Here is a 41,233-nt window from a genome sequence, read left to right on the forward strand (position 1 = left end):
TCCTGCATCACATATTACACAGACTTAAAACCGGCGGCCTCCTGACAAAAACGATCTCTGTTTTTTGTTTGTTAAGTGGTGCATATAGCGTCGCCAACAACAACAGACATGACATCCGTGTAGCAGGCCTCATTGTACTTACAGCTGTCGCTGCACACCTGTATCTGATCTATCAGAACATCGGTTCGAACTGAGACATTATCTTTCACCAGAAACTTTCCTTATAGCCGCAACAAACGCTTTATCTATATGCTCATGCAATATCTGTTATTGCTGGCACCAGAGATCATTCTCCTGTTTGTGATGGAAACACCACTGCTGGCTACACTATTGGGTTTTATGCTATATCCGCACTGGTGTGCTTCCGGGGTCTCCTCTATCAGATCGGCCTGCACATGAATATTATTTACCGGTCGTTTTCGTCGTGTATATTCTCCTCTTCTGGATGATCATGTATGACTGTTTATGGCAATCAGCCTGCGTCAATCTCCTGCTGGGATATATATTATTCTGTAACAGATATTATAAATTACCGCCGCTTGTCTGAAAGCAATAAAACAACACCTTAAAACTACCCATGTATTTAATTGTCATTTTAACACTTTTATCATTATCTTGGGATTAGCTTTATAATTCCACTATAATGAAACACTGGTTATATCTCGCCGTCCTTACGTGCCTTACGCAGACTGTCTTCGCCAAATATGACCCTGACTCCGTCTATCTTTTCTCTTATACCACGGAGAAAAATAATCATCACAACGGACTACATTTTGCATGGAGCCGGGATCAGCAGCAATGGCATCCTATCGGCAATGAATGGGGATATCTGAAAAGCGATTATGGTCGTTGGGGTTCGGAGAAAAAGATGTTCGCGCCTTACCTGATCAGCGGACCAGATGGTAACTGGCATTGCGTCTGGGGCTTAAATGATAAGGAACATGCCTTTGCACATGCCGCCTCCCCTGATCTCATTCACTGGAAACGTCAGAGCTATCCTGTTATGCAGGCCGGCAGCAATGTTTTACAGCCTGTCAGCTGGTATGATGCCACTCAGCAACAATATAACATCATTTACACCACCTCAGCAGGTAAATACTATCAGACTACTACGAAAGATTTTACCGCCTATTCTCCGGCAACGGAAGTACCCGCTACAGCCTATCGCCATCAGACCATCTCCGTAGAACTGCCAACAGGCAAAACAAGCGGACAACTGCACCGTGTACCATGGAAAGTGGCGGATCAGCTGATCAAAACATATGAGGGGAAACTATATAAGATGGAGCAGTACAGTGAATCGACTGCCGGGGATAGTGCCCGCTTCGCGGGTATCAGTCATGTAAGCGCTACCATCTCTGTACAGCCAGCATTGGCGAAACCCATCAGCGATCTGCTTTTTGGTGTTTTCTTTGAAGATATTAACTACGCTGCCGACGGCGGATTATACGCAGAGCTGATCCAGAACCGGGACTTTGAATATGCCCTCTCCGATAAAGAAGGCCGTGATAAACAATGGAACAGTACCCATTCCTGGCAGCTGCAAGGCACACAAAGTACCTTCACAATTGATACCAGCTCACCATTACACCGCAATAACCCACATTACGGGGTGCTCAATACAAAGGAACCGGGCGCTGTATTGTCAAATACCGGTTTTGACGGTATCGCTCTCAATAAAGGAGAGAAATACCAGTTCTCCCTGTTCTGCAGGGGAAAAGGTACGCTGCTGGTCAGACTGGTCAGTAAAGAGGGCACTACACTGGCCCAGACCACATTGTCACTCAATGCCCCGGAATGGAAACAAAGCAGCGCCACATTGACGGCTGCTGGTACCGTTTCGGACGCTCATCTGGAGCTATTGCCCCGTACAAAAGGTGGACTTGATGTGGACATGATATCCTTATTTCCCGCTAAAACATTCAAAACCAGACGAAACGGATTACGGCCTGACCTGGCACAAACTATTGCCGATATCCACCCCCGTTCATCCGTTTTCCCGGTGGATGTGTAGCCCACGGTGATGGCCTTGGTAATATGTATCGTTGGAAAAATACCATTGGTCCTCTGGAAACGCGTATCCCCCAGCGTAATCTGTGGGGGTATCATCAATCCGCCGGACTGGGTTACTTCGAATACTTCCAATACTGCGAAGATATCGGCGCTGAACCATTGCCCGTCGTTCCCGCAGGTGTACCCTGTCAGAATTCAGGTGTAGGTGGGGGCGGACAACAAGGCGGTATCCCCATGACTGAAATGGACAACTATGTACAGGAAGTACTGGATCTCATAGAATACGCCAACGGCGACGTCAATACCACCTGGGGAAAGAAACGGGCAGCCGCCGGTCATCCGGCCCCTTTTCATCTGAAATACATCGGTATAGGCAATGAAGACCTGATCACAGATGTATTCGAAGAAAGATTCACCATGATTTACAAAGTTATGCAGGCAAAACATCCGGAAATCACAGTCATCGGCACCGTAGGTCCTTTTTATGAAGGTACCGACTATGAAGAAGGATGGGCGCTGGCCGGAAAACTGAAAGTACCTATGGTGGATGAACATTATTATGAGACATCCGGTTGGTTCATCAACAATCAGACTTCTATGATAAATACGACCGCTCGCGTTCAAAAGTTTATCTGGGCGAATATGCAGCCCATCTGCCCGGTGCAAAGGTCAATCTGGAAACAGCATTGGCCGAGGCTATTTATCTGACGGGTGTTGAAAGGAACGGTGATATCGTCAGTATGACTTCCTATGCCCCCTTACTCGCAAAAGAAGGGCATACACAATGGAATCCGGACATGATCTACTTTAACAATACAGCCGTTAAACTGACCACCGCTTATCAGGTTCAGAAGTTATTCGGGAATAATGCCGGGAATGAATACCTGCCTAATACCACCTCGCTTTCTACCAATCAGGAAATTCTGAATAAAAGGATCGCCGTATCTGTTGTGCGGGATAGCAAAAGTAAAGACGTCATCATCAAGCTGGTCAACATTTCACCGTTCAGTATCCCTTCGACGATAGATCTGGGTACACTGAACATTGACGGCACAGCAGGTACAATGACAATCTTACAGGGAGATCCGTCTTCCAAAGACGCGAAACCGGTCAGCACAGCTATCACTATAGCATCAAAATTCAATACCGGATTGCCGGCATATTCTTTCTCTATTATAAGGATCAAAACAAAGTAATCAGCATGAGATCAGTTCTTTTATGGGCCTTTGTCCTTTTAGGCTGCACAACATCCGCACAACAAAAGAAAGACTTCCATTCATGGGCGCCTACGCCCCCGATGGGATGGAACAGCTGGGATTGTTACGGACCGACAGTGACAGAAGCAGAAGTGAAAGCCAATACCGACTATATGGCCACTCACCTGAAAGCGTCCGGATGGCAATACATCATCGTAGATATCCGCTGGTACGTGGCCAATGATAAATCACATGGCTATAATGAAACCAATCCTGATTATAATATAGACGCATACGGACGTTTTCAGCCTGCTGTCAACCGGTTTCCTTCGGCAGCAAACGGACAGGGATTTAAGCCGCTGGCAGACTATATACACAGCAAAGGATTGAAATTCGGTATTCATATCATGCGGGGAGTACCGGTAGTTGCTGTGAATAAAAAACTGCCTGTTAAAGGGACGAACGTCACCGCTGCAGATATCTACAGCAAACAGGATCAGTGTAAATGGCTACATGATATGTATACGATTGTACCGGATAAAACAGGTGCACAGGAATATTATAATTCTCTGTTTGACATGTATGCTTCGTGGGGGGTGGACTTTGTAAAAGTAGATGATCTTTCCGCACCTGTTTATTTTGCAGAAGAGATTGAAATGATCAGAAAAGCAATCGCACGGACCGACCGTAAAATTCTGCTCAGTACCTCACCGGGAGAAACGCCCATCGCACAGGGAGCACATGTACAGCAGCATGCCAATATGTGGCGTACGGTTGACGATTTCTGGGATAACTGGCCGCACCTGAAAGACCACTTCGAAGTATTTGACCGCTGGAACAAGTGGCGTACCACGGGCGCATGGCCTGACGGAGACATGCTGCCACTGGGACATATCGGGATCCGTGCAGAAAGAGGACAGCCACGTATGACTTCCTTTACAAAAGACGAGCAGTATACCCTGATGACACTCTGGACCATTTTCAGATCGCCGTTGATGTTTGGTGGTAATCTGCCTGACAATGATCCTTTCACACTGTCACTGCTGACCAACAAACAGGTATTACAGGTATTGAATAACAGCAGTAACAACCGCCCGCTTTTCAATGAAAAAGATAAAGCGGCATGGACGGCTGATGTACCGGGTAAACCGGCTAAATATCTCGCTGTCTTTAATAAAGCTGATAAAGATAGCGCCGCCGTTACTGTTGATCTTTCTACAATAGGCATCAAAGGTGCATGTACCATTACGGACCTCTGGTCAGGAAAAGTACTGGGGAAATTCAATGGTAGTTTTGCTCCGCAGATTAATCCGCATGGCGCAGGACTTTATAAAGTCACGCCATAATAAATGGCCTGTATCAGGCCATTTTCTTGTATTGATTAGGGCTTACCCCTACTTCCTTCTTAAACAGACGGGAGAAATAAGGAGGGTTTTCAAAACCCAGCAGATAGGCAATTTCTGCAACGCTCTGATCAGCTGTTTTAAGCAGGTTTTTAGCCTCTGAGATAAGATAGATATGAATAAGTTCTATGGCAGTCTTGCCGGTCTCCTGCTTCAGCAGATCACTCAGATAACGCGGAGACAGATGCAGTTGCTCTGCCATATAATTCACGGTGGGTAATCCTTTATCTTCAATACTGCTATCCTTGAAATAATTGGCCAGTGTCTCGCTAAAGCGGGACACTGTTTTTCCTGATAATTCGGCTCTGTTGATGAACTGACGTTTGTAGAAACGCTGGCAGTATTGCAGCATAGAACCAATATGTCCGAGAATAATATTACGGCTGTATTCGTCCTGTGTACCGTTATATTCTGTTTCAATTTTTCTGTACAACTCCCACATGATCTGCTCTTCCCGTGGAGACAGATGTAATGCCTCATTCACTTCGTAGTCAAAGAAATTGTACTTTTTAATCTCCGTGTGCAGGACATGTCCGTTGAGATAGTCTTCATGAAAAAACAGGAGGAACCCATCTTCCTCAAATTGCAGATCTTTCATTTCGATGATCTGACGGGGCTTAGCGAAATACATGGAACCATTCTGGTTATCGTAGTTCGTCCGCCCATATTTTATCATCCCTGCCTTTAGCTTCTTGAACCCGATCATATAAAAATCACTGGTAAACTCCCTGTCCCCTATTGTACAGGTATTATCACAACGGGTAAGACTGAGCATAGGATTTTCCGGAGGAGGAAAATTATTTGCGCGGTGCAGATCTGCCAGATGTTTATAGTGTATCATATTATCAGATTAAATATCCTGATACAAAAGTATCAACTATATAGCAGCATAATTGATACAAAAGTCGGTAAAAATGGCACATATCACGGTTCGACCCTTAACAATATGATAAGAATGACTTAATATCTGATCTGTTTTTCACATCTCCGGAATTTCTACTTTGCGCGCCTCATATGAAGCAGGTTGACAACACCCGCTTCTGGTAAAAACCCATAATGTAACATTCTATGAAAAGACACGCGTATTTAATCGCACTTTCCACGTCGCTGGCTTTTGCTGCCTGTAGCAAACAATCCGGAGAACCCGCTCCCTCAGCCGACAAACTAGCTGCTGCCAATGAGATCTCTGCTGCTGCTGCCAGTACCATCACCTACACAGATGAAAGCGCTTTTGTCAACAGCCTTTCCTCTTATGGTTTTAAAACACCGGATCAACTGACGCTGAACCGTGATGGTTCCACCAGTGGCTATACTTCGGTATATGGATTCAATATTCCGGCGGCCAATCAGGTAACAGGTTTCAAATGGAACAGCGGAGACGAGCAGACCAATGAATGGCGTCCACAAGGTATCGGAGGCTTTACCTGGGGCACAAAGAAGTTCCTTGTAGTTTCATGGTATGGCGTTGATCCGGGTACGATTGCTGGTGTAGCCAATCAACACAAAGGCGTACGTATTTCATTGGTAGATATTACCAATATGAACAGCGTTACCTATCGCCATATTCTGCTGGTACAGAACAAAGCCAACATGACCAACTCCTCACTGTACAAGGCTTCCAATACCTATACACAGCTGGGATCTTTCTGTCCGGTAACGATTCACGCAGGTGGAGTAACCTGTCATGCAGGAAAATTATTCGTTGCAGATACCAAACTGGGGATGCGCGTATTTGATCTGACGAAATTCGTGTCTGCACAAAGCGATGACACAGAAACAAGTTGCGGACAAGCAACCAACGGTGACCTGAAAGCCTTTAACTATGGTTACATCTTACCACAGACCGGCTATTATAAGATCACTAATGCCAATCCTTTCTCCTGTATCGAACTGGGTGAAGGCGCTACAGCTGCCAGCAAATACCTCTGGACAGCACAGTATATAGAGCCCTCTGAAACAACTGTACCACAGGTGTTCGGATTCCTTGTTAATGATGCCGGACAGGTAAGTACCACCACACAGCCGACAATCATCACCCCTGTTGACAATGACACTACCCGTGTGCATGGCATACAGGGTGTATTCAGAATGGGTAATAAGACGTTCATGTCTACAACAGGAAATAGTTCTTACGAAGGATCTACAGGCAGGCTGACACGCTACAACGATGGTACTGTTGCCGGTACCCGTTACCGCTGGCCACATGGTGCAGAAGATCTGTACCGTGACGCTGCTACCGGTTATCTCTGGTGTCTGACAGAGTATGAAACAGAAAAGTATGGAAAGGACAACAGATGTGTATTTGCTGTCAGAGTTTCAGATTATGATTGATAGGAGCAAATAAAAGCTTTACACCTGAGGGGCTGATATGAAAGGGACTGCTTTCATACAGCCCCTTTCTTTATAGATTTTATGCGTAATGTAGTTTTTCTGCGAACTGATGCCAGCTCTCCAGCTTACGTTGCATGAGTTGTTCAATCAGTACAACTGCCTGCTCGAAACGTTCATCCCAATCTCCCCGGATCTCTTCACAGGTAACGCCATACTTATCCAGTACCCGGCGATGTGAAACATCAAGACGATTACGATCTTCTTCGCTCAGACGTGTGCCGTCCTGTACATAAGGCGCATCATTATTCAGATAGAGATAAAGATCTGCCCTGTTACTTTCAAAGATGCCACGGTCTACAGACAGCTCGGTATTAAAAGCAAACTCTCCGTAAGAAAGCGTGATATGAATGTTGGTATCGATGACCAGCAGCGGACTTGGTCCTTTTGCTGCCCTGTCGATACGGGCCGCATGTTCCCGCGCGATCAGATAAAGATCTTTAACGCCAAAGTCATTGGAATCTGTAATAATATCCCTTCCCGCTTCCAACACACCGGTACAATTGAAATGTTCCGATAACCTGCTGGTCAGGGTAGTCTTTCCTGTTGACTCCGTACCTAACAACACGACCTTCGTCACCAACGATGCTTTTACTGCATCCGGCAAATATTGCCATGTATCCGGAAGATTAGCCCTGATCTTTGAAGCAGATACAGGATAACGGGCTTTTTTCATATCAAAAGCCATGTGGGTAATACCCATATAATCAGCTACCAGCTCGCCGTAAGGTTCCGAAGTAACCACCAGTGAATGATCAGGAAATAAGAATTTAAACTGTGCCGCCCATAACTCAGACGCCAATGCCGACGTCTCGGAAGTATTTGGCAACAGACTTTCGTCATATTGAAATACCAGCACCTTTATACGCGGATCATGGCGGAAGGTGTCTTCCACCCAAACCTGACGCACAGGAGCCGGAAGGGTTTCCTTATTACTGCAGCAGATCAATACGGATAGCTCATCACAATACGAGAGGGCAAACCTGATCATCGCTTCATGCCCCTTATGGAAGGGCATAAATTTCCCAAAAACAAAACCTTTACGCATATTTCAGTTGTTTCCTCCATTGAAGCAGGCCGAACGTGGCCAGCCCCAAAAATACCACATACTCAAGTGATAAAAAATAAATTTCTTTAATAAGATATAAAATAACACTCACAATATCTACAACGATCCACAGTACCCACGTCTCGATGCGTTTCTTTGCCAGCAGAAACGTCGCCAGCACACTTGCCATCATGACGAAAGAGTCCGCAAACGGATAGGTGGCCGGCAAAGGAAAGTATTGCGGCATCCAGATATGGAAACGTTGAATCGTGTATCCCATCGCAATCGTCCCCAGCAATAATGCCACGCCGTATATGCCTGTCATCGGACGGGTCATCCGGGTAACCGGCAGCTCCTCCGTTTTATTTCTCCAGTTATACCAGCCGAACACTGTTACCACCAGAAAGAATACCTGCAATAACATATCCGCATACAGCTGCACCTGAAAAAACAGCACAAACAATGCGATCTCATTGACAATACCTGTTGGCCAGGTCAATACATTCGCTCTGGAAGCATAGTACACAGATATCAATCCGAAGAGGGTCCCGATCAGTTCAATATAACTCACAGGATATGACAGCACACTGAAAGCGATATCATTCACATCGAAAAACGTCATCAGAAACTGTATTTAAATGCAACATACATATTACGGGGCGCCTGTACAAAGTATTTACGGGTACCGTCCCCTTCTACATAACCGTCATTGTAATATTTAGCGCTGGTCAGATTGTTCACAAACAGCGACAGTGTACAATGTGCAATCGTATACTGCGCCCTTGCATTCAACAGCACATAATCATCCACCAGTGCATCATTAGCAAAATCAATATAAGCACGACGCTGATACCTGCCGGATACGGCTACTCCCAGCCGCTTATGCTCCCAGCCCACTTCCTGATTCACGATCAGTGCTGGTGTCAATATAGGTGTGAAAGACGTCTGCTGTTCTTTTACACGGCTATGGTTGAAAGAGGAGTTATTGGTAAAACTGAATGCATTCACCCGGTAGCCCGCATGTAATTCTATCCCTGCCCGGTAACTGCTTTTTACTTTATTGGTCAGCAACAGCCCATTCGGTCCCACCTGTCCGTTCAGCACAATCTCATTATCAAAGTTCATGTAGTACCCATTCAGTCCCAGCTCGAAATTGTTCTTATGAAAGCGGACACCCAGCTCATGATCTACGACGGACTCTGCATCCTGATTATAGATCATTGCCTTACCGGTACTGTCAGCGGTCAGATCATCATTCCCACCGAAAATATCATTACGCGTAGGTTCCCTGCCGGTACGACCAATGCTATAGTAGATGCTGGTTGCATCACTGGCGGCAAAGTTCAGACCTGCCTTCGGATTCAGGAAATGCCAGTCCATCTTTTCAAAAGGCACACTGCCTTTATAATCGAAAGTAGTATAACGGTATTGCAGATCACCATAGAGTGTGAACCTGTTAAGGGTATATTCTATTTTAGTAAATGCGCTGGCTTCATTTTTATGTCCTTTGTTCTGATACAGTTCACCCAGCCAGTTATCAGTACCTGTATGTCTGCGGGAATAAATATTACCGTGTACACCAGTCGTCCACTTAAAACGATCGTAGGTCAGTGCATAGTTGGTAAAGAATCCACCGAAGTGGGAAAGGAAACCATAGTTAAAGAGGTTGCCATCCGTCTCCATGCCGAGAAAGTTATTCAGATCGAAATCGTATCCACCTTTCAGATAAGTATAATAAATACTGGAGGTCAGTGTGCCATGCAATGTAGGCCGCCAGCTGTTCTGTAATTGTATAAGTCCCTGAAAGAAACGATCTTTTTCATCTTTGGTATTGGCATTACTACGTCTGTCTTTAGAGATGAGCGTATCTGCTACTGCCAGCCAGGCCATTCCATTCCGTTGATGACCTGCCATCACGTTCAGCTTCCAGGTGCTTTTATCGTAGTAAAGGCCGCCGCTGACAAACACAGACTGCGAATTATTAAAAGCATGATATTTATATCCATCCGTATACACCTGAGAAGCTCTTACGTATAGTGACTTCCTGTTTTTAATAGCGGTCTGGTGTTCTGCAAAAATCCTGAAACTGTTATAAGACCCATATCCTACACCGAGATTAGTGTTGGCGGTCTCTCCTGCTTCAGGCGCAAATAACTGTACACTACCGGCATAACTGGCAGCACCGTTTTTAGAAGTACTGACACCTCTCTGTATCTGCAGCCGGCTGATGGAATTGAGTATATCCGAATAGTTGGAAAAGTAAGCGCCCTGATCTTCTGGTTCATTGAGGGGCATCCCATCCAGCGTAGTATTGATTCTGGTCTGGTCCATCCCTCTCATACGGTAATAAGAATAACCCTGCATATTACCGGCGTCAGAATAGACGGTAACAGATGGTGTTTCCGACAATAGAAAAGAAGGCTCCTGTCCGGTATTCTTTTCATCAAGTACCTTCATATCAAGGTTCTGATATGTTACGGGTGTTTTACTACCAGCCTGATAGGAAACAATCACTTCCTTCAGTCGCAGGATACTATCCTGATCTTTGCTTTTGGGTAAAGTATCCTGTGCGCCGGCTAACAAAGGCAATAATAAAACTGATACAGTGGTGATGTTCACACGACTAAAAAAGCTCATAGGATAAAAAATGTAATTATTACACAAATATATTAAGCCGAGTCCGGAGATGGTTAACATGTTTGTGTTAGTGGGCTAAATTGTTGGTACACTGGTTTAAAATAATCATTACTTTTATTTTACCGAGACAAAAACGCCGTTGTCAATGCTACTATTAACCTGTAACCATGGCGTATTTATCCCAAACGACGCGATATGAAAAGTGATACACCAATCCTGCGCAAACTGGACCAACATCGTAAATTCCTATTAGGCCATCGTCTGGCTTTTGATACAAGTTCAAAGCGTACAAGCTGGCGACAGATTGTAATGCTTTGGTTTTCTGCGGCTTCGCAGGGTAACAAAAGAGCACAGTTTTATCTGGCTACTTGCTATGATAACGGAATGGGTGTACAACGGGACACCGCCATTGCCTTCAAATGGTATATGAAAGCTGCGTTACAGGGCCACATGGAATCGCAATCTAATATCGGGTTCTTTTATCGTGAAGGAGATGTTGTCCGAAAAAACGATAAAAAAGCCGTTTACTGGTTTAAATTGGCTTCTGCACAAGGAGACACAGAAGCACAACGCGATCTGGGTTACTGCTATTTCTATGGTCTGGGCACCGAAAAAGATGTCACGCAGGCCATCTACTGGTACAAGAAAGCTGCTGCCAAAGACGATCCGAAGGCGTTATATAATCTTGGCCTCTGCTACAAACACGGTGATGGCGTCAGCCAATCTCAACGTTGGGCGAAATATTATTTCGAAAGAGCTGCCAGATTAGGGAATAATGCCGCTTCTCTTCAGTTACGCGAAATCATGCGTACCACCAGCCAATATTCTTAATTGTTGTGTACTGTCTGCTCAGACGGCAATAGCATTGTAAATGCCGTTCCTATAACCGGTGTTGATGCAGCAGTAATAAATCCTTCGTGATTGCGGATAATCGTCCTGCAAAAGGCTGATCCTACGCCTGCACCCTCATTCGTCGATTCCAATGAATAGCAATATTCTTTACTCCGCTTGCTCAAAAAACCCCACATTCTACCGCTTCGATCGCTTATATTAGGGTAACGTTATTGAATCGTCTGCCGACATTGATTATCTGGCCCTCTAATTAGTTTAAAACCATGAGATTTTTTATTGCCCTTTTACTCTTCATTACACTATTATTGCCGGGCGTATCCAAAGCCCAGTCTACCAAAATCGTTACAAACCACATCGGTTATGAATTCAGTAAATCCAAACGCGCCATCCTTGTGGCAGAAAGTAAAGTCAGTGTAGGCAATGTCGAACTGATCGACGCTGCCAGCGGACGTAAAGTCTATACCGGAAAAGCTCTGTATAGTGGTCCGGTAGACCAGTGGAAACACTGGCAGTTCTGGACAATTGACTTCAGCAATTATACCACGGCCGGTACTTATTTCCTCAGTACCACCGTAGCTGGTCAATCTATCCGCTCCTACCCTTTCACCATCGGGAAAAACGTACTGGAACAGGCAACCATCTCCGATGTTGTTTATTATTTCAAAGGACAACGCTGCACAGGACTGATGGATCAGGCGGATCATCACCTGCATCTTGCAGGTATGCCTTCAGACACTATCGACGCACATGGCGGCTGGTATGATGCTACCGGCGATTATGGCAAACACCTGTCACACCTTTCCTTCTCTTCCTATTTCAACCCGCAACAGGTATCGCTCACCGTCTGGAGCTTGCTGAAAACATATGAGCAGCTGAAAAGCAAACCGGGCACAGACTATCGTCAGTATATCAGGCGTGTACTGGATGAAGCCATGTATGGAGCAGATTATCTCGTACGACTAAAAGCGCCTGATGGTTCTTTCTATCGTTCTGTTTCTGCACCCGGACCGGGTAAACTGGCCAAAGACCGCACCATCCGTGCGGAGGACAAAGGCTATCGTATCAAACAGTCTAAAGACCAGTCCTTCGGCAGTGGCAGCGGCACTTCCACTGAAATGAACAACTGGCGCAGCTATCAGTCCAGTTACCGCTCAGGCGCCGGATTATCTATCGCTGCACTGGCTATCGCTGCGACCTATGATACTTCCGGGGAATTCAGTAACAAAGATTACCCGAAAACAGCAGAAGATGCCTTTGCTTTTCTGGAAAAAGAAAATCCCTTGATGACCAACGACGGTAAAGAAAATATTGTAGACGACTATTGTGCGCTCAGCGCCGCGACGGAACTCTATAAAGCAACGCACAAAGACAGTTATCTGCAGGCAGCTGTCAAACGTGCCACGCAGTTAAAAGATCGCCTGATCAGCAGTGGTAAATACCAGCACTATCTCCGGGCAGATGATAAAGACAGACCTTTCTTTCACCCTTCTAATGCAGGATTACCGGTTGTCAGTCTGCTGAACTTTTATTCGCTGGCACCAGCGGAACTGCAGACAGCCATAAAGACGACCGTCAGACAATACATGCAATATGAACTGGCGATTACGGCGGAGGTGAATAATCCTTTTGGCTATAGCCGTCAATACACCGAAGACACCGCCGGTATAAGAAAGGCCACCTTCTTCTTCCCTCATGGCAGTGAAGCATCTCCGTGGTGGCAGGGAGAAAACGCCAGATTAGGTTCACAGGCAACAGCTGCACGGATGACCGCACAATTGTTTAAAGCCGATAAAGCATTTCATGATAGTCTGGAAAACTTTGCACTCAATCAGCTGAACTGGATACTGGGACTCAATCCTTTTGACGCCTGTATGTTACAGGGAGCGGGGCATAACAATCCTGCTTATGGTTTCTTCGGCACCTTCGAATACACTAACGCACCTGGCGGTATTGTCAATGGTATTACGTCCGGTCTGGAGAATGAAAATGATATTGATTTCAACCTCTCTTATGCTGTCACAAAGAAGGACTATGACTGGCGCTGGGCAGAACAATGGCTGCCACATGCCGCATGGTACCTGCTGGCTGTAGCTATCAATGAATAAAACTAAAATGGGCAATACAATAAATTGTACTGCCCATTTTCCTTTACAACGTATATGCTTATTTATTCAGCAATTCCGCCAGTTTCTTATTGAGTGATTCACCTCTCAGGTCGTTACCGATGATCTTGCCTTCAGGGCTGATCAGGAAACCCGCCGGTACACCAGTTACGCCATACAGGATACCTACTTCATTACCCCATCCTTTCAGATCAGATACGTGGATCCATGGAATACCATCTTTTGCAATCGCTTCTTCCCATTTCTTCTTATCGCTGTCCAGTGACACACCAAGGATCTCAAAGCCTTTATCCTTATACATTTTATATTGCTCTCTCAGATTGGGATTTTCAGCACGGCATGGGCTGCACCAGCTTGCCCAGAATTCCAGCAACACGGTCTTGCCTCTCAGATCTTTCAGAGAAACAGGTTTACCGTTAATATCTTTCATGGTGAAGTCAGGTGCTTCTGCGCCCGGTGTAGTCAGCTTCACCGCCTTAATACGCTTATCCAGTTCCTGTCCTTTTTTGGAAGTGCGCAGCTTAGCGCTCAGTCCATTATAAACAGGCGTTACAACCTCCATATTCTTAGACATATTCATGTACTCTGACAATGCGATCAGTCCGAATACAGAATTAGGATTATCCTTCGCATATTGCAGCTGTGCAGCATTCCTGTCACTTACACGTTTACGGAAACGCATGTCTATTTCTTTCAGGAAATTAGAATCAGCACGCTGCTCAGGCGTACCTGCATTGAAATCATAGTTGGCGTTTTTAGTGATCGCCATAATTTGCCCACCTATCTTTTTGTTATAAGCGTCCTCCTGATCATGGACTTTAGAACCTTTGAATACAGCATTTGCCAGAGAATCTTTAGACGTAATTGTAAAGTTTTCCGTTCCGAAGTTGAAATAAATAACATCTCCGGTATATACCGCCTTCATTTTTCCGTCACCATTGTGTGCGAGGGCCATACGACAGGTAGCGATACCGTTCATTTCGCCGGTGAATTTAAAGGTACCATTTACGACATCTGCAGAATCTTCCTTTCCGCCACTGCCATTCAATACATCAGTCCAGTCAAGATATACTCTGGCAGGAGCATTCAGGTTACCGATTTTACCGGTAATAGTAAATGTGTTTTTCGATTGAGACTTTGCGAGCATTGGTATCAGAGCTGCAAAGAGTAAAAAAGTTTTTTTCATGGTCGATTTTGGTAAGTGGTGGTTGAATCCCCCTGACTGTATATTATTATAGCCCACAATCAGCGATACTCATGATCGGCTTTACATAGATAAAGCAATGAACGCGAAAAATCTTAGCGTCTTTTTCGAGTTTTTTTAAAAAATCAGGGAAACTGTTAATAAATGTTAAATCGCATGCCCTTTTACAGCTATTACAGGCATGTTGCAGATACTATCATCGGGTATAAAGGGAGGTCAGGATTGCTCCGGATATTTGTTTTTGAGATAGTCTACTGATTGTTTGATCAATTGTGTCAATACCGACTGGTCTATATCAGCCAGCTTTTTAATATACAAACAGCCCTTGGCCGCTTTATGCTTTCCAAGCTTATCCAGTAGTGTCGTATTATCCGCAAATCCCGGCATGACATACAAACTGATATTCTGCTTACGGGGAGAAAAACCAGCCAGACAGGCATCACCTTCGTGTCCGCTGTCATATTTATAATGATACTGCCCAAAGCCTACGATAGCAGTCCCCCACATCTTAGCCGGATAACCGGTGGCCTTTTCCATAATACGCACCAGTTCAAAACAATCTGCCTTTACTTTTTCATCCTCAACATTTTCCAGAAAGGCCTTTACAGACTGTGTGGTTGGTTGTGTTTTCTGTTCTGCCATAAGAAGGGGTTTATGTACAGATATAAAGTTATGTCAAATCAGCGTCCGTTCTCCGCCCGATAAAAATATTGTGCGCTCCCGGGTCAATTGATTTCCCTGCAGCACTTTTTGCAATGCCGACGTCTGTTCCTTAAAATGTGTCCAGCCACTGTGATGCACCGGAATGATCTTATTAGGCTGTAATACCTGCGCTGATCGGATCAATCCGCTACTGTCCATCGTATATTTCCCAAAACCCGAGAGATACCTGAACTGCACAGCACCAAGGTTAAATATACCGGTATCCACTTTAAAACGCTTCCCGACTTCCGCGATACCATCGAAATAAACCGTATCGCCAGATAAATAGACGACTCCATTCTGCTGTCCGTCGTACTCAATGACAAAACCAGTCACCATACCAGATACAAATTCCGGTATCCATGCCGGACGATGCCGGGCGGGTGTGGCTGTAATACGCAAACCGGGCACCTTTGGAGTATCTATCAGGCATGTCTCCCATCTTTGCAGACCTGTCACGTTTTTCATCCTTCTGGCGGCAGCAGTTGTAGAGAGTACATGCGGAAAATTATCAATAAAAGCCCGGCCTTTATTATCCAGATTATCCTTATGCTGATCGTGGCTGAGCAATACAAGGTCAATGTCCTGCAAAGCGGATATTGGTAAAGCAGGATTTTCGGTTTTACGGGAGAATGCGCCGAAACCATGGTAATACAGCTGGCCGGCATTGTCGAGCGTCGGGTCGGTCAATATTTTGAAATCCCCTATTTCAAGCAGGATACAGGCGGTGTCAATATGGGTAATATACATAAGAGGCGATCAATACCATAAAGCTATGGCTTACGACTATCGCTTACAATGTAGATACAGGATATTTTGTTGTATATATAAAAAACAATTGCCCCTCTTCCGAGGGGCAATGCCAACTTACAACACAATATAGGGATATTTCACGGACAGTGCTTAGTGTTCCAGAACGGAGAATTCCGCTCTTCTGTTTGCCTTATGTTCTTCCTCCGTACAGTTCACGCCATTCGCACAACGGTTGATCAGTTTGGTCTCGCCATAACCTTTTGCAGTCAGGCGTTTTTTATCAATTCCTTTGGAAAGGAAATAATTCAATGTTGAATTCGCACGACGCTGAGAAAGCTTCATATTGTAGCTATCATCAGAACGGCTGTCAGTATGGAAGGACATATCCACTTTCCATGTCGGATTTTCCTTCATCAGCGCAATCAGCTTATCCAGCTCTTTTGCCACATCAGGACGGATATCCGCTTTACCCAGATCGAAATAGATATTCTGCGGATTGAACTTGTTACCCAGCTCAATCTTATGCGGAGCACCAACTCCTTTTGCAGGAACAGGATCCTTTGGCTTATTCACCACAGACTCCATTTCTATCTTTTCCAGATAAAGGTCACGGTGTAAAACTGCAGATTCTGTCAATCCGTTTGTAGTCACCGCAACCCCCAATTCTGGTCTAAACAGTGCCTTCTGGCCATCCAGCGCATAGGCTGTCAAACTATCCAATGCAAAATGAAAATTACCTTCGTTATCAGTCGAAGCTTTTAACACCGCTCCGGTGTTCTTACTAGCCAGAGTAATTGCTGCATCGCCCAGCGGCTGACCAGTCTTTTTATCGATGGCTTTACCTTCCAGCGAGAAGACGAGTATCTTCGCAGGCGTAAAACGGTAAAGGTCATCACTGCCCTTTCCGCCTTTCCTGTTGGAAGAAAAATACATGGTATTGGTGCCATTATAGGCAGGTGCGAAATCATCCTGTGCACTGTTCACCGGCAGACCCATATTACGGACTGCCCATGTACCTTTCTCTTTAACCGCACGGAAAATGTCTAATCCGCCAAGACCCGGACGTCCATCTGTAGAGAAATAGAACACTCCATTTCCATCAAACATCGGTGAACGTTCGTTACCAGTAGTATTGATCTCAGGTCCCATGTTCACCGGCGTCTGCCACTGACCATTTGCATCCAGCGTACTGTAATAAATATCAGTGCCCCCAATTCCTTTATCGCCGTAATCTGCAACAAAGTAGAGGGTCTTGCCATCGGGAGTAATAAAAGGATCGCCAATGGAGTGATTGAATATTTCGTTGAAAGGGAAAGCAGGTAATTCTTTCCAGCCACCGCTCGTATCACGTTGCTGAGCTCTGATTTCGATATTGAGGGTATAAGGATTCTCCTTACCTAACAGCGAACCTTTCTTTCTGGCCAGTTCGGTGACTGCATAATAGAAGGTTTGTCCATCCGCAGTATAACTGGCGTCAGCACTATGATAATCACCATTCACATCACGTACCAGCAGTTTGGTGGTGCCGCTGTCCAGACCATTACTTTCATAGAGGTGCAGGTAACTGTTGCCGGTATAACCGTAATATTTTCTTTTGATGTTGCTGGTATTAAACAACATATCACGGCGTAAGGAGTCGTAAGGACGATCTGAAGCGAAGACTACTTTTCCGTTATTGAAAGCAGTGCTCCAGTCAGACCATTCACTGTTCAGTCCTTTCAGATTTTCCAGATCACCTCTTATCGGCGCTGCCGTCCATGCAGCAGCACTGTCACAACCAGCCTGCATACTCTTTGCGAGCATATCGCCCGGAGTTTTGGCCAGATAACCGTTCAGCACATCTTTTGCAGCACTGTATTGTTCATTGTTCATGAGGATCGCTGCATAGTGCAGTTCATCCTCGGCAGTATGCTCCGGCATGGCTACCAGTTTTCCATACCAGGTAGCAGCTGCAGGATAATCTTTCAACAAACGGTAGCTGGTAGCCAGACCACGCGCTGCTGTGACTGTTTCTTTCTTTTTGTAAGCTTTCTGATATAATGGAATAGCTGCTGCGTAATTGTATAACGTAGCCTGACTATTAGCTTCTTTTATAACGTACTGTCCATTGGCGGTATTAAACAATCCCGTTACCAGCAAGGCACTTAACAATGCAGGAAGGGTATAATGTTTTCTATTCATAATGGTCTTATGATATCTGTTTTTGTAACGCAATGATGTTAGAAATATCTTGGTGACAACATCCTTGCTTTAGGATTGGCCCAGGTATAGTTGATCGATACCTCATGTGTAGAAAAGCTGTTAGCCCCTGTACCATTTGTCGTCTGATCGTATGCATACCCGATACGCAGTTTGCTGTTGATAAAGAAATCAACCATACCAGCTACAGCGCCTGACTTACTCAGGGAATTAGCGATCTTATCTTTGTTAAATACAGCAGTACGATAAGAAGCACCGATCCACAATTTCTCATGAAACAGTACGAAGGCGTTCAGGTCAGCACTGGTCGGACCTGCGAAGTCTTCTTTCACCAGAATAGATGGTTTCAGGGAAATGTTTTCTGACAATGGGAACAGCGCACCAACGGTATAAAACATGTTTGGTTTCAGCGGCAGATAAGTTCGCAGTTTATCAGACTTCTGAAAAGATCCGGAGATGATATTATCCGCAGATACACCGGCATAAAAACGCTCACTGTTATAGAAGATACCCACCCTTGCGTCAGGCATGATGGAAGTACCTTTTGCATTCATCAGCAGCGCATCATTCTGATTCGACGGATTAAGCGCCTTCAGATTCAGCTGTTGCTGGATGAATCCCACACTCAGGCCAATCGCCAGTCGTTTGTTACCATCTGCGTCCATAGGAATACGATACGCATAAGTACCGTAAAGGGCAGTGTTCTTCTCAGCGCCCAGCTGGTCATTAACTGCCTGCAGACCTAAACCCACACGACCATCGTTTACGACGCCGTCAACTGCAGCAGAGAATGTTTTGGGAGCACCGGGAAGACCTGCCCATTGCGTACGGTAGAACATATTGAGGTTCCACTGTTCTTTATAACCTGCATATGCCGGATTAATATAAATTCCGTTAAACATATACTGGCTGAATTGCGCGTCATGCTGCGCATGTGCCGACTGGAATGATAGGAAGAATATTATAGGTAGAATGATCTTGTAAAACTTGCTAGTCATAATCTCTTTTTTTACTGTTGGAAGGGAAATGGCCGTTTAAGTAAAGACTACCGGCTGGCGCCGGTAGCCTTTTTTTTGCTGATTCTTATCGCAGCAGCATGATATAACCGTTGTAGGTATGCCACTGTCCATTGGCGTCCAGCCCCTTCAAAGTATAGTAATATGTACCTGCGTTCAGACCTTGTCCATCCCAATCACTCTGGTAGTTCTGCTTTCTGTAAAGCACGTTGTTCCAGCGGTTGTAGATAATGATCTCGTTCTGCACGAATTTGTTCAAGCCTTTGATCTCAAGTTTATCGTTGGCGCCATCACCGTTTGGTGTGATCACGTTTGGTACTGTTACTTCATCAGGAACGATGTTCATATTAACAGTAGCCACGTTACTCCAGCTGCCATTCTGATCCTGTACTCTGTAAGTAAATGAATCCGGACCATTATAACCTTGTGCAGGTGTATAAACGATGGTGCCATCTTCATTGATAACAACAGTACCGTGAGCAGGTTGTGTTACTACCTCTACTGATTTCGGATCAAGCGGAGTGTTGTTATCTCCCGGTTTGTCGTTCTTCAGTACCGGAATAGTTACCGGATTATCTGCTCTTACATTACCATAGTCATCAGTGTCTGCTTCCGGTAATGGATCTGCTGCCACAGCTGGTGCTGTACAAGCGGCACATGTCGGAGCCGGATCACTGGTTTCACTGCTTACATCTACAGTGTTAACAAGCGCACCCTGATAAGTATCTGGTGTTTTCACCACTACCTCATAAGTCACTACTGACTGGTCAGGCATCATCGCGATCGTCTCATTCAGATCACCGGTACCACTTGCGTTTGGCAATGTTACAGTACCGTTGGTAACAGTGGCTGTCCATGAACCGATAGTAGTACCCGCAGGTGCCAGATCTTTGATGTTGACTTTAGTAGCCGGTGCAGGACCGTTATTCTTCACCGTAATGAGATAGACTACATCCTTACCTGCAACAAAGTTCTTCTGAGAAGGATCTTTCAGTTGTTTGGTAACTTCCAGATCTGCACTCTCTACCGGCTTCAGCACAGCAGTAGTGCTGCTGTTGTTTGTCTGGTCATTATCGGTTATTGTACCTGTTACAGTAGCTGTATTGCTGATATCGCCTCTGAAGTCAACCGGAACGGATACTACCACACTGTATCTCACAACAGCATTAGCAGCCATTACCGCAATTGTCTGATCCAGATCACCCACACCATTATTAGCTGGCAGTGTTACAGTACCATTGGCTACAGTAGCCGTCCATGTGTTGATGGTAGTACCTGCCGGAGCGATGTCTTTTACATTTACGCCCTTCGCAGTTGACGGACCAACGTTCGTCACATCGATCGTATATTCCAGCGTACGACCCGGTACATAATCCTGTGCAGCAGTGGTTTTGTTGATCTGAAGATCAGCAACTGCTACTACAGGCAGTGCAGGTGTAGTTGAGTTGTTGTTGGCAGTAACCGGATCAGCTGTCTGGCTACTTGCAGTAGCAGTATTGCTGATAGTTGCCGCGCTATAATTACCCGGAATCTGTACGGTCACGTTGTATGCTACAACCGCACCAGATGGCAGATTATTGATAACTGCATCGATATTACCTGTTCCGGATGTCTCAGTCAGATCAGGTGAACCACTAACAGCTGTTGCTGTCCATGTGCTGATCGTTGTACCGGCAGGAGCTGCATCTTTTACTTTAACCACAGCTGCCGCATCCGGACCGTTGTTGGTGACAGTGATTACATACTCCAGCGGAAGTCCTGCGATAGCACTAGTTTGTGCAGCATCTTTCAGCTTCTTGGCTACTACTACATCTGCTTTTGCAGCATCTGTCAGTGCAGGGCTGGTGCTGGTGTTATTACCCGGCACAGCGTCGGTAGTCGTGCTGCTGATGGTGGCAGTGTTGGTCAGGTTACCGGTATGGTCAGCGTGTACTTTCACACCTACTTCGTACCTGATCACTGCGCCGGCAGGCAGTAATGCTACGGTTTCATTGATATCAGTATTACCATTTCTGTCAGGCAATGTGACAGTACCGTTCAGTATGTTCACACCCCAATAGAAGATGTTGGTTCCCGCAGGGGCTACATCTTTTATGTTTACATTTTTGGCATCTGAAGGGCCGTTATTCTTAATCGTGATATAGTAGAATACATCTTCACCCGGTTTGAAGGTGGTCTGTGCTGTATTCTTCAGTGTTTTAACCACTTCTACATCAGCTTTCGCTGTTGGCGTCAGCCCGGTAGTAGTGCTGGTATTATTACCCGGTGTGTTATCTGTTGCATCACTGGTCGCTGAAGCGGTGTTGCTCAGGTTAGCAGTAAAGCTGGCAGGCGTAGACACTACCACGGTATAAGTTACCGCTGTGCCATTTGGCATTTTCGCGATGGTCTGGCTGATATTACCTGTACCGGAAGCAGCAGGTAAAGTCACCGTACCGGTCTTCACAGCAGCTGTCCATGATTTGATCGTCGTACCGGTTGGTGCGTTATCGATCACTTTCACGTTTGGCGCATCGCTCGGACCATTGTTAGTTACCGTGATAGTATAGATTACATCTTCACCCGGAGCGAACACAGTTGCGGTCGTTGTTTTTACCACAGCGATATCTGCTTTTGGTGATGGCGTAATACCTGTCGTTGTGCTGGTATTGTTAGCAGGGGTATTGTCAGTCGCATCGCTGGTAGCGGAAGCAGTGTTACTCAGATTAGCGGTAAAGCTGGCTGGTGTAGCTACTACTACTGTATAAGTTACCGCTGCGCCATTTGGCACTTTTGCGATGGTCTGACTGATATTACCAGTACCGGAAGTAGCTGGTAAGGTTACAGTACCTGTTTTCACAGCGGCAGTCCATGATTTGATAGTCGTACCGGTTGGTGCATTATCAATCACTTTTACATTGGCTGCATCACTAGGACCGTTATTCGTTACGGTGATGGTATACGTCACATCTTCACCCGGAGCGAATGTAGTCGCAGTAGTTGCTTTTACTACAGCGATATCTGCTTTTGGTGCTGGTACGATACCTGTCGTAGTGCTGGTATTGTTAGCTGGCAAATTATCAGTTACGTCACTGGTAGCGGAAGCAGTATTACTCAGATTAGCCGTGAAGCTGGCTGGTGTAGATACTACTACAGTGTAAGTTACCGCTGCACCATTTGGCATTTTCGCGATCGTCTGGCTGATATTGCCTGTACCGGAAGCAGCTGGTAAAGTCACCGTACCGGTTTTCACAGCAGCAGTCCATGATTTAATAGTCGTACCGGTTGGTGCGTTATCGATCACTTTTACATTTGCTGCGTCACTCGGACCGTTATTCGTTACAGTGATGGTATAGGTTACATCTTCACCCGGAGCGAATGTAGTTGCAGTAGTAGTTTTTACTACAGCGATATCTGCTTTTGGTGATGGTGTGATACCCGTGGTTGTGCTGGTATTGTTAGCAGGTGTATTGTCCGTCGCGTCGCTGGTAGCTGAAGCAGTGTTACTCAGATTAGCCGTGAAGCTGGCTGGTGTAGACACGACTACAGCGTAAGTCACCGCCGCGCCATTTGGCACTTTCGCGATCGTCTGACTGATATTACCTGTACCGGAAGCAGCAGGTAAAGTCACCGTACCGGTCTTCACAGCAGCTGTCCATGATTTGATCGTCGTACCGGTTGGTGCGTTATCGATCACTTTCACGTTTGGCGCATCGCTCGGACCATTGTTAGTTATCGTGATAGTATAGGTTACATCTTCACCCGGAGCGAATGTAGTGGCAGTCGTTGCTTTTACTACAGCGATATCTGCTTTTGGTGATGGTGTAATACCTGTGGTGGTGCTGCTGTTGTTAGCCGGAACCGGATCCGTTGCATCGCTGGAACCGGAAGCAGTGTTGCTCAGGTTAGCAGTGAAGCTGGCTGGTGTGGCTACTACTACAGTGTAAGTCACTACGGCGCCGTTTGGCACTTTCGCGATCGTCTGGCTGATATTACCAGTACCGGAAGCAGCTGGTAAGGTGACAGTACCGGTGGTTACAGCAGCCGTCCATGATTTGATCGTCGTACCGGTTGGCGCGTTATCAGTCACTACTACGTTGGCTGCATCACTCGGACCGTTATTCGTTACGGTGATAGTATAGGTTACATCTTCACCCGGAGCAAAGGTGGTCGCAGTAGTTGATTTAACAACAGCAATATCTGCTTTCGGAGATGGTGTAATACCAGTGGTCGTGCTGTTGTTATTGGCAGGTACCGGATCCGTTGCATCGCTGGAACCAGAGGCAGTGTTGCTCAGGTTTGCAGTGAAGGTCGCCGGAGTAGATACAACAACTGTATAAGTCACTACTGCACCATTTGGCACTTTGGTGATGCTTTCGTTGATATTACCTGTACCGGAGGCAGCTGGTAAAGTGACAGTACCGGTGGTTACAACAGCTGTCCATGACTTGATGGTTGTACCGGTTGGTGCGTTATCAGTCACTACCACGTTTGCTGCATCACTCGGACCGTTATTCGTTACTGTGATAGTATAAATCACATCTTCACCCGGAGCAAAGGAAGTCGAAGTAGTTGACTTTACTACTGCGATATCTGCTTTCGGTGCTGGTGTAATACCAGTAGTGGTGCTATTGTTGTTAGCAGGCACCAGATCAGTTGCATCGCTGGAACCGGATGCAGTGTTGCTCAGGTTTGCAGTGAAGCTGGCAGGAGTAGATACAACAACTGTGTAAGTTACTACTGCACCATCTGGCACTTTCGCGATCGTCTCATTGATATTACCAGTACCGGAAGCAGCTGGTAAGGTGACTGTACCGGTAGTTACTACAGCAGACCATGATTTGATAGTTGTACCTGCTGGTGCGTTATCAATCACTTTTACATTCGCGGCATCACTCGGACCGTTATTCGTTACAGTGATCGTATAAGTTACATCTTCACCCGGAGCGAATGTAGTGGCAGTCGTTGCTTTTACTACAGCGATATCTGCTTTTGGTGATGGTGTAATACCTGTGGTGGTGCTGCTGTTGTTAGCCGGAACCGGATCCGTTGCATCGCTGGAACCAGCAGCAGTGTTGCTCAGATTGGCAGTGAAGCTGGCTGGTGTAGCTACCACTACAGTGTAAGTCACTACAGCGCCGTTTGGCACTTTCGCGATCGTCTGGCTGATATTACCAGTACCGGAAACAGCTGGTAAGGTGACAGTACCGGTGGTTACAGCAGCCGTCCATGATTTGATCGTCGTACCAGTTGGTGCGTTATCAGTCACTACTACGTTGGCTGCATCACTCGGACCGTTATTCGTTACTGTGATAGTATAAGTTACATCTTCACCCGGAGCAAAGCTGGTCGCGGTTGTTGATTTCACAACAGCGATATCTGCTTTCGGCGCTGGTGCGATACCAGTGGTCGTGCTGTTGTTGTTAGCTGATACCGGGTCAGTTGCATCGCTGGAACCAGAGGCAGTGTTGCTCAGGTTGGCAGTGAAGCTGGCCGGAGTAGATACAACAACTGTATAAGTCACCACTGCACCATTTGGCACTTTGGTGATGCTTTCGTTGATATTACCTGTACCGGAGGCAGCTGGTAAAGTGACAGTACCGGTGGTTACAACAGCTGTCCATGACTTGATGGTTGTACCGGTTGGTGCGTTATCAGTCACTACTACGTTTGCTGCATCACTCGGACCGTTATTCGTTACTGTGATAGTATAAATCACATCTTCACCCGGAGCAAAGGAAGTCGAAGTAGTTGACTTTACTACTGCGATATCTGCTTTTGGTGTTGGTGTAAGTGTTGAAGTGCTGGTATTATTTGTTGTTACCGGATCAGCTACATCTGCGGAAGTAGCATTGGCGGTGTTAACCAGATTACCCGTGAATCTGGCTGGTGTCGATACAACGACAGTGTAAGTCGCTACCGCACCACTTGGCAGAACCGGAATACCTTCATTAATGTCACCGGAACCCGAAACATTTGGCAGGCTAACGGTACCCGTAGTAGCTACTGCTGTCCATGATGTGATTGTCGTACCGGTCGGTGCGTTATCAGTCAAGGTTACATTAGTGGCTTCACTCGGACCATTATTGGTTACGGTAATTGTATAAGTTACGTCTTCACCCGGAGCAAAGGTAGTCGCAGCAGTAGATTTCACTACTACGATATCCGCTTTAGGTGATGGCGTGATAGGTGTTGTCGTACTTGCGTCGTTAGTGCCTGTAGGGTCGGTTGCGTTGTTTGCTGTAGCAGTGTTGCTCAGGTTACCGCTAAAGTTTGGCGGAGTAGCAACAACAACTGTATACGTTACAACTGAACCATTTGGCAGTTCCGTGATAGTTTCATGAATGTCTCCTGTACCTGAAGTAACAGGAACTGTTGCAGTACCTGTTGTTATAGCGGCGGTCCATGATTTGATAGTTGTACCAGCTGGTGCAACATCTGTCACTGATACCGCGCTACCATCACTCGGACCATGGTTCGTAACGGTGAAAGTATAAGTTACATCTTCACCCGGCGCAAAAGTCGTTGATGTTGTTGATTTCACAACACCGATATTCGACTGTCGGTTCGGCGGAAGTGTTACCGTGCTGGTATTATCACTGGTTACAGGATCGAACAGATCACTGGTAGCAGAAGCATTGTTCACCAGTGGGGAGTTGTATGCTGCTGATGTCGTTACGGTAACAGTATAAGTTACAGTGCTTCCATTAGGAAGGCTGGCAATTATCTCATTGACACTACCCGTTCCGGATGTCGCCGGAAGCGTTACACCCGCTGTTGCAGTAGCTGTCCAGCTCATGCCGGCAGCACCTGTAGGCAGATTGTCGGTCACATTCACATTCACTGCGTCATCCGGACCATTATTCGTCACTGAAACAGTATATACAACCGCTGTTCCGCCCGGTATAAAATAGGATGCACCGGTAGATTTCGATACCACGAGATTGGCTCTTGGCACCACCTGAATTGGCGGTGTCGTGCTGGTATTATCACCGGTTACAGCGTCATCAGGTGAGGTTGCGCTGGCAGTATTCTGCAGACTACCAGTGAAACCGCCCGGTACATTCACCGTTACGGTATATGTCACAACAGCGCCGGCTGGCAATGTTGTAATTGTCTCGTTAATATTTCCCGTGCCACTGGCAGCAGGTAAAGTACCAGTACCTGTAGTGAAGGCGGCGGTCCAGTTGCCAATTGTGGTACTGCCCGGCGCATTGTCCGTCACATGTACGTTACTGGCAGCGTTGGTTGCAGAAGTATTTGTAACAGTGAAAGTGTATGTTACTGTTCCACCGGGTGTATAACTGGTAGCAGCAGTCGTCTTGTTCACCACAATATTTACATTGGGGATCGCTGATACGGTGTTGCTATATTTTATATTGTTACAATTCTCAGTAGCGGTACCGTTTTTACACTCCAGATGAGGATCTGTCGGAGGTACGGTTGCATCCGGGTTGGTAGCATCCGGATCGGTTACGTCTTTCGGACGCATGATGCTGGTCTCGATATTGATCGCACCAGTTGTAGAAGGAGTACCTTTAAAGGTAAAGGTGATGACACAGCCGTTAGGCAGGTCCAGCAAGGCGGAATAGTTACCACCAGTGAGTGCTGCACTGTTAACGGTACCGCAACTGGTAGTATATGTCACATCACTTACACTGGCAATAGTAAAGCCGGCAGGCACTTTTATTGCAAAAGGCGCACCGGTTACGTCGCTCGGACCATTATTTACAACTACCACCTGATAGTTGATAGGTTGTCCCTGATATACTTGTGTAGTACCACCAACACTCGGACCTACACTTTGAATCGCGAGGTCAGCACGTACTATATTAAGTGAAGTGTTCTTGCTGGCGACGTCACCGAGGATATAGGTCCAGGTGTCCATCGTTCTGTTGTTACCGAAGTCCAGTCCCCATTTATGACCATTACTATTACTGGAAATACCGCTGCCTTCGTTACCATTGATCAGTGGATTACTTGCAATACCTGCGCCACCACTGAAAGTAGAATCCGCCCAGTACACGATATCATTCTCCACTGTAACGTGGTCATCTTTGAGCTGCTCGATGATCAGACCATTTCTGTTAGTCTCCACATCTATAAAGGGAAAGTGGATCTCAGAACCCTGCAGCTGTACTTTGGCTACAACGTTTGCAACACCAAGTGCAGGAGCAACACCTGCTCCATCTTTACCATCCCAGAAAATACTGTTCGCTCCTTTTGCTGCCGTTCCGGTTATTTTCCTCGTTACAAATGAACCTGAACCCTCCAGTGTGATACGATAAGTTCCGATAGTGTTTGCATCAAACTTAATGTAAGCACCTTTTGAACTCACCTGTCCCGATGTTCCTTCTACCCCATCAACAGAGATATTAGAAATAGTCGGTATTACTTTTGGTACATTTAACCAGGTTATTTTTCCGCCAGGTTGAGGTGCTGAGGTAGGTAAAGTAGCATCAGGCACCTGATAAAACATCTTATGGGTAACGCTGTAAACACCATCATCTTTCCTTGGATCCCATGTATAGATCTCATTATTATAGGCGGTACCCGCTACACTTTTATAATAAGGTGGATCTGTATCTTTTCCTTTATCCGTAAGACCTTTGTTATTCACAAAAGCAACGAAACCAAGACCATCCAGTCCATTGTTATTTACTTTAAACAGATATCCATCGTTTGTCAGTACATACAGTTTCGCCTGATAATCGTTATGCTGTACATACATGTTCAGCACGTTGGTATATACCCTGCCGGACTGTATAACACTGGCTGCGCTTCTCACAGATACATCCCATGCACAAATAGCACTGCTACTTCCATTCTGCACCCAGTTTTCATCCGCGGTCCAGTTTGCACCCGCACCTTCATTGATCTGAGTCGGGGTTAAGGTGGCAATGAATTCCACTTTCCACAAACCTGTCTGTCCTGCGCCTGCGACCCTTGTAAACGGCGTATAGCCCGACCATGGTCCGGCTTTTTCCGCTGTTCTGTTGGCAATTTGTCCTACCGTAGTCGAACCTATCGTTGACGAGTACACGGTTCCGTCGGGAGCGGTTAAGATAAGCTGTCCTGTGCCGATACCCTGTGCGCTACTCGCAGCGCCAATCGTTTCTCCGGCTTTAACATACGCATAGTGCACCCCTGTATTGGTAAGTGACCATCCTGCTTTGGTAGCATTGGTGGAGACAAGGCATGCACGCCCTCCTCCTGCTCCATTGGGGTACAAATCCTTCGATCCTTCCGCACGGCTGTCCTGTGTGGCGAACAAACCGGCAAGAAGTAATAGAAGGGCAAATTTTGCTTTGTAAAATTTATCCATCTGTATTGAATAAGTGATAAAACCTCCAGCCGGCTGTCTCCGGCATGGAAATAGTATTCCCAGACAGAGACAGTATGTCTCTGCAATTATTTGCTGTAAGAATGCGTGTTGTGATGATGAACGGGCATGCACAGGCACATAGGATACAGGTGTCCTTTACATTATTTCCGTCTCAGGTTAATTTTACTCTTTTCTGCACAGGTTACACTTTCACAGGATCGGGTGTCTTTTGTGAGTTTTCTCCTATCAACAACATAGTATCTTATAGTATCTCGGTATAGTATCTCTTAGCAGCTGCACAAAACGCCTGTACGAAAACAGGTACAGCTTTGCCCGACAAAATTACTTCAGGCCTTTTCAAACATGTATAGTAAATATTTGACATGTTTGTAGTACAATTACTACAGCCTGTCATTAGTGTTCCTTCGCAAAATATTATAACTTTGTTCTATATGCCTGATGCAGCAGGCTCAGTAACCATAGACCTATTTATATCCTATTTATCCGCTAGTGAATGAACTATATCCTGATTGCCCATGAACCCTCCATCATGCGATGTGGCCTGTCTCAGATTATTTCGATGCTACCCGCACCTGTGACCGTCCTCATGGTGGAAACAACCGCTGAAATGGCTTCGGCTTTACAGCAACAATCATTCGACCTGCTCATATTAAGCAGACATTTGCCGGGAACTGATACCTTGTCGATGATGAAAATGGTAAAAGAAAAGCATCCTCCTACGAAGATATTGCTGTTCACTTCCCGTGAAGAAAAAACAAGAATAGTTGACGTACTGTTTGAAACAGCAGATGGGTATCTCAGTAACAAATCATCTGAAGAAGATATCAGTCTGACGATCTCTGTTCTCGTGCCCGGACATAAGCGTTTATCACCTTTACGTTCTGCATTCTCTAACCCGCTGGAACAACTTTCCAGCCGGGAAATAGAAGTCATGAACCTGCTGGCACAAGGCCTTCCGCTGCTGAAAATTGCCGCTCATATGGAGCTGCAGGTTACTACTGTGAGTACTTACAAAACCCGCATCTTCAAGAAGCTGGAAATCAACTCTATAGTAGAGCTGCTGGATAAGGTCAGAACCTACGGCATACGCAAACTCGCTTAACGATGAAAGCCCCTTCCACAGGGGCTTTCCGCTATAATAAATTAAATTTTCACCATTTGAATAATAGTCATAACTTCGTTATTCAGCTATAACCCCAGGCTGCATCATAACATTATTCATTGCCCCAAATCACCTTTCTAAATGGAAAAGCCACTACGAATTGTCATTTATCTTGTACTCGCATTAACCGTTATTAACGCACTCATTACTTTCTTTGAGAAAAGCCAGTTAAAACAAATTCAAAACAACATCGAAGCCTCCCAAAGAAATATTGACACAGCACTGAACTATATCAATGCCTCCCGCGCCAGACTGGATTCATTACAGGGAGACGTCGATAAGTTCAAATATTACATCAAAAACATACAGGCAAACGTCTCTATTTTGAACACCAAAAAAGAGATCGAGGAAGCAAAGTCTAATGCCAAACTGAAAGAGACCGTTGAAGAACTGAATGCAAAAGTCAAAACATTTAAAGAAGAACTGAAAGCTACAGACAGTCTTCCTCCCATTGATGTAAAACCCCTGTAAACTGATAACCGACATATGAAACCATTATCTATCCACCACAAGCTGCTGCTTGTGCTGTTCCTCTGCCTTGCCGTTCAACAGGGATACAGCCAGGACATGCTCAAAACGTTTAAAGACAGCTCCGGCACAAGTGTATACAGTGTCTATAGAGGCGATACCCTCCTGATACATTGTGATACCGCTTTTATCGTCAACAAGAATACCTTCAACATCTACAAAAAATACTACGATAAAACACGCCAGGGTAGTTCTTCCTTCAAAGGCATTATGGACAGCTACGAAAGCATGATCCGACAACAGGACACCATGTTGCGCACAAAAGAGTTCTATTACCAGCAGATGAAACACCAGATGGATTCACTGACTAACAACTCGCTCGCCTTTATGGATAAAACGAGTATTAGTCTGCAGGGCATCTCTTCCTCACTCGACAAAGCCACCTCCAGCCTCGTTGAAACACAAAAACTACTGGAAGAGTCCCGGAAGATGCTGGAAGAAGAACGCAAAAAGCGGAATGCAAGAGCTCTGAAATTTGGTATAGGCGGCGTCGCTATCGGAGCATTGATCACAGCACTGATCATGGCAAATTAGGCCTTTTATACCCTCTTATAAACACAATATAGCATCGGTATACTGTTCATACCCTGAACAGTATATTGATGCTATATACATTTCAGGGACATATTTCTTAATCAGGAACAAGTTTTTAACGTCTTATCAGATCGAACTTCATATAATCAAAACAATAAGACAATGAATTCCAGCTCAGTCAATTTCTCACAGATATTTCTACGGATCGCATTCGCTTTGTCACTTTTCTCCGCTGTAGCAGACAGATTCGGTTTATGGGGCCCTCCCGGTTCTCCAAATGCGTCGTGGGGAGATTGGGAACACTTTCTGGCCTACTCCAACACATTAAATGCTTATGCCCCCCCCTTTCTTAGGTAACATACTCGCTATTACTGCCACCGCCGCTGAAATCATCTTCGGTTTCATGCTTCTGACCGGCTATAAAACCAGGATAGCAGCATGGGGTACCTTCCTGCTGATGATTGCCTTCGCCCTGACTATGACCTTTAGCGTCGGTCCAAAAGCACCACTGAACTATGCTGTATGGACCTGTGCAGGTGCAGCCGCCTTACTGGGATCAGTCACCCGCTACAAATGGAGTGTTGATAACCTTAAATAAGTTTTTTCATTTTGCTTTCATAAACGCCTGTCAGGGTACCTTTTGGTATTATGACAGGCGTTTTCCCACTTCTATATTTACCCCAAAACAGCAACTATTTATTGTAAATCGATAAATTTATTTTGTATTATAATAAACTTCAGTTTACCTTTGGGTCATAAACCCAAACATGTATGAAACCTAAATCCATTATTACCATACTAAATATATTGATTACGTCCACCTATTATCTTACCCTATTGATAGCTATCCTCCTGATCTCTCTTTGGATATTCTTTTTCGTTACAGGAAATTCAGCTGCCAATAGTATTCCCGGAGGACTCACCCACGAGGTGGTTTCTTTCGCAAAAACGGAACAGCCGGCTATTCAACACTATGCAACTGACAGCACCCTTTCCTATACAGCCATTCAAAATAAGTACACACTGACCGCCAAACCGCTTTCCAGCCTTGGCAGCTATTCCCATGTCTACAGCGCCCTGAAGTTTGTCATATGGTTACTCATACTCAAAACCCTTATGAATATCTTCAAAACACTGAACCCGGAACGTCCGTTTACACCTGCAATCGTGGTGTTATTAAAGCGGCTGTCTATCCTGTTTGTTGCAGCTGATATACTGAAAATCTTACATTATGCCGTTTTCAGCAGGTTCATGGATCACCTTATACCTGCGCTTAAGTTTTCACTGAACATTGAAGTAGGCTCCGGTATCATTACCGGACTTATTATCTGGATCATTGCCGTGGTATATCAACGCGGACTGGAAATGCAGACTGAAAACGAATTAACTGTATAAATATGCCTATCGTCATAAATCTGGACGTCATGCTGGCGAAAAGAAAAATGTCACTGACAGAACTAAGTGAAAAGGTAGATATCACCATGTCCAACCTCTCTATCCTGAAGACAGGCAAAGCAAAAGCTATCCGCCTTGAAACACTGGATGCCATATGCGCCGTGTTACACTGTCAGCCGGGAGATCTTCTGGAGTACGTGGAAGAAGGAAAACATTAAGTATTTTTGAGAACTGTTTCCCTCTGCTAAGACAGCATCAGATAGCCTGTTTAATAATGCTATCTTTGTATCAAGACACTACTACGATAAAGTACTGTAAATCAATAAGATCTGTTGATCAAGTCCACCTATACTCCGTGTATAAAGCATGTATACTCCGTGTATAAAGCATGTATACTTCGGGTATCAGGTATGTATGTTTCGTGTATGAAGTATGCACGAAACCCGGATTGTCTGCAAAGAAACTATTATATCAATGCTGCTTTTCGACATTAAACAGTACTTATCTAATACTTACTCTACGTTAGGCTTACGATAAAAACGTAAGTCTGACGTAGAGTAAGTATTAGATAAGTCTATATCTTCCTACCGGAAGATCCCGCCCTTCTCTCCTTCCCCCAGTCATCAGGTATACCTCCCTCTCAGATTCCCACCTTTAATATCATCGTCTCATTGTCAATAATATAGCGCTTATCATCCTACTCTTCCGATACTCCATATCTGCCTATAACTTCTTAATTTTTAATTGACAATTCCTAATTTTTACTACATTTGCGTAACTGGTTACATAATTAATTACACAATCATTGGATTATGAGCTTTTACGACACCATTGGTAAACTTGCAATAGGTAGCAGATTACGCCAGCTGACAGACATGATCACCGAAGACGCGACACAGATCTATCAGCAATATGACATTGATATGAACCCCAAATGGTTCCCGGTATTTTATGTGTTGTCAAGAGGTGAAGCGCAGACTATTACCGCTATTGCCAAAGAAATAGGCCACTCCCATCCTTCTGTGAGTAAAATCATCAGTGAAATGGCAGATAAAGGGCTGGTAAAGGAAAAGAAGGATAAAACAGACGGACGACGCAATATGGTCAGCCTCTCCCCTAAAGGAAAAGAAATCACTGACAAGATCGAAGCACAATACACCGACGTCAACAGCGCCATTGAGGCCATATCGGCCAATACGCGTAATGACCTCTGGGAAGCTATCGGAGAATGGGAATTCCTGCTCGAACAGAAAAGCCTGTTCCGTAGAGTACTGGAGCAGAAAAAGGAAAGAGAAAGCCGGAAAGTACAGATCGTTGAATATACACCGGCTTACCAGCAGGCATTCAAAGAACTGAACGTAGAATGGATCTCTACTTACTTCAAAATGGAAGAAGCGGATTATAAAGCCCTCGACGATCCAAAGGGATATATCCTTGACAATGGCGGCTATATATTCGTTGCCCTCTACGAAAACACACCCGTAGGCGTTTGCGCTCTTATCAAAATGAAGGATCCGGAATATGAGTATGAACTCGCAAAAATGGCCGTGTCTCCTGCTGCACAGGGTAAAAGCATTGGCTGGTTGCTGGGAAATGCCATATTGGATAAAGCCAGATCACTGGGTGCAAAGAAAGTATACCTCGAAAGTAATACCATCCTCAAACCGGCCATCAGTCTCTATCATAAACTGGGATTTGAACGCGTCATCGGACATACATCTCCTTACGAACGCTGCAATATTCAGATGGAACGGGTATTATAGGATCATATATTCCCGGAAACTATTATTTGTAGTTTCCGGGTTATCGTGTATTTTTCCCCCATGCAACGTAACAGTATACTGCTCTATGGAGCGAATGGTTATACCGGCGAACTCATTGCCAGATATGCCGCTCAATATGGTCTGCAACCTATCCTTGCCGGCCGTAAAAAAGACGCGATAGAAGCCCTCGCAAAAGAACTACAACTACCTTTCCGCATTGTTGAACTGCATGACAGCAATGCCCTTAATGCCGCCCTTGCAGACATTGCACTGGTCATTCAGGCTGCCGGTCCTTATCATATTACCGCACAACCAATGATCGATGCCTGCATCGCTACCAATACCCACTACATCGATCTTAACGGAGATCTTGATGTATTCGAAATGTTGCAAGGGTATGATCAGGCAGCAAAAAACAAGGATATCATGATATTACCGGGCGCCGGTTTTGATGTTGTGCCGACTGACTGTCTGGCACTCTACCTGAAACAGCAATTACCCGATGCCCACGAACTGACCATCGCATTCGCCGTCATTGGCAGTGCCCTTTCCCGTGGTACATCTATCAGTACACTGCATAAATTGGGTACACCCGGGGCGATCAGAAAAGACAACAAGATCGTATATGAACCAATGGGCAAAAAAGGCATGTCCGTACGTTTCCCCGGTTATAAAAAACCGGTCTTTGTGATGAGCATTCCATGGGGAGATATCAGTACCGCGTGGTATTCTACCCGTATTCCGAATATACGCACCTTCACTGCGATCAATAAATCCGCGTGGTATTTCCTGAAAGGACAGACTGTATTTAACTGGTTGCTCAAAACAGGCTTCATGCGTAGTATCATTATGGGTATACTTAAGATGCAATCCGCAGGCCCCAATCAACAGGTACGTGATAAAGCTACCAGTTATATATGGGGAAAAGTATCCAATGTTAAAGGGGAGTCCGTAGAGGCTAATATGGAAACACCGGAAGCATACTCGCTGACAGCATTTACTATTCTGGTGATTGCAAAAAAGATTATAAGTGGTGATTACAAAGCAGGCTATCAGACGCCGCCAGTGCATATGGTCCGGATCTGATATTGGAGATAGATGGGGTGAAAAGAACACTTAACAATAACATACATCATCCGGTCAGACCTGTTTTGTGGCCCGACCGGATGAAATTTATTTAAAACGCAGATTCAATGAAACGATATTTGCGTTCATATTTATACTCTTCACATAATGGCCATATCTTAATTCCAGCATATTAAAATGCTGCATACCCAATACCCCTTTAGGTGGTGCTATACGCACACCTGTTCCGATAAAACTACTATTGAATTTAGATAGGTCGTAGTTACTCGTATAATAGTTATCCTTTACAGTATGCTCCTGATAGGGTGCAAAATATTTCACGGCAGACTGCGTGTAATATCTGTAAAAAGGACTTATTGAAAAGAAAGGCGTGATCTTAACCGGCAATTCTATATTGGCTGTGTGCGAAGTTAAACCCCAGTCGTCTGTATAAAAACGATAATAAGCCCTGACAATAAACCGATCACCCAGAAAATAATTAGCGCGTACGCCCAACGGCACTTTTAGCCGGCTATCAGGAAGATTTTCCTGATGCACTGATCCATCTGCGAAATATACTCTGTAAAATGGCAATCCAAGATATCCATGCTGACTTACAAGATCCGCCAGTAATGTAACCTCAAAACGTTGATTAATAATCTGCGAATACGACAAAGAACCTGCATAAGTATTTCTGTTCGCGGTCGCATAGTGATCATTCTCTTCACCATATGGTGCATTCCTGAGCTCTACAGGTGTCACAAGTTTTACGCGATCAAGATAGGCCTGCAATTTCGCAGAAAACTCTCCATTTCTATTTCTTGTCTTTTGCGCAAAACTGATATTCCCTCCGAACGACTGATAGTCGAACTCTGTCGAAGAAGATATCCCCACTCCGAATGTCGTTCGCTTCTTTTCATTTTCAACAGACCAGCTCAGAGATGGGTAAATACGGGTATCTGCATGAGATGCTGAAGAATTTGCCTTCAGGTCTATTTTGTCTGAAGACGCAGATGTATAATGATCAATCCCCACTTCAATATCAAAAGTATGTTTGCGCTGCTTTTTGTCATATCTGAATAATCTGACATCAAAAACATTAGCGATATCCGTCAGTTTCTGAGAACCAACACCTCCTGTCACAGCGGCATTGTTACCATTCTGGCTGTAGTAACTGGACACCAGATTTATCTCATCTACTTTTGTTTCCTGCTTTCATACCCGGTCTCTTTTTGCTGTTGGGCATGTACACGTAATAACGACACGATCGCTGCGGCAGTGAAAAATATTCTCCTCATAGATACAAGCTTTTTCTCTTAACGATCAGTTACAACCACATCCGCCTCCGCTCTTACCAGCGTTAGCACCTGAAGAACCCTCTCTGTAGGATTGAAAACTTAATTCTGTTTTTCTACCTTGCGGTTACCCGATACCATTTCTGCATCATTTAATCTGTTCTTCTGATATTCCTTTACGGTCGTGCAGGATACGAGTGCCATCACAGCCAGACATGCGGCCATCGGCCACACAAGAAACAATCTCTTGTCCATACTCATTTTAAATTGATATTTTGTGATGTATAAATTTTATTGTCGTCATCGATGATGATACATCCGAGATATTGTATCTGATTGATCATATTCAGACCGGCACTGATGCCCATAATTGTCACAGGTGTTGCCATAGCATCAGCTATTTCTGCATTGGGGCTAATGATGGTTACACTCTTGATTCCTGTAACCGGCAGTCCTGTTCTGGGATTGATAGTATGAGAATATTCTTCCCTCCGATCATTACAAACTTCTCGTAATTACCGGAGGTGGCCACAGCCAGTCCGGTTATATCATGTAGGAAAATGGCAGACCTGCATTATCCGGGTGCGCAATACCAATCGTCCATGGAGCCCCATCCGGCTGATATCCCCAGGTAACAAGATCTCCGGAGGCGTTTACAATGCCACTTTGTACACCTTCCCTTTGTAACAACACCTTTGCCATTTCAGCCGCATACCCTTTTCCTATCCCACCAAACCCGATACGCATGCCTTTCTCTTTCAACAAACAGTACTATTTACCTCGTCCAGTAGTATATGACGATAGTTAATCAGCCTGACCATTGACTTAGCCGTTGCTGCATCCGGTAAACTGGTCATTGAGCGGTCAAAATTCCATAAACGTTTATCTATTGAACCATAGGTAATATCAAAGGCGCCATCCGTCACTCCAGAGATTCTGATGGAGCGACGGATAAGCTCAAAAACTTCCCGGTCTACCCGTACTGGAGCAACACCAGCCTGACGATTGATCTGATTCGTCTGACTCTCATCACTAAACGTCGTCAGCAATGACTCAATACGTCTTATCTCCGCCACGGCATGATCTATTTTTTCTTCCGCCCATGACTCGTCATCCGCCACCACGGTAATCTCAAAAGCATTGCCCATCAGGCGCACGGATCTGCGAAATACCATCTGTGCAGCCTCAATGTGTGTTTGCATCACAAAGCTTTTAACCTCCTCTATGAAATGTAACATCTGTCTTAGGATATCCGTCCCATGACGCAATGACTTTGCCATCTGCATTCAGCAGAACAGTGTAAGGAAATTTGCCTGTAGGGTTATACTCATCAGCAAGTGCTTCATTTTGTCGTTGCACCTGCCGTTCAGGCTGGTTTTTCTTATTTCGGGGGAAATCTGCATTTACCATTACAAGCGTGGTATCTGCCATTTTTATAAATTGTTCACTGTCAAATATCTCTTTTCTTAATCTGATGCAGGGGCCACACCAATCCGAACCCGAAAAATTTAACAAAATAAGTTGGTTTTTATCTCTAGCTGTCTTCTGGCTACTTCAAATCCGGCTCCCAGATTGTAAATGACATCAATAAAAATATCAATCCTCCTGTCAGAACACTCCTTACCCGCATAGTTGCAATTTTAACTACAACGAATGTAAGGTGTGATTCTAAAGAAAACTGAACCTGCTTCAGGCTACCTCATGAATAAAAAAAGCGGCACAAACCATCTGTCTGTACCGCCTTTCTTATATGATTTTTTTACTACTTCTTCATCGCTTTAATCGCCGCATCATCTGCTTCTACCACACTGATGGCATAACCACCACCGGGTGCACATTGCTGCGATAATACCGATTTATTCGTCACGACCATTTTCCTGATCGTATATGCCTTCGGATTCTTTGCATAATGCGCATCCTTTGCATCACTGTAAATGGTCGCTATATATTTCTTGCCTGCATCGAGGTAATCAAAACCGATCCTGGATACACGACCATTTTCATCACAGGTACTGCCGACAAACAGCTGCTTTTTCCCTTGGCCTTACGGGCAATAGTAATATAATCCCCCGGTTCAGCCTCTAGACTTTTGTATCATCCCAGTCAACCGCTACATCTTTGATAAACTGGAACGCATCCATATGCTTGCGATAGGTTTTCCGGGAAATCTGCCGCCATCTGCAAGGGACTGTACATAGTCACACAAGGCCAGCTGGCCAATCGTACTATTTACTTTGGAGCTGTTATCAGGATTATATGCGCTGACATTCATTTCGAAAATACCCGGCGTATAATCCATCGGACCACCAATCAACCGCGTAAATGGCAGAATAGTCGTATGATCCGGATTGTTACCGCCAAATGCCTCATTTCTGTACCACGGGCAGATTCCTGTCCGATCAGGTTCGGATAAGTACGGGACAAACCGGTCATGTGTACAGACTCGTGTGCATCCACCATAATACGATATTCTCCGGCTTTCGTGATCGCATACAGATAGTGGTTCACGAGCCATGTCCGTAATGATGCTCTCCTCTCGGAATGATATTACCTACATAGCCACTTTCACAGCATTGTAGCCATTATTCACCATAACTTATAGGCAGTATCCATGAAACGTTCGTAGTTACGTACAGAAGAAGATGTTTCATGGTGCATATGATCTTAATACCTTTGGCAGCCGCATACCGATGTAATTCCTGTACGTCAAATCCGGATACGGTGTGATGAAATCAAACACGTAATCTTTCGTCTTGCCAACCAGTCCTCCCACCCTGATTCCATCCTTCTACCAGTACCGCGTCAAACCCATTCTCCGCTGCAAAATCAATATATTCCTTCACATGTGCAGTATTAGCGCCATGTTTACCATTGGGTTTGGTTTTGGAGAAATCAGTCACACCCAATTGTACATTCTCAATATCTGTATAAGCCCAGGTACTTTTACCCGTGATCATTTCCCACCATACACCTACATACTTCACCGGCTTGATCCAACTCGCGGCATCCGCATATTTTGCAGGTTCATTGAGATTATATACCAATTTAGAAGTCAGAATATCACCCGCTTTATCGCTTACGATAATCGTTCTCCATGGCGATTTACAAGGTGCCTGCAGATAACCTTTATCTCCGATGGCATCTGGTGTAAGCACAGATTTCAATACGAAGTTCTTATCATCCAGTTCCAGTGACAATGCAGAGTATTCGATTAATGCTGCTTCATGAATATTGATATACAGTCCGTCTTTACTTTTCATCATCAGCGGTGTTGCAGACCGTAGCTGAAAAAGGCGCCTGCGAAGCATAGGTGTAATAGCATCCTTCATTTTATCGCTTACTTCTGAGAGATTGGAAGTAACAGTGCTGTATTCCTGTGTATCATAGTCGCCGGGCAACCAGAACGCCTTGTGATCTCCTGCCAGCGCAAACTCAGTTCTTTCCTCTTTAATCACAAAATAAGCGAGGTGTCGCTGATGCGGGAACTCATAGCGGAACCCAAGTCCGTCGTTGAACAAACGGAAACGTACAATGATATTTCTGTCAGTGGAAAGCTGGTGCAGGTTACTTCCAGCTCATTGTACTGGTTACGGATCTGCTTTACCTCACCCCATACCGGTTCCCATGTTTCATCAAATGTGGAGGTTTTACTGGCGGCTACTTCGAAACTATCGATAAACGAAGCATCTGCTTTCAGTTCCACTCCAAGGTGACTGGGTCTGATCACGACTTTCCCTTTGTAAGTCAACTGATAGGTGGGTTTTCCATTGTCTGTAATGGAGAACTGTAACTGCAGATTTTTATCAGGAGATAACAGCTCCTGTGCGTCTGCCATCTTCCATAGGAAAAGGCAACAGATGAAAATAAACGGTTTGCGCATGCTGTGTGGGTTTTGTATAGCTGATGTGGCTACAAGAAAAATAACGTGAAAAGCTAAAATTATGGGGGCAAGATAACGATTGTACGCAAAACTACCTGTGCTTTTAGTCAGTAAAAGTAACCACAGACACTGATTTATAGCAATAAATAACATGCTGCGGTTACGTTGCCGTCAGTCAGATATGACTATTCTTCCCGGCCAAAAACCTTCCTTAATTCCTCTTTTGCATGCTCCAGCACATGCTGCTGTTTTTCCGGTAAATTCTTTCCTGCCCTGTTGATATAAAAGTTCAGCATAGACATGGCTGACTGATAAGGCGTGCCCTTTCTCCGGCGACTTTTGTAGCCGATCTTTTCAAACGAACGGGCAATCTTCTCCGGATCTTCGCTTTTAAAGATCCCTTCCCGCAGGTCATCGCATCACTGGTTTCATTAACCTCCCGCGGACCATTTCCTGACAGGGCGCTTCCTGCCAGCCCTGCCAACGGTGTGTTTCTTTGCTCTGGTCTTGCCATAATCGTTTTTTTTAACCAGTTCACAAGCTTCAGGCCGAACTACAGCTGATCCCGCCGTCTATATTTGGCAAAAATGTTGTGAACAGTTAGCGTATCATCAAAACCTCATCAGTAATGGCAACGATTTACGACAAATGGTGGCAGACAGGCGTTATCTATCAGGTATATCCCCGTTCATTTCAGGATAGCAACGGTGATGGCGTAGGCGATCTGAATGGTATTATCAGCAGACTGGATT

39 protein-coding genes and 2 pseudogenes are annotated in these 41,233 nt (G+C 45.1%); 17 read left to right on the top strand and 24 right to left on the bottom strand.

The window, feature by feature from the left end; all coding sequences use genetic code 11:
- From FEF09_RS30945 to FEF09_RS24665, 6 genes are all read left to right on the top strand, one after another.
- A partial coding sequence (locus tag FEF09_RS30945) for a hypothetical protein (RefSeq protein WP_186774504.1) occupies positions 1 to 194 on the top strand: 194 nt, incomplete at its 5' end.
- Positions 195 to 255: 61 nt separating this feature from the next.
- On the top strand, positions 256 to 399 hold the full coding sequence (locus tag FEF09_RS30950; protein WP_186774505.1) for a hypothetical protein: 144 nt from the start codon (positions 256 to 258) through the stop codon (positions 397 to 399).
- Between the two features lie 244 nt (positions 400 to 643).
- Positions 644 to 2,014, top strand: coding sequence for a carbohydrate binding domain-containing protein (locus FEF09_RS33595; protein ID WP_261387730.1), 1,371 nt, complete (start codon positions 644 to 646; stop codon positions 2,012 to 2,014).
- Positions 2,015 to 2,037: 23 nt separating this feature from the next.
- A complete protein-coding gene (locus FEF09_RS33600; RefSeq protein ID WP_261387731.1) occupies positions 2,038 to 2,721 on the top strand; it encodes a hypothetical protein in 684 nt (227 codons plus the stop codon).
- Positions 2,700 to 3,209, top strand: coding sequence for an alpha-L-arabinofuranosidase C-terminal domain-containing protein (locus FEF09_RS33605; RefSeq protein WP_261387732.1), 510 nt, complete (start codon positions 2,700 to 2,702; stop codon positions 3,207 to 3,209). Before FEF09_RS33600 ends, FEF09_RS33605 begins: the two co-directional genes overlap by 22 nt.
- Before the next feature lie 5 nt (positions 3,210 to 3,214).
- Positions 3,215 to 4,555, top strand: a complete 1,341-nt coding sequence (locus tag FEF09_RS24665) for a glycoside hydrolase family 27 protein (protein WP_146307596.1) — start codon at positions 3,215 to 3,217, stop codon at positions 4,553 to 4,555.
- Positions 4,556 to 4,568: 13 nt separating this feature from the next.
- Here the strand turns inward: FEF09_RS24665 and FEF09_RS24670 are convergent, their stop codons facing one another.
- Complete coding sequence (locus tag FEF09_RS24670; RefSeq protein WP_146307597.1) at positions 4,569 to 5,453, bottom strand: helix-turn-helix domain-containing protein; 885 nt, start codon at positions 5,451 to 5,453, stop codon at positions 4,569 to 4,571.
- Positions 5,454 to 5,680: 227 nt separating this feature from the next.
- Here FEF09_RS24670 and FEF09_RS24675 point away from each other — a divergent pair, with 227 nt between their 5' ends.
- Positions 5,681 to 6,943 (top strand): hypothetical protein, encoded by a 1,263-nt coding sequence (locus FEF09_RS24675; protein ID WP_146307598.1) that lies wholly within the window; start codon positions 5,681 to 5,683, stop codon positions 6,941 to 6,943.
- A gap of 79 nt (positions 6,944 to 7,022) precedes the next feature.
- On the opposite strand, the gene FEF09_RS24680 is transcribed toward FEF09_RS24675, so the two are convergent.
- From FEF09_RS24680 to FEF09_RS24690, 3 genes are read right to left on the bottom strand one after another with little or no spacing between them, the layout of a single operon-like run.
- Positions 7,023 to 8,048 carry an AAA family ATPase gene (locus tag FEF09_RS24680; protein WP_146307599.1) on the bottom strand — a complete coding sequence of 342 codons (1,026 nt, stop codon included), beginning with the start codon at positions 8,046 to 8,048 and terminating at the stop codon, positions 7,023 to 7,025.
- Complete coding sequence (gene pnuC, locus FEF09_RS24685; RefSeq protein ID WP_146307600.1) at positions 8,041 to 8,670, bottom strand: nicotinamide riboside transporter PnuC; 630 nt, start codon at positions 8,668 to 8,670, stop codon at positions 8,041 to 8,043. The genes FEF09_RS24680 and pnuC overlap by 8 nt, the downstream gene beginning before the upstream one ends.
- Entirely contained in the window at positions 8,670 to 10,685 is a 2,016-nt protein-coding gene (locus FEF09_RS24690) for a TonB-dependent receptor (RefSeq protein ID WP_261387733.1), read from the bottom strand. The genes pnuC and FEF09_RS24690 overlap by 1 nt, the downstream gene beginning before the upstream one ends.
- Before the next feature lie 195 nt (positions 10,686 to 10,880).
- On the opposite strand from FEF09_RS24690, the gene FEF09_RS24695 reads away from it, so the two are divergent.
- Both FEF09_RS24695 and FEF09_RS24700 read left to right on the top strand, forming a co-directional pair.
- Positions 10,881 to 11,516, top strand: coding sequence for a tetratricopeptide repeat protein (locus FEF09_RS24695; protein ID WP_146307602.1), 636 nt, complete (start codon positions 10,881 to 10,883; stop codon positions 11,514 to 11,516).
- Positions 11,517 to 11,800: 284 nt separating this feature from the next.
- A complete protein-coding gene (locus tag FEF09_RS24700; protein ID WP_146307603.1) occupies positions 11,801 to 13,642 on the top strand; it encodes a glycoside hydrolase family 9 protein in 1,842 nt (613 codons plus the stop codon).
- A 58-nt stretch (positions 13,643 to 13,700) separates the two neighbouring features.
- On the opposite strand, the gene FEF09_RS34565 is transcribed toward FEF09_RS24700, so the two are convergent.
- The 6 genes from FEF09_RS34565 to FEF09_RS24730 all read right to left on the bottom strand — a co-directional run bounded on the left by FEF09_RS34565 (position 13,701) and on the right by FEF09_RS24730 (position 28,838).
- A complete protein-coding gene (locus FEF09_RS34565) occupies positions 13,701 to 14,846 on the bottom strand; it encodes a TlpA disulfide reductase family protein (RefSeq protein WP_146307604.1) in 1,146 nt (381 codons plus the stop codon).
- Positions 14,847 to 15,080: 234 nt separating this feature from the next.
- On the bottom strand, positions 15,081 to 15,506 hold the full coding sequence (locus FEF09_RS24710) for a DUF1801 domain-containing protein (protein ID WP_146307605.1): 426 nt from the start codon (positions 15,504 to 15,506) through the stop codon (positions 15,081 to 15,083).
- Between the two features lie 33 nt (positions 15,507 to 15,539).
- Entirely contained in the window at positions 15,540 to 16,316 is a 777-nt protein-coding gene (locus tag FEF09_RS24715) for an MBL fold metallo-hydrolase (RefSeq protein ID WP_146307606.1), read from the bottom strand.
- Between the two features lie 153 nt (positions 16,317 to 16,469).
- Positions 16,470 to 18,500 carry an OmpA family protein gene (locus FEF09_RS24720; RefSeq protein ID WP_146307607.1) on the bottom strand — a complete coding sequence of 677 codons (2,031 nt, stop codon included), beginning with the start codon at positions 18,498 to 18,500 and terminating at the stop codon, positions 16,470 to 16,472.
- Between the two features lie 38 nt (positions 18,501 to 18,538).
- Positions 18,539 to 19,516, bottom strand: a complete 978-nt coding sequence (locus FEF09_RS24725) for a type IX secretion system membrane protein PorP/SprF (protein WP_146307608.1) — start codon at positions 19,514 to 19,516, stop codon at positions 18,539 to 18,541.
- A gap of 85 nt (positions 19,517 to 19,601) precedes the next feature.
- Positions 19,602 to 28,838, bottom strand: a complete 9,237-nt coding sequence (locus FEF09_RS24730) for a gliding motility-associated C-terminal domain-containing protein (protein ID WP_146307609.1) — start codon at positions 28,836 to 28,838, stop codon at positions 19,602 to 19,604.
- A 514-nt stretch (positions 28,839 to 29,352) separates the two neighbouring features.
- Here FEF09_RS24730 and FEF09_RS24735 point away from each other — a divergent pair.
- From FEF09_RS24735 to FEF09_RS24770, 8 genes are all read left to right on the top strand, one after another.
- Positions 29,353 to 29,961: a response regulator transcription factor gene (locus FEF09_RS24735; protein WP_146307610.1), complete on the top strand. Its 609-nt coding sequence runs from the start codon at positions 29,353 to 29,355 to the stop codon at positions 29,959 to 29,961.
- 141 nt (positions 29,962 to 30,102) lie between these two features.
- Positions 30,103 to 30,492 (top strand): hypothetical protein, encoded by a 390-nt coding sequence (locus tag FEF09_RS24740; RefSeq protein ID WP_089812609.1) that lies wholly within the window; start codon positions 30,103 to 30,105, stop codon positions 30,490 to 30,492.
- A 15-nt stretch (positions 30,493 to 30,507) separates the two neighbouring features.
- Positions 30,508 to 31,083 (top strand): hypothetical protein, encoded by a 576-nt coding sequence (locus FEF09_RS24745; RefSeq protein WP_146307611.1) that lies wholly within the window; start codon positions 30,508 to 30,510, stop codon positions 31,081 to 31,083.
- 334 nt (positions 31,084 to 31,417) lie between these two features.
- Complete coding sequence (locus FEF09_RS31870; RefSeq protein WP_222597118.1) at positions 31,418 to 31,681, top strand: DoxX family membrane protein; 264 nt, start codon at positions 31,418 to 31,420, stop codon at positions 31,679 to 31,681.
- Between the two features lie 173 nt (positions 31,682 to 31,854).
- On the top strand, positions 31,855 to 32,478 hold the full coding sequence (locus FEF09_RS24755) for a DUF2975 domain-containing protein (protein WP_146307612.1): 624 nt from the start codon (positions 31,855 to 31,857) through the stop codon (positions 32,476 to 32,478).
- A 2-nt stretch (positions 32,479 to 32,480) separates the two neighbouring features.
- Complete coding sequence (locus FEF09_RS24760; RefSeq protein WP_146307613.1) at positions 32,481 to 32,696, top strand: helix-turn-helix domain-containing protein; 216 nt, start codon at positions 32,481 to 32,483, stop codon at positions 32,694 to 32,696.
- Positions 32,697 to 33,290: 594 nt separating this feature from the next.
- Positions 33,291 to 34,241, top strand: coding sequence for a bifunctional helix-turn-helix transcriptional regulator/GNAT family N-acetyltransferase (locus FEF09_RS24765; RefSeq protein WP_146307614.1), 951 nt, complete (start codon positions 33,291 to 33,293; stop codon positions 34,239 to 34,241).
- A gap of 60 nt (positions 34,242 to 34,301) precedes the next feature.
- Positions 34,302 to 35,327 (top strand): saccharopine dehydrogenase family protein, encoded by a 1,026-nt coding sequence (locus FEF09_RS24770; RefSeq protein ID WP_146307615.1) that lies wholly within the window; start codon positions 34,302 to 34,304, stop codon positions 35,325 to 35,327.
- A gap of 87 nt (positions 35,328 to 35,414) precedes the next feature.
- Here the strand turns inward: FEF09_RS24770 and FEF09_RS24775 are convergent, their stop codons facing one another.
- The 14 genes and pseudogenes from FEF09_RS24775 to FEF09_RS33665 form a co-directional block, all read right to left on the bottom strand.
- Positions 35,415 to 36,488, bottom strand: a complete 1,074-nt coding sequence (locus FEF09_RS24775) for a DUF3570 domain-containing protein (RefSeq protein WP_261387734.1) — start codon at positions 36,486 to 36,488, stop codon at positions 35,415 to 35,417.
- 141 nt (positions 36,489 to 36,629) lie between these two features.
- Positions 36,630 to 36,680, bottom strand: a pseudogene (locus tag FEF09_RS33620) (hypothetical protein); the annotation flags it as partial.
- 23 nt (positions 36,681 to 36,703) lie between these two features.
- Positions 36,704 to 36,856, bottom strand: a complete 153-nt coding sequence (locus FEF09_RS24780; RefSeq protein WP_261387735.1) for a hypothetical protein — start codon at positions 36,854 to 36,856, stop codon at positions 36,704 to 36,706.
- A gap of 2 nt (positions 36,857 to 36,858) precedes the next feature.
- Positions 36,859 to 37,080, bottom strand: a pseudogene (locus tag FEF09_RS33625) (FAD:protein FMN transferase); the annotation flags it as partial.
- A gap of 64 nt (positions 37,081 to 37,144) precedes the next feature.
- Positions 37,145 to 37,366 (bottom strand): FAD:protein FMN transferase, encoded by a 222-nt coding sequence (locus tag FEF09_RS33630; RefSeq protein ID WP_261387736.1) that lies wholly within the window; start codon positions 37,364 to 37,366, stop codon positions 37,145 to 37,147.
- On the bottom strand, positions 37,360 to 37,803 hold the full coding sequence (locus FEF09_RS33635; protein ID WP_261387737.1) for an FAD:protein FMN transferase: 444 nt from the start codon (positions 37,801 to 37,803) through the stop codon (positions 37,360 to 37,362). The genes FEF09_RS33630 and FEF09_RS33635 overlap by 7 nt, the downstream gene beginning before the upstream one ends.
- A 10-nt stretch (positions 37,804 to 37,813) precedes the next feature.
- Positions 37,814 to 38,116 carry a thioredoxin family protein gene (locus FEF09_RS24790; RefSeq protein ID WP_261387738.1) on the bottom strand — a complete coding sequence of 101 codons (303 nt, stop codon included), beginning with the start codon at positions 38,114 to 38,116 and terminating at the stop codon, positions 37,814 to 37,816.
- A gap of 247 nt (positions 38,117 to 38,363) precedes the next feature.
- Positions 38,364 to 38,627 carry a glycoside hydrolase family 97 C-terminal domain-containing protein gene (locus tag FEF09_RS33640; RefSeq protein WP_261387744.1) on the bottom strand — a complete coding sequence of 88 codons (264 nt, stop codon included), beginning with the start codon at positions 38,625 to 38,627 and terminating at the stop codon, positions 38,364 to 38,366.
- Positions 38,628 to 38,711: 84 nt separating this feature from the next.
- A complete protein-coding gene (locus FEF09_RS33645; RefSeq protein ID WP_261387739.1) occupies positions 38,712 to 38,900 on the bottom strand; it encodes a hypothetical protein in 189 nt (62 codons plus the stop codon).
- An 11-nt stretch (positions 38,901 to 38,911) separates the two neighbouring features.
- Positions 38,912 to 39,109, bottom strand: coding sequence for a glycoside hydrolase family 97 catalytic domain-containing protein (locus FEF09_RS33650; protein ID WP_261387740.1), 198 nt, complete (start codon positions 39,107 to 39,109; stop codon positions 38,912 to 38,914).
- 224 nt (positions 39,110 to 39,333) lie between these two features.
- Positions 39,334 to 40,119 (bottom strand): glycoside hydrolase family 97 N-terminal domain-containing protein, encoded by a 786-nt coding sequence (locus tag FEF09_RS33655; protein ID WP_261387741.1) that lies wholly within the window; start codon positions 40,117 to 40,119, stop codon positions 39,334 to 39,336.
- Entirely contained in the window at positions 40,053 to 40,481 is a 429-nt protein-coding gene (locus FEF09_RS33660; protein WP_261387742.1) for a glycoside hydrolase family 97 N-terminal domain-containing protein, read from the bottom strand. Before FEF09_RS33660 ends, FEF09_RS33655 begins: the two co-directional genes overlap by 67 nt.
- Positions 40,482 to 40,666: 185 nt before the next feature.
- The gene (locus FEF09_RS24800; protein WP_261387745.1) at positions 40,667 to 40,852 is read right to left on the bottom strand and encodes a DUF3175 domain-containing protein; all 186 of its coding nucleotides are present in this window, start codon (positions 40,850 to 40,852) and stop codon (positions 40,667 to 40,669) included.
- Entirely contained in the window at positions 40,771 to 40,995 is a 225-nt protein-coding gene (locus FEF09_RS33665; protein WP_261387743.1) for a hypothetical protein, read from the bottom strand. Before FEF09_RS33665 ends, FEF09_RS24800 begins: the two co-directional genes overlap by 82 nt.
- Between the last annotated feature and the right edge of the window lie 238 nt (positions 40,996 to 41,233).

This window comes from Chitinophaga pinensis (assembly GCF_007896845.1).
In the GTDB taxonomy this organism is placed as follows: domain Bacteria; phylum Bacteroidota; class Bacteroidia; order Chitinophagales; family Chitinophagaceae; genus Chitinophaga; species Chitinophaga pinensis_C.

Bases quoted from the DNA above. Each gene is read 5' to 3' on its own strand.
- FEF09_RS24740 (WP_089812609.1), top strand. From the start codon at position 30,103: ATGGAAAAGCCACTACGAATTGTCATTTATCTTGTACTCGCATTAACC.
- FEF09_RS24665 (WP_146307596.1), top strand. From the start codon at position 3,215: ATGAGATCAGTTCTTTTATGGGCCTTTGTCCTTTTAGGCTGCACAACA.
- FEF09_RS33595 (WP_261387730.1), top strand. From the start codon at position 644: ATGAAACACTGGTTATATCTCGCCGTCCTTACGTGCCTTACGCAGACT.
- FEF09_RS24670 (WP_146307597.1), bottom strand. From the start codon at position 5,453: ATGATACACTATAAACATCTGGCAGATCTGCACCGCGCAAATAATTTT.
- pnuC (WP_146307600.1), bottom strand. From the start codon at position 8,670: ATGACGTTTTTCGATGTGAATGATATCGCTTTCAGTGTGCTGTCATAT.
- FEF09_RS33600 (WP_261387731.1), top strand. From the start codon at position 2,038: ATGTATCGTTGGAAAAATACCATTGGTCCTCTGGAAACGCGTATCCCC.
- FEF09_RS24735 (WP_146307610.1), top strand. From the start codon at position 29,353: ATGAACTATATCCTGATTGCCCATGAACCCTCCATCATGCGATGTGGC.
- FEF09_RS24710 (WP_146307605.1), bottom strand. From the start codon at position 15,506: ATGGCAGAACAGAAAACACAACCAACCACACAGTCTGTAAAGGCCTTT.
- FEF09_RS31870 (WP_222597118.1), top strand. From the start codon at position 31,418: ATGCCCCCCCCTTTCTTAGGTAACATACTCGCTATTACTGCCACCGCC.
- FEF09_RS24715 (WP_146307606.1), bottom strand. From the start codon at position 16,316: ATGTATATTACCCATATTGACACCGCCTGTATCCTGCTTGAAATAGGG.
- FEF09_RS24725 (WP_146307608.1), bottom strand. From the start codon at position 19,516: ATGACTAGCAAGTTTTACAAGATCATTCTACCTATAATATTCTTCCTA.
- FEF09_RS24680 (WP_146307599.1), bottom strand. From the start codon at position 8,048: ATGCGTAAAGGTTTTGTTTTTGGGAAATTTATGCCCTTCCATAAGGGG.
- FEF09_RS24780 (WP_261387735.1), bottom strand. From the start codon at position 36,856: ATGGACAAGAGATTGTTTCTTGTGTGGCCGATGGCCGCATGTCTGGCT.
- FEF09_RS24690 (WP_261387733.1), bottom strand. From the start codon at position 10,685: ATGAGCTTTTTTAGTCGTGTGAACATCACCACTGTATCAGTTTTATTA.
- FEF09_RS24770 (WP_146307615.1), top strand. From the start codon at position 34,302: ATGCAACGTAACAGTATACTGCTCTATGGAGCGAATGGTTATACCGGC.
- FEF09_RS24720 (WP_146307607.1), bottom strand. From the start codon at position 18,500: ATGAATAGAAAACATTATACCCTTCCTGCATTGTTAAGTGCCTTGCTG.
- FEF09_RS24745 (WP_146307611.1), top strand. From the start codon at position 30,508: ATGAAACCATTATCTATCCACCACAAGCTGCTGCTTGTGCTGTTCCTC.
- FEF09_RS33665 (WP_261387743.1), bottom strand. From the start codon at position 40,995: ATGGCAAGACCAGAGCAAAGAAACACACCGTTGGCAGGGCTGGCAGGA.
- FEF09_RS24755 (WP_146307612.1), top strand. From the start codon at position 31,855: ATGAAACCTAAATCCATTATTACCATACTAAATATATTGATTACGTCC.
- FEF09_RS24695 (WP_146307602.1), top strand. From the start codon at position 10,881: ATGAAAAGTGATACACCAATCCTGCGCAAACTGGACCAACATCGTAAA.
- FEF09_RS33635 (WP_261387737.1), bottom strand. From the start codon at position 37,803: ATGCAAACACACATTGAGGCTGCACAGATGGTATTTCGCAGATCCGTG.
- FEF09_RS24765 (WP_146307614.1), top strand. From the start codon at position 33,291: ATGAGCTTTTACGACACCATTGGTAAACTTGCAATAGGTAGCAGATTA.
- FEF09_RS24700 (WP_146307603.1), top strand. From the start codon at position 11,801: ATGAGATTTTTTATTGCCCTTTTACTCTTCATTACACTATTATTGCCG.
- FEF09_RS33660 (WP_261387742.1), bottom strand. From the start codon at position 40,481: ATGCGCAAACCGTTTATTTTCATCTGTTGCCTTTTCCTATGGAAGATG.
- FEF09_RS30950 (WP_186774505.1), top strand. From the start codon at position 256: ATGCAATATCTGTTATTGCTGGCACCAGAGATCATTCTCCTGTTTGTG.
- FEF09_RS24760 (WP_146307613.1), top strand. From the start codon at position 32,481: ATGCCTATCGTCATAAATCTGGACGTCATGCTGGCGAAAAGAAAAATG.
- FEF09_RS24730 (WP_146307609.1), bottom strand. From the start codon at position 28,838: ATGGATAAATTTTACAAAGCAAAATTTGCCCTTCTATTACTTCTTGCC.
- FEF09_RS33645 (WP_261387739.1), bottom strand. From the start codon at position 38,900: ATGGATTATACGCCGGGTATTTTCGAAATGAATGTCAGCGCATATAAT.
- FEF09_RS24675 (WP_146307598.1), top strand. From the start codon at position 5,681: ATGAAAAGACACGCGTATTTAATCGCACTTTCCACGTCGCTGGCTTTT.
- FEF09_RS34565 (WP_146307604.1), bottom strand. From the start codon at position 14,846: ATGAAAAAAACTTTTTTACTCTTTGCAGCTCTGATACCAATGCTCGCA.